Genomic DNA, 57,671 nt, shown 5'->3' with positions numbered 1-57,671 from the left:
CTTTTAAATTTAATGCTTCATCGTAATATAGCGACAATACCAGCGCATCTCTTTCTGGCAATTGCTTGATCGCATCGACTAACGCTGAATGAAACTCGACTTCGGCGAGTGATTCAAAAGCATTATCTTGGTGGCAGTCTTCAGGATTAGTACTTTCAACTGCCACGCCTAAATCTTCTATACCGACAACTTTTCCAACTGAAACGTCGTTTAAAATTGTGTGGTACTCTTCGAGTGAGATCTCAAGCCGCTCGGCGATTTCGCCATCGCGAGCATCACGACCTAGCTCTTGCTCAAGTTCATCGATTACCTGAGCCACCCGGCGCTGGTTACGATGTACTGAACGCGGTACCCAATCGCCTCGGCGGATCTCATCTAACATGGAGCCACGAATTCGAATACCTGCGAAGGTTTCGAACTTGGCGCCTTTACTACCATCAAAATTCGATGACGCTTCTAACAGCCCCATCATGCCCGCCTGCAACAAGTCATCTAACTGCACTGATGCGGGTAAACGAGCTAAAAGATGGTGAGCTATTCTTTTTACAAGCGGTGCATACTGTTCAACGATAGACGTCTTATTATCAAAACGAGTATACGCGGCCGCTTTATTCACCCGACTTATCCTCTTGATAATCAGGGCGTTGAACTAGACGTTCAACGAAAAACTCTAAATGTCCACCAGGTTGCGATGGTACTGGCCAGCTCATGATTTTATTCGCCAGTCCCTGATAGGCAATCGCGGCTGGAGACTTTGGAAACGCCTCAACAATCAGCTTTTGCTTGCGCACAGACTTACGTAAGTTCTCATCATATGGCACGGTTGCAACTAACTCTAACGCGACATCAAGGAATCTGTCGGTTACCTTGCTAAGCTTGGCAAACAGCTCCATTCCTTCACGGAGACTGCGTACCATATTCGCCACAATCTTAAAGCGGAACACACCGTGTTCACGACTTAAAATCTTAATCAGCGCGTAAGCATCGGTAATTGATGTCGGTTCGTCGCACACCACAATCAATACGTCTTGTGAAGCACGAGAAAAGCTTAGCACCATATCCGATATACCTGCCGCAGTATCGACAATAAGAATATCGAATTGAGTTCTCATCTCACTAAACGCACGAATAAGACCTGCATGTTGAGCCTGTGTCAGTTCCACCATCGCCTGAGTGCCAGAAGTGGCCGGAATAATACCTATTCCTTTAGGGCCTCTTAAGATCACATCATCTAATTCGGCATCTCCGGATAAAACATGAGATAAATTTCGCTCGGCACGTAAGCCTAGCATCACATCAACGTTAGCTAGACCTAAGTCAGCGTCCAACACTAATACTCGCTTGCCTTTTTCTGCCAAGGCTACAGCCGTATTAATTGACACGCTGGTTTTACCAACACCACCTTTACCACCTGATACGGCGATTACTTTTACTTTTTCATTATTTGGCTGATTCATCATACGTAAACCGCTTGCTTGATCCGGAGTCATGGCTTCACTCAAATGCATAGGTCATCTCATGTGACCCTTCACTATTCTGTAATGGTTCTATAGGTTTGTTATCTAATGCTGCTAACGCGTGCTTAGCAAGGGAAAGAGTATCTGCCACCTGCATATCTTCTGGCACTCTTTGTCCGTCTGTTACATAACTTAAAGGCAACCCATTTTGAATCAAAACACTTAACGCTGGCGCTAGTGAAATTGATTCATCTAATTTTGTCAGTACCGCGCCTGAAAGCGGGATACGTGTAAACTGTTTGACAGCATCTTCTAATACTCGGCGCTGTCCTGTTGCAGACATTACCAGATAACTACGAATAGGTAATCTGCTATTTGCCGCTAAGCTGTCGAGTTGCTGGAATAATCGCTGATCGCGCTGCCCCATACCTGCTGTATCAATGAGTACCAACTTACGGTTTCTAAATTGATAAAGTATTTGCTCTAACTCATTAAAATCATGAGCCTGTTTTACAGGGCATCCCATTATCTTGCCATAAGTTGCCAATTGCTCAAAGGCTCCAATGCGATAATGGTCCGTAGTAATGAGCGCAACTTGATCTGAGCCGTGATATGCGGCAAAACGTGCGGCTAATTTCGCCACTGTTGTTGTCTTACCAACGCCTGTTGGCCCAACAAAAGCGACCACACCACCTTGACGTACGATATCGTCGCCTTGATTATCAAGCATATTGGCTAAACAACGTGGCAGAGAAGCGACCAGTTCAGCTGGCGAGTAATGTTCAGTCAAACCTGACAGCTTTTGCGCTATCTCAGGGGAAAACTCTGCTTCGAGCAATTTGCTTTCTAACATGGCACCCACAGGATCGAGACGCTTCTTCTGCTCGGCCATTAAGGTGTTAACTTGATGAGTGAGCAAGCTTCTAATCGAGGCTAACTCCTCTTTCATAGCATCCATCTCGGCGCTACTGTTCTGTTTGCTTGCATTAAAGTTATCTGGTGCGCGATTAGGGGTAAACTCTGCTTTTACAGGCTCATGTTTGCTCTGTTGTGCTTGCAGCCCTTTTGCCCACTCAGGCATATCAAGCTCGTCGCTTCGCGTGGGTTGTGCCTGTTGATTAATGCGGCTCTGCTGACGTTCTAATAATGCCTGCAATGAGTCTGGAGCGGGCGTCGGTGCGGCGCGAGTTTCGGCTTTCACATTAGCTTTCGCATTGAGACGTGCACCAAGAGTGACCTTCTCTTCGGCTAAATCGGTGAACATAGCAGCCGATGGCGTTGCCGCCGTAATTTTTGGCTTTGGCTCATCGTAGTCTACGGCTGCCACAATCTCTATGCCGCCAGTGACCTTCTTATTCGACATGATCACAGCATCTGAACCCAATGTTTCTTTGACTTGGGCTAAGGCCGAGCGCATATCTTTTGCTAAAAACCTTTTAATCTTCAATTATTCGACCTCTACTGACCCACTGCCGAGACGATGCGGATCTGCTTCTCATCGGGCACTTCCTGATAGGAAATGACTCGCAAATTTGGGATCGTATGCTTAACAAATCGCGACAAGGTTGAACGTAACATGCCCGATGTCAATAAAATTGCGGGCTGTCCCACCATCTCCTGTCGCTGCGTGGCATCGACAAGTGACTTCTGCATACGCTCTGCAAGACTTGGTTCGATATTCGGACCATCGCCTCCGGTTGCCTGCATAGACTGATGCAACATCTGTTCCAACTCTGGCGCCAAAGTTATGACAGGGATTTCGAGCTCTGGGCCACTGATCTCCTGAACAATCATACGTTTTAGTGCAATACGTACCGCTGCGGTTAACACTTCGGTATCGCCGCTCTTAGGACCATATTCCAATAAGGTTTGAACTATGGTCTTCATGTCTCGGATTGAGACACCTTCATTCAGCAGGTTCTGCATTACTTTCACCACAGTACCTAGTGGCATCACATCTGGAATAAAGCCATCTACCAACTTAGGTGAGTGTTTACCTAGCATTTCAAGTAGCTGCTGTACTTCTTCATAACCCAGTAGTTTAGCTGCATTATTGGTCAACAACTGACTGATGTGAGTGGCCACTACCGTTGAGGCATCGACTACCGTATAACCTAAGGTTTGGGCATGCTCTCGCATTTCAGGAGCGATCCAAACCGCATCTAAGCCAAAGGCTGGATCTTTTGTCTCGATACCATCGAGTTTGCCATAGACTTGGCCTGGGTTAATCGCAAGTTCACAATCGTGACGGATCTCCGCCTCGCCCGATGCCACCCCCATCAATGAGATCCGATAGGCATTGGGTGATAGATCTAAGTTATCGCGAATATGTACCGCTGGTACCAAGAAACCTAGCTCTTGAGACAACTTCTTACGTACGCCCTTAATGCGTCCAAGTAGCTCTCCGCCTTGGCCTTTATCCACTAAAGGAATTAAACGGTAACCCACTTCCAAGCCGATAGTGTCAACGTGCTGAACATCGTCCCAACTTAGCTCTTTTGGCTGTGCATCTTTTGGCTCTGCAGGCCCTGACTTAGCAAGCTCAAGTGCACGCTCACGATCTGTATCTTGCTTTTTCTTAATGAAGTAAGCCGCACCACCCGCGATAGCTGCGAATGAGAGGAACACAAAATGTGGCATACCAGGAACAATACCCATCACAAACATAACCGCTGCGGCGATGGCTAGTGACTTAGGGCTGTCAAACATCTGGCTCATGACCATTTCGCCCATGTCACCAGATTCGTTTTGGCGGGTCACCATCAAGGCCGCTGCTATAGACAATAGTAAGCCTGGGATCTGTGCCACTAGGCCGTCACCTATCGTCAACAGGGTGTAGATCTCTGCCGCCGTAGCGAAATCGAGATCGTGCTGCGCCATACCAATAATAAAGCCGCCGACGATGTTGATAATAAGAATTAAGATACCGGCGACCGCATCACCTTTTACAAACTTGGAAGCACCGTCCATCGCCCCATAAAAGTCGGCCTCGCGGGTAACTTCGGCGCGGCGAGCACGCGCTTCTTCTTGGGTCAACAAGCCAGCATTTAAATCGGCATCGATAGCCATCTGCTTACCTGGCATGGCGTCTAGGGTAAAGCGAGCACTCACCTCTGAAATTCGCCCTGCGCCTTTGGTAACAACGGCAAAGTTAATAATGATAAGGATTAAGAAAACCACGAGACCCACGGCATAGTTACCACCAATAACTACGGAGCCAAAGGCTTCAATAACCTTACCCGCAGCGTCACCACCGTTATGGCCTTCTAGCAGCACCACTCGCGTTGAAGCAACGTTTAGTGCAAGCCTAAGTAGGGTGGCAACCAGCAATACGGTAGGAAATGCAGCAAAATCTAGGGGGCGGTCACTATAGATAGCCACCAATAAAACGACTAACGCCAGTGCGATATTGAATGAAAAAAGGATATCGAGCAGGAATGCAGGCATTGGCAAGATGATCATAGCCAGAGCGGCTAAGACCAATAATGGTGTACCAATACCTTTTAGTTGTGCGGGCTTTATCTGTTTTAATTGCCCTAGACTTGCTTTAAATTCCATTCACCCTGAGTCCGATCTTTGACGTCTAACGACCTACAAAGCAAGTATCGTACCAACTTCAATCTGATACTGGCGGTATAACTATAACCTGAAAGGCTTTCGCAAAGAACAGCTTAGCTCTTGAGTGACGGATTTTTACGCTAATGCTTCAATTCGTCAGGGATAGGTTGCTTTAAAGGAATAGGATTAGGACGTCTGCCCTTGCCTTTTTGATATTGCCGTAACTGGAATACATAGGCTAAGACTTGGGCTACAGCGGTAAACAAGCCCTCAGGGATCTCCTGATCAATTTTAGTGGTATGGTAAATAGCACGGGCAAGTGGCGGCGCCGACACAATAGCGACATCATGCTCACGTGCTATCTCACGAATTTTAAAGGCCACCTCGTCTACCCCTTTAGCCACCACGAAAGGAGCAGTAGAGCGAGCCGCATCATATTTAACCGCTACGGCGTAATGTTCAGGGTTCACCACTATCACATCGGCATTAGGCACTTCGCCCATCATACGCCTTTGAGCCATTTCACGCTGTAACTGACGAATGCGTCCCTTTACCTCAGGCTTACCCTCGGTATCTTTATATTCATCTTTGACCTCCTGTTTGGTCATCTTCAACTGCTTGGCGTGATTCCAAATTTGAAAGGGCACATCGATTACCACAATCAGAAACGTCGAAGCACATAACAAAATGAAGATCCAAACAATAAGATCTAGAGCATGATAGATATTGCCCGGTAGATGGTCTTGGGACAGCATCAATATACGGTCAAGATAGATACTGAGCAGCAGGTAGGCAGTGATCGCTACCACAGAAAATTTTGCTATACCTTTTGTCAGTTCAACCACCGCCTGAACACCAAACATCCGCTTAAAACCTGCGACTGGGCTCATCTTACTCGCCTTTGGCATAAAAGCTTTTACTGAGAAAGACATACCACCGAGAGCGATATTACCGGCAAAGGCTATCAATGCTAAAAAAGTAATAAATCCCAAAAGCGGCACGGCCAGCTCAGTACCCACCAAGCCCCAGACATTGGTCATCTGACTGGTATCGAAGATCTCATCTCGACTCATGGTGAATAGCTTGCTCATTATGTTGTGCATCGCCTGAGCAATATTAGGCCCTGTCATCAGCAGGCCTACCGATGAAGCGATAAGCACAGCCGATGTGCCTAGCTCTTTAGAACGTGCAACCTGCCCTTTATCTTTGGCCTGTTGCAACTTTCTGGAGGTTGCTTCCTCTGTTTTTTCTTGGCTACTATCATTTTCTGCCATCTAAAGTAGCCCTCCTCTTAAACAAGAGCGTAGACAAATAGTGGGGTTAGTTACATGACGGAAAGTCATCAATTAAGCCCTCCATCGACACGACATTGCAGCTCGAGCACATTACAGAGCAAAATTTGGGTTTCACTCCATACCTCATCGAAATGAGACATAATAGGCGACAGCGTTAGCCAGAGAATGAATAGTCCTGCCACCATGGTGACCGGAAAACCGATGGCAAAAATGTTTAGCTGGGGCGATGCTCGTGTCATCACGCCAAAAGAGAGGTTGATAGTCAGCAGTGCCACAATGGCAGAAATAGACATAGTTAAAGCCGCACCAAACATATAACCGACAAATTCGGTGAATAGACGATAACTTGCCAAGCTTAACCCCTGCATTGACACGGGGATCGACTCAAAACTGGCGATGACCATTTTAATCAGCAGTAGATGACCATCTACAGCCAAGAAGATCACCGTGGTCAATAGCAAGAAGAAGTTACCAATAACTGGCGTCTGTTGTCCCGAGCTAGGGTCAACCATAGATGCAAAACCAAGGCTGGTCTGCATGCCGATGATCTGACCGGTCAATACGAAAGTTTGCATCAATAGCAGAGTCGCAAACCCCATGGCCACGCCAATAATAATCTGCTGAGCGGTGACAAATGCTGCGCTTAAAGAAAATAGGTCGATAGTCGGCATGGGGGGCAAAACTGGCGCAACCGCCGCAGTAACTGTGACCGATAATAGTAGTCGCACTCGAGTCGGTGTTGTGGTGGCGCCAAATACCGCCATCACCATAAACATGCTAGAAATTCGCGTTAACGGCCACAGATAACCTGCGATGCCGTCCATGATGGTATCGAGTAAGATCTCCATCTATTTAAATCTATGGGTAATAGAATAAATACGCATATCTAACCTATCACCAGAGGGATCATGTCTACCATCTGCATAAAGAAATCCATCATTATCTGGATCAGCAGGTGCCCCATTAGCATGAGTGCTAATAAGGTAGTCAGTAGACGGGGAAGAAAACTCAATGTTTGTTCGTTAATTGAGGTCGCAGCCTGAAAAACTGCCACCACAAGACCTATGATAAGACCTGGCACAATGATCATCGACACGATCGTCACGATAACGGCCAGTGCTTCTCGAAAGATATCAACCAGTGACTCAGGACTCATGGCTCACCTATAATCCGAAACTGTTAGCTAAGGTGCCCATGACTAGGCTCCAACCATCAACCATTACAAACAACATGATCTTAAACGGCAATGACACGATCATCGGTGATAGCATCATCATACCCATGGCCATCAAAATACTCGCAACGACTAAGTCCAGTACAAGGAATGGCACAAACAGCATAAAACCAATCTGAAATGCGGTTTTAAGCTCACTGGTGATAAAAGCCGGAATAATGACTGTCATAGGCGCATCTTCAGGCTCATTGATATTTTGATAGCCTGAGATTTCGATGAAGGTATTGAGATCGGTCAAGCGTGTCTGAGCCAGCATAAAGTCTTTAAGCGGGCCTTGCCCCGATTTAAAGGCATCTTGCAGTGGCATTCCTTGTTCAATATATGGCTGCACAGCCTGATCATAGATCTTGTCGAACACTGGCGACATAATAAAAAAGGTCAGGAACATACTGATGCCGATCAACACCTGATTAGACGGGGTCTGCTGTAAACCAATCGCTTGGCGAAGAATCGATAACACTACGATAATGCGGGTAAATGAGGTCAACATGATGACCATTGCCGGGATGAAGCTTAACGCCGTCATCAATAGCAAGATCTGCATGGTGACCGAGTATTGGGTAGAGCCATCGGCTCCAGTTGACACGGTTACCGCAGGTAAAATACCACTTTCAGCCAGAGCTGTGGGCGCGGTTAACGACAGTGCCACAGCGACTATAAGTAAAATCCGTTTCATCATTGTGATGTCTTCATTGTGAGGTCTTGGCTTGACGTAGGCGGGTGGCAAAAGACTCAGGCGAGATCTCCACTGGGCTTGTTAGCTTATCGACGAGACTGACCTGCTGCGGCGTCACACCAAGCAGGTATTGCTGCCCATCGACCTCAACCAGTACTAACTTCTCTTTCTGCCCTAATGGGGTAACGGCAAGGGTTTTTAATACCCCTTGGCTACTCGGCACCAAATTAAAGCGCTTAACCAGATAAGCCAGAAAGAAGATTAATAGTAAAACGACTATCAAGCCGCCAACCATACTCGACAGTGTTGCTATGCTCGAGGGAGAGGCTGGCGTTTCAGCTTGAGTAGCTGCACTTCCCACGCTGGCTAAAACCAATTGAAAACTCATCTAACGTCCCTATTACTTGAGCTTTTTAATCCGCTCAGTTTGGCTAATCACATCCGTTAGACGAATACCGAATTTATCGTTTACCACAACCACCTCACCATGGGCGATTAAGGTACCGTTAACCATTACATCCAACGGCTCGCCTGCGACACGGTCTAACTCAACCACAGACCCTTGGTTTAACTGTAGTAAGTTACGAATATTGATAAAACTGCGACCCACTTCCATCGAGATAGTGACCGGAATATCCATAATCGCATCAAGCTTAGATGCTTCATCTTCAGTTAATGGCGCTGCATCACTGCTAAACTCGTCTAGCTCAACCGCTTTGGCTTCTTCAATCGCTTGCTCGGCCATCGCCGCAGCCCAATCATCACCGCTATCTGTACTCATTTACTTTTCACCTTATATCTCGGAACGTTCGCGAGCACGGCCCTTGTGGGTCACCAGCTGCAACTCTGTCTTAACCGTTTCTGGTCTTGGAATTTGTTCGCAAATTTTTAATGCTAAATTATCTTTGGCTTTGCCCATCTTACAGCGGTAGGTCGGCAAATCTTCAACCTTTAAAATGATATGCTCTGGCAGCTCAACTGGAATAACATCACCCGCTTTGAACTCTAGTACTTCTCTTAGCGTTACCTTGTGCTCAACGATAGTGGCATCGATACCGACATCAACATCCATGATCTCGTCACGCAGTGCCTGAGACCAACGCATATCGGTGTCTTGAGTATCACTCTGTACACCCGCATCAAGCAGTTCACGAATGGGTTCAATCATGGAGTACGGCATAGTGATATGGAAATCACCACCACCGCCATCGACTTCAATATGAAATGAACTCACCACCACCACTTCTGTGGGGCTAACAATATTTGCCATTGCCGGGTTAACTTCGGAGTCTAAGTAATCGAACTGCACTTCCATCACTGGCGCCCAAGCGTCTTTATAATCTTCGAAGATAATCTTGAGTAGTAGTTGCACAATACGGCGTTCGGTAGGGGTAAACTCTCGCCCCTCAATCTTAGCGTGGAAACGGCCGTCACCACCGAAGAAGTTATCCACCAAAATAAATACTAGGCGAGCTTCCATAGTGATCAGCGCCGTACCTTTTAACGGGCTAAAGCGCACCATATTCAAGCTGGTCGGTACAAACAAGGTATGTACGTACTCACCAAACTTAAGCATCTGAACACCGTTAATTGATACCTCCGCAGCGCGGCGCATCATATTAAACATGCTGATCCGTAAGTGGCGAGCAAAACGCTCATTGACGATCTCAAGCGTTGGCATACGACCACGTACAATTCTGTCTTGAGACGAGAAATCATATGAACGTGCGTCAAGCTCGTTGTCGTCAATCATGTCCTCTTCGACATCATCGACTCCGTGGAGCAGTGCATCAATTTCGTCTTGGCTTAATAAATCACTCACGATATCGCCTTTACTTATAAAAAATAATCGCTTTCATTACTAGCATTAGCTCCCCTTGAGCAGGGTAGCCTTACTGCATAACAAAACCGGTAAACAATACTTTTTCAACCACAGTGCGCCCCGTTACAGGCTGTAGAGTGTTTTGCACATTGCGCAGCGCTAACTGGCGTAATTCATCTTTTCCTGCAGGAGAGCTTAGCTTTTGAATATCCGCTCCACTGAAGGTGGTGAGCAGCGCATCTTCGATCAGCGGTATATGTTTGCGGATCAGCGTGTCATCATCGTTACCGCGTACCATCAACTGCACCTTGATCTCAACCAAACGAGTGCGACCGTTATCTGACAGGTTGAAAAGGAAAGGTCTTGGCATTGCCGCGTAATAGGCTTCCCCAGTTCTAGGCGCTTGCTCTGTCACTGCCCCTTCTGCTGCATTGTTTGACTCTGAGGCCTCATCCGTCCCCAACAAGATCCACGCCGTAATTGCGATAGCAATCAGCAGGACAACACCGCCCGCACCGAATATAATCAGCTTCTTTTTACTTTTTGGTTTGACGCTGTCTTCTAACTCTAAAGCTGCTTCTTCTGCCATTTTCCATCCCTAGCTGGAGTGCTAAATGGGTTCAACACTCTTTATCAATATTCTACTGCCACTATAGGTTACCTGCTTATGCGTAATAATCTATACCTGAAGCTGAACTTGTTGATAAATTTGACCTTGCAAGCATATCTTCTGCTGAAATTTCATCCGTTTCAGACTCACCGCGACCATTCCCATTGCCTAGACCTTGCTCACCTTGACTATTTCCACCGTTCCCTTGTGATACTTGACCATCGGTCAACTGCATTCCCTGCTCAGCCAACATTTCCCGTAGTCTAGGCATCGCCTGTTCAACGAGCTCCCGTGTCTGATGCTGGCTCACTTGAAACTGCACCTGTGTAGTGTCACCCTGAACTTGAATGCGCACCATCATGTGACCTAACTCTGGTGGGTCGAGTCGGATCTCAGCCTGCTGGATCCCCTTGCTAACCATGGTGATTAACTGCTGATTCATCACCGGGGAGAAACGCTGGATCATCTGCTGCATTTGCGGTGCCTGTTCGCCAACAGATTTTAACGACAAGTTAAACTGAGGCAGTTCTTGGCGGCTCGCTCCCTGCTGATGAAGTTGTTGACTCTGCAATCCAGTAAAAGACTTCAGCTCCTGCGCCCCAGAATCTGTCATAGCCGATGAACCTACTTCAAGTGCGGCTTGGCTGGCTGTTGTGCGTACCGAAAGCTCCGCGCCTTTTAACTGTTCCAGCGAGGTTGGCATGTTATTAGTTGCATTATTTGCGTTCGCCCCATCAGCATTCTGGGCGGCTTTAGCTTGGTCTGCATTGACTTGATTTGCAGCTTGCCCTGCTACCTCTTTACCGAAAATATCGCGACCAGTATGTATCCCTTTTACATCGACTGCGTTAGGGCTCTTGCTGTCTGTCACCGTACTGCTGATTGCCGCTTTATCGGCCATGGTTGTCCCTTCAGCTTTATTCGCACCATCGCTCATTTCTCCGGTGCTAGGCTGTAAGGTCGAAACCGCCGCGAATTCAGGCTTTAAGCCACCGCTTGCATCAAGCATTTGACCTTGCTGTAACAGGGCTTTTAATTCTGAGGATGAAAGCTTGCTAAGTTCTTGCTCTGACAGCCCAGATTGCAGACTCAAGGCGATGAGCGCCTCATCAGATAAATCACGAACAGCTAGCTCATCGCTGGCTTGCTCTAACTTCGATGAGTCGGATTCAAGCTGCTCAGCTGATAACGGCAAACTTTCGCCGTTAACGGCAAGCTTTGAATCGCCGCCAAGGTTATTCGCTCGGTTATTCGCTAAGTTATTTGCTAAGTTAATCTGCGCAAAAATCTGACTGACATCGTCAGAGCCTGATGCTAATTCACTTGTCTCATCTTTTAATACGTCATTTGATGCTTGGCTCACTACCCCGTTTGAGGTTTGTCCACCAATAGTCTCGGGATCATCTACAGCGTCCTTCTGACTAGATGATTGAGCCTTATCGGTTTGCTGTTCGGTTTTTTGCCGTTCAGCTGCAGAGGCATAACTTGTTTTATCGACAGGCTTTTTATCGAATGCATTGTCGCTCGCCCTGTCTAGCGCAGCTGAAAAACTTCCACTATGAGAACTTGTCTTAGGTTCAGTAGACTTACTTTGACTATCAGCTACCTTTCTACTCGAATCAGGACTACTGAGTAAAACATTGGTCATCTGCTGCATTCCATCTCCATTCACTCATCAATATACATTTGGCTAGCCAACCAAATGTCAAAAATACCGCTTAATTTCGCCAATCATGGTTAGATAAAGCAATAATAATGCCAAGAATCACCACTGAAATATAAGGGGCAATGACACCTGCTCTGAGTGTAAAAAAGGAGGGACTTAGCGCAGTTTCTTACGGTAAAACTGCTGGGAGGCGAACTCGTCGACCATCTTTTGCTCGACACGTAACTCTGCAAGCCGGGCTTTTTCGGCTTTGTTTGCTAAAAGCAGTTCGACCGCTTTGCGCTTTTGCTGCTTCTCTTGCCAATGCACCTGCCTGTGCTGACGCTGATTATCTGCATCTTGCACAGCGGCAACCTGCTGTACAATGGCGGCGTCCACTTGGCGAACAAATTGATGAAACTGATGATAGTTACTGGCACTAATGCTCTGTCCCTGTTGCTGCTCCATCTGCTTCATGTAATCGAGACGATAGTTTTGCAGTGCTTCTAGCTGATTCTGGCGCTTTTGCCACTCAAGTTGAGCCGAGCGAAGCTGCAATGAAGCCTGCTCCTCCGCTTCTTGGCTAAGCTTAAGCACCATCAATAAAGGCTCGGTTCTAGCCATAGTAGATAACTTCCTTAATAGGCATTAATCCGAGGGACATTATGCTTGGCATTGAGCTCCTAACTGCGTCAGCATCAAGGTGCTGCTTTCAAAGGTCACGGAGTCTTTCATGGTTTGTCTTAAAAAGGCGTTCATAGCAGGCTGCAAACGAATCGCATTGTCGATGCGTGGATCACTGCCTTGGCTATAGGCACCAATGGAGATCAAATCCTTATTTTGTTGATACAGGGAATAAACCTGTTTCACCTTACGCATCGCCTCTAAATGCTCAGGACTTATCACCATAGGCGCGACACGACTGATTGACGCTTCGATGTCGATGGCCGGATAATGCCCTGAGTCGGCAAGACTTCGTGACAACACGATATGGCCATCGAGAATTGCCCGGGAAGCATCGGCAATTGGATCTTGCAGGTCGTCCCCTTCGGTTAATACGGTATAGAAGGCGGTAATCGAACCTTGCTTGCCACCGCCATTACCCGCACGTTCAACGAGCTTAGGTAACTTGGCAAACACCGATGGCGGATAGCCTTTAGTTGCTGGCGGCTCACCTACAGCTAGCGCAATTTCACGCTGCGCCTGAGCATAACGGGTTAAGCTGTCCATTAGTAACAACACGTTATATCCGAGATCGCGAAAGTATTCGGCGATGCGGGTTGACGTTTCACAGGCGCGAAGCCGCATCAAAGGTGAAGTATCGGCTGGCGCGGCGACAACAACCGAGCGCGCACGCCCCTCTGGGCCTAAGATCTCTTCGATAAATTCTTTTACCTCTCGGCCACGCTCGCCGACGAGTCCCACAACGATGATGTCGGCGGTGGTTCCTCGGGTCATCATGCCGAGCAGCACACTCTTACCAACCCCCGAACCGGCGAACAAGCCCATACGCTGGCCTTTACCCACTGTCAGCATAGAGTTGATGGCTCGAACGCCCACATCGAGTGGTTCACTGATAGCACGTCTTGCGAGGGGGTTAATGGCTGGGGCATGACTAGAGGCTTTCTGCTCGGTCTTTAAATTGCCTAAACCATCGATAGGTAAACCACTGCCATCGAGTACTCGTCCAAGCAGAGACAGGCCAACGTTTAAACCCGACTGCTCACCTAATGGCGTCACTTTAGCTCCCGGCAGAACGCCACGAAGCTCTTCGATAGGCATCAGATAGAGCAGCTGATCATCAAACCCGATAACTTCGGCAATCAGATCGCCCGACATGGTTTCGATGGCGCAGAGGCTACCCACGGCGGCGCGGCAACCCGTTGCCTCGAGGGTCAAGCCCACGACTCGAACCAATTGGCCGCTTGCCTCAGCCACAAATGGATGCACTTTTTGCTGATGCTGGGCTAACTTATTACGGAGTTGGTGCTGACGGGTCTGCATGCTCACCTTCATTAGCCTTAATAGCTGCGGTTGGTTGGCCACTGTCTACAGCGTTAGACTCAGGCTGCTGAACATCTAATCTTGGCTCGACAGTAGCCGCTTGTTCCTGAGCCTTAGTTTGTCTTTGCGCAAGCAAGGCGTCCTCTTGCTGCTCCTTTAACTGCTGTAGATCTTGTTGATGCTTATCTAACTCTAAAAAGACATGCTGCATACGCGTTTCGAGCGTCATATCGATATGGCTGCGACCGCTGGTAATAACGCAATCTCCGGCAGTTAAGCTGGGGTCGGCTTCGATCTCCCAACGGTTACGCTCTAGCTGGGTTTGAGAGTACAACTCAGAGATCAGCGCGTCGTCACTGGGAGTGACTCTGATGTTGACCTTCTGCTCCTTTATCGGCAAAGAGTCAACGCCCTGACGCAAGGCCGCTAAGATATGCTCAGGATAGGTTTTCAATTCATGACCAATAACCGCTTTTGCCAACGCCATTGAGGTATTGAGCAGTTCTTTCTCTATTTCGGTATCTAAAATTGATAAGGGAGCTTCAAACTGGCTCAACAGGTTCTCGAAACGTTGCAGTGCCTCGGATGCCGCCTGTAGTCCCTCTTGATAACCTTGCTGCTGGCCCTGGGAGAAACCTTCGTTATGTCCCTGTTCGAGTCCCTCTAAGCGCCCTTTTTCAAGGCCTTCGTTGTAGCCTTTTTCTTGCCCCTCAGCAAAGCCCTCTTGCTCAGCATGAGCACGAATATCCTCAATTTCACTTAATGTAGGCGGTAAGATTGATTCAACCTCAGCTTGCTCCTCAACTTGCAGTTGCAAGCTCTGACGACCGAACATATTCTGTGAGGAGGGCGCACGCTGCTGAGCAATATCTGGCAGGTCCCAATGTTCAAACTCATCACTTGTATTGATACTGGCGCCTTGTGGCTTTTTAGGGTCAGTCATTATAGAAACTCTTCACCGCCTCCACCGCCAAGCATAATCTCACCACTGTCGCTTAGGCGGCGAGCAATAGATAAGATCTCTTTCTGAGCGACTTCAACTTCACTAATTCTAATCGGCCCCATTGCTTCTAGGTCATCTCTTAGTAACTCTGCTGCACGCTTAGACATATTACTGAGTAACTTATCTTTGAGTTGATCATCGGCGCCTTTTAACGCCTTCATCAATACGTCTTGTTGAACTTCACGCAGTAGAACCTGAATGCCCATGTCATCGACATCAATGAGATTTTCAAACACAAACATCAAGTCTTGGATCTGCTGCGCCATCTCTTCATCGGATTCGCGCATCGTCTCCATCAGGTGACTCTCAACTCCAGTATCTAGATAGTTCATGATGTTTGCCGCAGCTTTTAGGCCGCCCATCTTAGCCGCCTGAGCACCACCTTGACCAGCAAACTGTTTCTCCATGATATCGTTAAGCTCTTGCAATGCGGCAGGCTGAACTTCTTCGAGGTTAGCGATCCGCATCATCAAATCTAAACGGGTATTTTCAGGGAACTGGCCAAAAATCTCTGCGGCCTGATCTGGCTCGAGGTAAGACAGAACGATAGTTTGGATCTGTGGGTGTTCATTCTGGATAATCGTCGCCACCTGACGAGCATCCATCCATTTAAGTGAATCCAAGCCTTTGGCGCCGCCGCCCATAATGATCTGCTCAATCAGGTTGCCAGCTTTGTCTTCACCTAATGCCGCCGTAAGCGCTTTGCGGACAAATTCTTCACTGTTAAAACCAATAGATGAATACTTTTGGATCTCATCGAGGAATAGCTTATGAACGCCAATGACCTTCTCTTGGCCAAAGTCCTGCATAGCCGCCATCGCCATTCCCACCTTCTGTACCTGCTTAGGCTCTAGGTGCTTTAAGATAGAGGCTGCATCACTCTCACTCAAACTTAACAGCAAAATTGCCGTTTTCTCGATGCCGCTTAAATCACTTGTCTTAAAGCCTTCTGCTTCTGACTTAGCTTCTAAATTAGTATTATTTGTCATCTTCAAGTAACCAGTTTTTCACGACTTGGGTCGATAGTTCAGGCTCATTAGCAACCAGTGCACGGATCGCTTTAATCATGTCATCATCTTTATGTAGATCTGGGATTAAAATCGAGCCATCATCGGCATAACTATATTCTGCTTCGGGGCGCTGTAACATGCCTAGCGTATCGGCTGCATATTGATCTTCGATTTCTGCAAGCTCTCCCCCCGTCTGCGGTTCATCTGGCATATTAACGCTATCTGGATAAACTAACTTCTTGAGCATTGGGCGAACAACAAACACGATTAATACGATAACCACTAACGCACCGAGTGCCAACTTAACCGCACGCCAGAACCAAGGCTCTTCCCACATTTCAAGCGCTGGCGCTTCTTCGATAAGCTGATCCATAAATGGCACTGAGACCACTTCAATAATGTCGCCACGCTGAGTGTTAAACCCCACTGCGCCCTCGAGTAAACGACGAATATTGGCTAGCTCTTGCTCGGTACGTGGTACGCGATTCACACTGCCGTCTTCCGAGACTGGACCATTCTTATAGTCAACGGCAACCGACACGCTCACGCGCCTTAAGGTGCCAACTTGCTGACGGGTATGACTAATCGTGGTGTTTAGCTCAAAATTACGAGTTGCTTCTTTGTGACTGCTACCTGAAACCTGCTTTGTAGCCTCCTCAGCATTCACCTCTTGAGGAATATCAGACTCCATTGGAGGCTGATTAGAAAGCGCACCAGGGATCCCACCACTTGAGCCCCCGGCAGAATTATTCTCAACCACCATCTCGCTGCGTAGTGCGGGCAAGTCAGGGTTATAGCGCTTAGCCGTTTGCTCTACCGCGGTAAAGTCCATGCTGACATCAACCTGAGAAGTAAAGTTTTCAGGCCCCAAGATTGGCATAAGAATCGATTCGACCTTAGTGCGGTACTCAGACTCTTTCTGCTGTACAATTTCTAGCTCGCGACGCGCTATAGCCGAACTGCCATCTTGTGTACCTGAGTTAAGCAGGCGACCATTGGCATCAGTCACGGTCACTTTATTGGGTTCAAGGTTATGTACCGCAGAGGCAACAATATCGACTATTGAGTCAATTTCTTCTTGGCTGAGGCCACTTCGACGAGTACTAACAACCACGGTAGCACTGGGCTTAGAGCGGTTGCGAGCGAAGACATTCTCTTTCGGCAAGGCTAAAATCACTTTAGCGCGAGTAACACTTTTTAACTCTTCAATGGTACGAGCGAGGTTTTGCTCTTGACTATGTTTCAGACGAGCCTGCTCCATGCGCTGACTCACGCCAAAACCACTGTCTTTATTTAGGAAGTCATTATTGGCTTCTTGGTTATCGAGCCCTTCTCGGCTTAATAACATTCTTACATCTTGAAACTTGTCTTCTGGAACTTTGACGACATCGCCTTGGATTTCATACTTAACTTTATTTTTATCTAGTACGTCCAGTACTTGCACCATCTCTGCGGTGCTCATCTGTCCAAGCGGGCGATACTCAGGCTCTTGCGCCCAAATCATCACAAAAACGGCGACAGCCAAACAGATAGCGAGGGCTAAGATCATCGTCACTTGACGTAGTAGATCGACCCCACCCAGCGCGCCCATAAAGCCCGGCTTATGTTCCTCTTGAACACCTGATGTTTGTGGGCTCGTTGCTAAACCTGAGCCTGTTCCTACAACCATTTCTGTACTCACTCTTGTACCCTGCTTTTATCTAATAAAGGCCTAAACAGGCATACTCATAATTTCTTTATAAGCTTCAACCAGCTTATTTCGCACTTGCACGGTTGCCTCGAAAGCAACGCTAGATTTTTCTCTGGCGATCACGGTATCAGATAATGTCACCGTGGTATCTCCCATATCGAGTCGAGTGGCGAGATTAGAAGCATTTGCTTGAAGTTCGCTTACATTTCCAACAGCTTGGGAGAGTAACTGACCAAAATCACTGCCAGAGGTATTTTGTACCTGACGCGTGATCCCAGTTTGAATGCTTGAAGTGCCGATCTGACCATTAAGTGACTGCATCTCTTGCAGTAAAGAATTCGCACCAATTTGCATACTTATCTCCCATGTCGATTTCTTGACGAAATATAGATATAGCTAGATAAAGCAAATAGCTTGCCAGTTTGTCAAAGGAAGGGAAAAGCTAAGAAAGGACGCTACGCTGTTAGGAAAGGCAAAGAAAGGTCCTAGGTAAAAGCAAAGACGGACAAAAATAAAAGACGAACGGCTGCGGCCTTACGGCACGTGGCTTCGCCACTACGGAACGCTGCGCTTACGGAAAAGAAAGGTTAAAGCTGAGAAGGACGCTACGCTGCTAGGACGTGACTGCGTCACTTCGAGGGCGTCGCGTTGCGACTTCTAGGGGCTAGGTGAAAGCAAAGACGATGACAGCTGAGACGAACAAGCGAAGATGAACGGCCTGCGGCCTTACGGAAAAAATAAGATCAAAAGCGACGGCATAAATGCCGACCTACAAAACTTAACTATTACACTCTTTTCCTTTGCTTATACCGTAAGCGTAGCGTTCTGTGAGTGAGCCTGCGAACGTTCCGTCTTCCGTCAGCGAAGCGTTCGTCTTAGCCTTTGATTGTATAGCAGGACGAAGTCCGCCCTAGAAGCGAAGCGCTCTCGCAGTGAGCCAGCGAACGTCCTCGAAGTGAGCCTGCGAACGTCCTCGAAGTGAGCCTGCGAACGCCCTCGCAGTGAGCCTGCGAACGTTCCGTCTTCCGTCAGCGAAGCGTTCGTCTTAGCCTTTGATTGTATAGCAGGACGAAGTCCGCCCTAGAAGCGAAGCGCTCTCGCAGTGAGCCTGCGAACGCCCTCAACTAACATCCTTCTCGGCTTTTAAGCCGGTATTTGAATACCTTGATCTCGCATTTTAGCCATCTTGTAGCGCAGGGTTCTGGCACTGATCCCCAGCTTCTCAGCCACAAGCTTACGACTGCCGCCACATTGAGAAAGAGTCTCTAAGATGATCACATGCTCTTGCGCCTTTAACTCATCGCCTAAACCGTCCAGTTCAGCGGGCTTATTACCCGCCAACGCTGGGGCGACTTCGCCAGCTAAGTCCAACTCTTGAGAGTCGATAATTATATCTGCCGCCGTCACCTTAGCCGACATAGATAAAATCAGTGCCCGCTGCACCACATTATCCAGTTCGCGCACATTACCCGGCCAGCGGTGCGCCAATAAGCGCCGTGATGCACATTCACTAAATTCTGGCACTTCATTACGGTTAGCAATCGCTGCATGGCGTTGTAGCAAGTGTCTTGCAAGAGGAAGGATATCGGCTGGACGTTGATTCAGCGCAGGCCAAGTCAGCGGAAAAACGTTAATTCTATAATACAGATCTTCTCTAAATTCACCCGATGCCGCCATCGATTTCAAGTCTCGGTTTGAGGTGGCTAACACCCGCACATCGAGCTTAATGGTTTTACGGCCGCCTAAACGCTCCACTTCACGCTCCTGCAATACTCTAAGCAACTTAGCCTGCAGCCCGACTTCCATCTCTGATATTTCATCGAGCAGCAAAGTACCGCCTTGTGCCTGTTCAAACTTGCCTGGACAGGCTTGATAAGCGCCTGTAAATGCACCTTTCTCGTAGCCAAAGAGTGTTGCTTCTAGCATGTTTTCAGGAATTGCCGCGCAGTTAATGGCAATAAACGGCTGCTCTGCGCGTTGACTGTTCTGATGGATATAACGAGCCAATACCTCTTTACCACTGCCGCTGGGTCCCAGGATCATCACCGAGGCATCGGATGCCGCGACCCTCTGAGCAAGCGCTAGCAGCGCAATACTCTTTTCATCGGCAACTATCGGCGTTCCTTCTGCCGCTTTTGCTGGCATATAACGTGAGACTTGGTTGAGTAATACCTCGGGCGAAAATGGTTTTGCTAAATAATCCACTGCACCGAGTTTCATCGCGTTAACGGCGTTATCTATGGTGGCGTACGCCGTCATCAATAATACCGGGATCTTAGGATGATGTTGCTGCATATAGTTGAGCAGACCTATACCACCTATCCCCTCCATCTGTACATCGCTAATGACCAGATCAAATGTGTTAGCTTTAAGAGACAAAATCGCCTCTTCCGCCGATGCCACATCGACACAATCGTAATGGGCCAGCATCAAGGTATCGAGTAGCGCCTCACGCAGTGAAGCATCATCCTCAACCAGTAATAACCTACCTTCAGACATGCTCATTCTCTCCTTGAGCTTCAATGTGAGCTTTATTTAGCGAAAGCAACGGGAACTTCAATGACGCAGTACAACCTTTACCTAAGTGACAAGTAAACTGCATCTTGCCACCATGATTGTTCACCACAGCTTGTACCACTGCGAGCCCTAAGCCTGTGCCTTGTGATTTAGTGGTAAAGAAAGGTTCCAGTACTTTTTGCTGCATATTGGCATCGAGCCCTTTGCCGTTATCGATAACATCAATATGTAACGCCGTTTGCGTATCATAAGCATGCAAAGTCACTTCACTGGCATCCGCTTCTAAACTGTTCATCACTAAATTGTTGATAGCGGAACAAAGCGCCGCATCATTCGCTCGAATTTTTTGCTTAGACTCATTATTAAAATGCAACCGGCAGCCTTTTTGCTCAGCAATCGGCTGGCAGTTACTCAGCACATTATCGACCACCTCTTCGATAACCAAAATCGAGTCGAGCTCTTGCTGCCGCCCCTTCGCCATTAACAGCATGTCATTGACTTGATGCTCTAGCTCATTGAGCCTGTCGACTAGCTTGCCTTGAAAGCGTTTACGCGAGTCATCAGATATCTTTGGACTGGCAAGGTTTGAGGCATATAACAGTGCAGCACTTAATGGCGTTCTCACTTGATGTGCTAATGTCGCTACCATCTTGCCTAGCGCCGATAGCCTTTGCAGGTGTGATAAGTTCTTTTGCAGTAAACGGGTTTCGGTTAGATCGGTTAATACAATTAGCTGGCCTGGCTCAGGTGTAAGCGGGGTAATTGCCAGCTTTACTCGGCGACCGTTACGCAGGGACACTTCATGACCATCATCATCCTGTGGTGAGAATGCACGATTAATGATCTGCAACCAACGCTGCCCTTCTAGAGGGGTGCCTAGAAGCTCCACCGCGACGGGGTTAGCCTCGGTAACGATACCATCACCACTGATAATCACCACGCCAGAGGGCATCGCCTGCAGGATATGATCCATACGATTAGACATATTCGCGGCTTGTTGTACATCAACCACTTGCGGGCGCTTCGGTGCTCTTGTACTAGCAAGATTCCCATCGAGTTGAGACTGTGGAATAGCGGACATGGTGACCCCGTCAAAAAAACTGCATTTGCAGGGGTTAAAGCAGGATTTGTGCCAGTTGTTTTTAAAAGAAGGACGCTTCGCTGCTAGGACGTGACTGCGTCACTGCGAGGGCGTCGCGTTGCTCCTTCTAGATTCTAGGGGAAAGCTAAGACGATACAAGCTAAAGATGAACGGCCTGCGGCCTGACGGAACGTTCGCAAGCTCACTCACAGATAAGGCTCTAGGGCGTTCGCAAGCTCACTGCGAGGACGCTTCGCTTACGGAAAACATTAAAGCAAAGAAACTGGGTCACTTATAAATCCTACAGAGTAAGTTTTGTAGGTTGGGCTTTAGCCCATCAAAATATAAGGAACACTCAAAAAGTGACGGCATAAATGCCGACCTACGTTAAAAGAAGGTTCTAGGTTCTAGGAAAAGCAGGTTCTGTTAAAACAAAGGCGAACAAGCTAAGACGAACGGCCTGCGGCCTGACGGAACGCTTCGCTTACGGAAAAGCTTAAAAGATTAAAGTGAAGGCAGTAAAAAGCCAGAAGACTCAGCTTCTGGCTTATTCACGAAAAATCTTAGCTTAAATCGTCTTTGCTTGACCGTCTCAGCTTTAACCGTCTCAGCTTTAACCGTCTTAGCTTTAACCGTCTTAGCTTTAACCATCTTAGCTTTAACCGTCTTTGCTTAAACCGTCCCAGCTTTAACCGTCTCAGCTTTAACCGTCTCAGCTTTAACCGTCTCAGCTTTAACCGTCTCAGCTTTAACCATCTTAGCTTGAACCGTCTTCGCTTGACCGTCTCAGCTTGAACCGTCTTAGCTTGAACCATCTTAGCTTTAACCGTCTTAGCTTTAACCGTCTTTGCTTAAACCGTCCCAGCTTTAACCATCTCAGCTTTAACCGTCTCAGCTTTAACCGTCTCAGCTTTAACCGTCTCAGCTTTAACCGTCTCAGCTTTAACCGTCTCAGCTTTAACCGTCTTAGCTTGTGCTTTTCCTAGAATCTAGAAGCGCAGCGCCCTCGAAGTGAGCCTGCGAACGCCCTAGAACCTATCTTTTAGCCCTAATCTTTACTCAAGCCGTATTTACGCATTTTTTCAACTAAGGTGGTACGACGGATACCGAGCATCTCTGCGGCGCGAGCGACTACGCTGTCTTGCTGATCGAGCGCTTGTCTTATCATATCGATTTCAAGCTCTGCCAGTAAGTCCTTAAGGTTTACCCCTTCAGGTGGCAGTTCACTTGGGAATCGCGTTTCTGGGATCTCAATTGGCTCTTCATCATTAAAGATAGAAGCTAAAGCATCACGCTCCTGCTGCTCTTCACTGATCTCGACACAATACTCAGGCACATCGATATGGCGATACTTTATAGGCAAATCATTGACATCGACTAAGCCGCCAGGATAAAGAATCGTTAAACGTTCAACCAGATTCGACAGCTCACGCACGTTACCGGACCAAGCATGCTCCTTCAGCGACTCGATTGCGCGCTGAGTAAAACGAACACGACCTCGTCCTTCGTTATACACTCGGCTGACTAACTCTTGTAACAACAGCGGAATATCTTCTTTGCGCTCACACAAAGCGGGCATTTCGACTGGAAACACATTCAGGCGATAATAGAGATCTTCTCGAAAATCCCCTTTCTCAATCATGGTTTCTAAATTTCTATGGGTCGCAGCGACCACTCGCACATCGGCAGAGATAGACTTACTGCCACCGACACGCTCGAACATACGCTCTTGCAGAACACGTAATAACTTAACTTGCATCTGCAGTGGCATATCGCCAATTTCATCGAGAAACAGTGTGCCTTTCTCTGCAAGCTCGAAGCGGCCTTTGCGGGCACTAATGGCACCGGTAAACGAGCCTTTTTCATGGCCGAAGAGTTCACTTTCCAATAGTTCTGGGGGAATAGCCCCACAGTTAACCGGAATAAACGGCCCATCACGGCGATCTGAAATATAGTGAATATTGCGAGCGACAACCTCTTTACCTGTACCGGACTGGCCAAGTATGAGCACTGTGGCATCAGAACCTGCCACCTGATTAATCAGGTGACGAACATTAGCTATGCCTTCGCTACGTCCCACTAAACTTCTAAATAATTTAGTCTGATTCGCACTAGTTGGGATCTCTGGGCGCTTAACCTGCCCATAAACCTGACAAAAGTGGAGTAGTTCAGTTAATTGAGGATAATTTAAAGGTTCTTCGATGCAGCCGAGAATATTCGACGCTTTAATGTCGTCTCTTTCCCCTAGCATCAAAAAAGGTTGCCAAGGGAGCATACCAGTCAAAGACTGAATAAGTTCTTTAGGTTGGTTCTCAGAAGGTAAAACAATCGCGCGAAAGCGAGTTTGTTTAGTATGCATCTCAAGTTTATCGAAATCGATCAACTCGACCTGCTCTCCTAAAAACTCAAATACGCACGACAAGCGATTAATTCGCTCAGACTGGTTACCTACAAGTAGAATTCGTTGATCTGTTTGCATCATTCCGAAGGCCGTTAGGCTCAAATATTTCAGCGCATTAATTATTGGTGTTCGTTGCTTTTCTAAAGCTAATTTTTCAAGCCAGTAGTTATCTAATGCTGATTATCAAATATCTACCAAATAGAATAGTGTATTATCAGCCCGTTATTAGCAAGCCCCTGATGAATTTTATGAGGAGCAGACTAAGTTTTAGGTTAAAAACTCTACTTTACAATCAGTAGTTAGACGTATTTTTGACGGGTGACAAAAAGGAGTGCATTAACACTCCTATTAAACAACGAACGAAAATCTAAGCCAACGTCTAAATAAAACAATTAGTTCTGTGAAGTTAACTCATGCAGATCGCTAGGGATTGTATCCCACGCTTCCTTGATAGTGCGCAAGATATCGCTTGCATCATCGATCGCTTTGACATCATTATTCACATTTGCATCGCTGATCCTCTGCAACATGAAGTCATAAAGAGCACTTAAATTGCCAGCAACATCACCTTCGGCTTCCATATTCAAACTACTATTTAAGCCAGCGACAATACTTATCGCTTTGCCTAAACTCACGCCTTTAAGCTCAAGGTTATTCTGCTCAATGGCATAGCGCCCCTGAGCTAAGCGCTCTAAAGCTCCGGCAAACATCATCTGAATGACCTTATGCGGTGAAGCCACAGCAATACTGCTATCTAACGAGACCTTACGATATGATTGAAGCGAACCTCTCATAAATACCTACCTATTTGAACCAATTGTCTTGTAAAGATTTGTTTGACGTCTGCCCTTACGTAATGCCCCTAATAAAGCTTCTCGATCGGCAAGGACTTTGCGTGCTCTCGACTCGATACTTTGCGTATGCTCTGCAAGTTGTTGTAGATAAGACCTATCTTGAAATTGGTCATCTTTCACTATTTGAGCAATCAAAATTTGACGGGCACCGATACTTTCCTGCAATTTAGATACCAAGGTGTCACTTTCATCATCCTCAAACAGCGTTTTTTCTAAATTACCTAAAAGCTCTGATAACGCACTATCGATTTTTGATAACTCAATCGGGAGGGTTTGCGTGTTTAATTGTGAGCTAAACTCTGGTGAATCTTTCTGTGAATTTGTCATCGAGTGACTCTCATCTGGCTAGGTCTGATAGGCAACAAAGGCGTAGCCTAGCTAACGCCTTTGACCATACAAGTGTAAACGGGCAAAAGATACTGAACAATATCCGACAGAACGCCTAATCCTGTGGCACCATTCCAGGCAGAGAATTGAGACGATTGAACAGATCACTAGACTGTTGGTTCAGACTCGCGACCATTAAGTCCATAGCATTAAACTGAGCAAACAAACGAGTTTCATACGCCGCCATCTTGCGTGCTAATTGCTCACGGCTATCAGTGATACGGTCGACTTGATTATCTAAAGTTTCGTCGCGACTATCTAAGGTTCCACCCGACTGCACATAAGTTTCAACCAAACCGTCCAGTTTGGCAGCAAGCCCAGTGTCTTCTGCGCTAAACATCTCGCGAATTTGCGACATATCAGAATCTAATGCTTTATCTAAAATATCTTCATCGATTTCAAGTGTGCCTTGCTGAGTGGTTTTAACACCAATATTTGCCAGCATAGTAGTGCCATCAGCGGTATCGAAGCTACTCGATAACACACCGCGTAGCTGACTCTGAATACTACGGATCATCGAGTCACCCTGTAAAATACCGGCAGTTTCTGTTTCAGCATCATAACTCGACAAGTCTGAAATCGTGCCCATCAGGTCATTATAAGACTCAACAAAGCCCTCTACGCTCTTCTTTACTGAATCGGTATCGGGGGAGATGGTTAGCGTAGTACTTTTAGATAGGTCTTCATCTTTAAGGGTTAAACTCACACCGGTAATCACGTTCTCGACTTCATTACTGCCCGACGTCACCTTTAAACCATCGACATACAACACTGCATCTTTCGCCGCGCTAAGCTCTGTCATGGTAAAAGTGTCACTCAAGCCTGTACCGCCATCAGTGTCAGTTGCAGTGACGGTAATGTTATTAGCCGTACCGGTTTCATCTGATGTCATTACTAATTGAGGGCCATTATCACCATTGATGATAGTCGCGGTAACACCAACGTTATCTTCGGCATCATTGATTTTTTGCATTACGGTTTCGAGGGAATCACCGGCTTCAACGCTAATAGTAAAATCTTTACCGTCAACACCCAAAGTCAACGAGCCTTCACCTAAGGCCGCTGTCGCATCTGCCACTGCTGCAGAGCCAATTTTTTGACTTTCAGCTAATTGTTCAACTTCAATTTTATAGCTACCGGCGACAGCAGTTTCATCCGCTGTTGCACTGATAAAATCTTTATTAGATAACTCAACCTTACGGGCAATAAAGGTATCTGGATCCGTAAGCTTTTCGAGGCTATCTTGAAACTCTGTTAACGCACTTTTTAGTGAGCCAATTCCTGATATTTGAGCGTTAAGTCTGCCCTCATCGGCATCAAACTTGGCAACCTTTGGATCGTTCTCAGCCCCAACCAGCGCCGACACAATGCCATTGATATCCATTCCAGAACCAATACCAACCGATGTTAATCCCATGACAACCTCAACTTAAAACTATAAATTCTGATTAATTTGAACGTTAGTGCTCGACTACACTTGAGTCGACATCAACAAGCCATCCATTTCAGCTATTTTTTCATGCAATTTTACAGCCAATTCTAACGCTTCTTCGTTAGGGATCTGTCTAATGAGTTCGCCAGTGTCGATATCAACCACACTAACAACCTGCTCTCCTAAAGACTCATCAAGCTTAAAAGCCAGCCCTTTTCGCAGCATAGACATCATATCAGATAACTCGATCACGACAGACTCCATCTGTTCAACTGACTCACTCTGTGATGACTCTTCTGATTTATCGCCCTTATCGGCAGCATTTATCTCATTGACATGAGTAACAGAGCGAACACCACTTAATTCACTCGCTTTATTTGCGCTATCTCTCTGCGCGGAAACGGCAACGTCAACTGCTACAGGTGGGATAGTGGCTACAGGGTTATTAGTTACATTGACATCCATCTCTTCACTCCTGTGTTTTAGATTTCCTATGACTTTTAGTCACTGCTTTTAGTCATTTAATTAGTGACTTATCTCGTGACCTAATAAATGTGAGCCGATACTAAACAATAAAGGGAGAGCCGATTACGACCCTCCCTTATAACATCAGCAATACTGAGTCATCATCCTACTTAAAAACAAAGCTTTCACTTTGAACCTTATAGTAGTGATAGTGCTGCTTGCGGTAACTGGTTAGCCTGTGCAAGCATTGCAGAAGAGGTTTGCGATAGAATTTGCTGCTTAGTCAGCTCGGCAGTTTCTTTGGCAAAGTCGACATCCTGAATACGGCTACGTGCATCAGATACGTTAGACTGAATGTTGCTTAGGTTGTTGATGGTAAAGTTCATACGGTTTTGCACCGCACCTAAGTCTGCACGTTGACTATCGATTTGTGAGATTGCCGCATCGATAGTTGAGATCGCGCTTTGAGCACCCGCTTCAGTGGTTAAGTCGATATCATTAACTGTTACGCTACCAGAATCATCAGCACCTAGCGCTAACGGTGTAGTAGGTGCAGTCGTTGTACCATCATCGATTTTTCTCGTCATGGTCAAGGTGTCACCGTTATTCGCAACACCACCAAAGGTCACATCAGTACCGTCAGAGGTTGCAATAACACCAGTGCTCGTACTTGCTCCGCCTAGCGCTGTGTTAATTGCAGCAGCCATAGTGTCAGCATCCGTTACACCAGTTAAGTCAACTGTAATTGCTTCTGCACTCCCGCCAGCAGGCGTATATGAGAATGCAATCTCACCGCTACCTGTACCACCAGTAACTGTTGCTGTAATTTCTGCAGCCGTTAATGCACCAGCTACTGTTTTACCCGATGTACCTAACTGATCTGCTGAGATGTCAGACAGAGATAATGAGATGGTCTCATTAGCGTTGGCACCTACTTGGAAGTTCTGCGTGCCATAAGTACCGTCAAGTAACTTCTGACCACCGAATGAGGTGGTATCAGAAATACGGGTCAATTCAGCATTAAGTGATGTAATCTCTTTTTGCATCGCTGCACGGTCATCGGCAGAGTTTGAACCGTTAGCCGACTGTAGAGAAAGGTCACGCATACGCTGCAGGATATTAGTTGACTCTTGCATCGCACCTTCAGCAGTTTGTGCGATAGAGATACCGTCGTTAGCATTACGCATTGCAACGCCGATACCGTTAATTTGGCTGGTCATACGGTTCGAGATCTGTAGACCCGCCGCATCGTCTTTCGCGCTGTTAATGCGCAGACCTGATGATAAACGCTCCATTGAGGTTTGTACGTTAGAGTTGGCACTGTTTAGGTTGCCCTGTGCCCGCATTGATGTCACGTTAGTGTTTACTGAAATAGCCATTATTAATTCCCTCTTACCTTACTCTAGACTGCACTAAAACAATGGTTTAATTACAGTGCTTTAATTAATGCCTGTCTTGGTAAAGTCAGGCGAATCATCTTGGTTACAATATATATAACGGCAGAGGGATTTTAAGCTTTAGACTTTTTTTTGTTTTTTTTTGCTAAATGGAAAAGGTTGACAATTAAAGCATTTAAATCAACAACTTACAACTCACCAGCGTGTCATGTGTTAGATGCTAGAGCGCTTCGCTGCTAGGACGCGGCTTCGCCACGGCGAGAGCGGGCTCCGCCCTGCGATACAAGCAAAACTGTAGGTTCCCCCTAGCAATAAAGGCTATTGAATGCACTTCCACTACGTGCCCTTCGTGAAGGCAAAGCGCTCCGTGGTTAAGATTAACTCTTAAACAAAAAGCCTATTCACCACGAAGGACACAGAGGGTTGCGCTACACGAAGAAAAGCAGTCACAAATCTAGAAAAATGCTCTAGTCTTTCGCTCCCCACACTTCTTCGTGTCCTCCGTGAAAGCAAAACGCTCCGTGGTAAAAATTAGCTCTTAAACAAAAAGCCTATTCACCACGAAGGGCACAGAGGGCTCCGCTACACGAAGAAAAGCAGTCACGAATTCTAGAAAAATGCCCTAGTCTTTCGCTTCCCACACTTCTTCGTGTCCTCCGTGAAAGCGAAGCCTTTGTGGTAACAAATCTCTCTTAAACGCTGTAAACCAAAAAGCTAAAGCCTATTCACCACAGAGGGCACAGTCGGCTGCGCAGCCCCAAGAAAGGCAGTAGCAAGATTAAGTCAACTAAGGGGGAGGTGTTAATAGGTAAAAGAGATAAAAACTAGAGCTGAACTGTTGCCATGGAAAGAAAAAAGCAACAGCTAAACCCACTAAGGGTCTTGCTGTTGCTTTTATAGCATCTAGCAGGAGCGGAGTGACGCTCTCGCCGTGGCGAAGTCACGCCCTAGAGTCTTCTCAACCCTTACCATGCAGCGACAAAGTCGCGCTAGACTTGCTTTACGTAAGCGCAGCGTTCCGTCATCCGCAGGCCGTTCCTCTTTAAGTCTTTGCCTTAATCTATTCAGTATTAACCTAGAAGTGACAAGGCTGTTTGCGGCAACTGGTTAGCCTGTGCAAGCATTGCTGAAGAGGTTTGCGATAGAATCTGCTGCTTAGTCAGCTCGGCAGTTTCTTTGGCAAAGTCGACATCCTGAATACGGCTACGTGCATCAGATACGTTAGACTGAATGTTACTGAGGTTATTGATGGTAAAACTCATACGATTTTGCACCGCACCTAAGTCAGCTCGTTGACTATCAATCTGAGTAATTGCCGCATCAATCGTTGCTATGGCACTCTGTGCACCCGCCTCAGTGGTCAAGTTGATACCATCGATTGTCGTCTGTTGTGAGTCATCTGCACCTAACGCTAACGGTGTAGTAGGTGCAGTCGTTGTACCATCATCGATTTTTCTCGTCATGGTCAAGGTGTCACCGTTATTCGCAACACCACCAAAGGTCACATCAGTACCGTCAGAGGTTGCAATAACACCAGTGCTCGTACTTGCTCCGCCTAGCGCTGTGTTAATTGCAGCAGCCATAGTGTCAGCATCCGTTACACCAGTTAAGTCAACTGTAATTGCTTCTGCACTCCCGCCAGCAGGCGTATATGAGAATGCAATTTCACCGCTACCTGTACCACCAGTAACTGTTGCTGTAATTTCTGCAGCCGTTAATGCACCAGCTACTGTTTTACCCGATGTACCCAACTGATCTGCTGAGATGTCAGACAGAGTTAATGAGATGGTCTCATTGGCATTTGCACCAACCTGGAAGTTCTGTGTGCCGTAACTGCCATCTAACAATTTCTGTCCACCAAAAGAGGTGGTATCTGAGATACGGGTTAATTCAGCTTGCAGTGACGTCATCTCTTTTTGCATCGCTTCACGATCTTCTACAGAGTTTGATCCGTTTGCCGATTGCAGTGATAAGTCACGCATACGCTGCAAAATGTTAGTCGACTCTTGCATCGCACCTTCTGCAGTTTGCGCAATAGAGATACCGTCGTTGGCGTTACGCATTGCCACACCGATACCGTTAATTTGGCTGGTCATACGGTTAGAGATCTGTAGACCAGCAGCATCGTCTTTCGCACTGTTGATGCGTAGACCTGAAGACAACCGCTCCATCGAGGTTTGCGTGCTCGAGTTGGCGCTATTTAGGTTGTTCTGCGTTCTCATCGATGTGACGTTAGTATTAACGCTAATAGCCATCTTGTAATCCTCTTCTTAGTTGGTCGCCAAGACTAGATACTTGGCTAAAATTGTTAATAGTAAAACTTGTATGGCTTACTGCTGTTTAAAATGAATCCGACTCCCTTGTCTCATCATTAAGCATTTAGCTGTGCAGTAATTCCAATAAACTGCAGGCTAAATTTAGGCTTGCAGTGTCAAATAATTTATAACGACAAATTATCAATGCTTTTTTCGTGCCAACTTTGTTAAAAACTCGAAAAATGAGACGTTAAAGGCTAAGTCGGTGCTCTAGGTCCTGGCCCTATATATAGTCAAACAGCGAAGTCGAGCCCACCTTGCTAAACACACTAGAGACCGCATTTAGCGCCAGTTGTTGCTTCTCAAACTCAGTGATCGCTTCGGCATAATCTAAGTCTTCAAGTAGTGATAAAGCCGACTGGTTAATCAATTGGTCTTCTTTGTGGCTACTGGTATAGCTTTCTAAGCTCTTTAGACTATTACCCGCAACACTGCGACTGTTTGCCATCAGTTCTTGCCCGCTATTGACATTATTTAATAACTGCGCCATTTCAGACTGCCCCTGAGGGCTATTAAGCTTTGCACCATCTTCAAGTAGAGAAATGGCACTGTTTAAGGTGTCGAATATGTTTGATTGGGTTTCTGGCGACATTGAAAAAGTATCACCGGCAATTGGTGTCCCTTTAAACTGCAATTCAATGCCGTCGACAGTCACGGGCTGACTTGGGTCAAAATTTGGAATGGTCGTGACAACACCTAGAGAGTCGGTCACATTCAACTCTAGTCCGCCTGCGCCGTCATCAGCAAAGGCAAAGCTATAGTCACCCGCCACTGGTAACGTGGCATCAATGACGTTGGCACTTTCAACGGTAAAACTACCTTGTTGAGCCGCCGAATAATTGACACTGTAATCCCCTAATGCATTGGCTGCGTTCATAAAAACACTGTCACCGGGGATATTACTGCCTACAGTTACGCCAGAGGCCACTATGGTATCTCTGATTCCTGAGTCACCGCTGTACACCACTTTGCCATTGTTATCAAAAGAGAATGGGTCACCTTGTGTGTTAAAGCCACCAAACAGATTGTTACCTGATTCATCTTTACTATTGGCAATAGACATCAACTCTTCTAGGCTGCTACGCATCTCATCGGCAATAGTTTGCCGATCGGCATCTGTCAATGTGCCGTTTACAGAACGAAGCATTCCCTCTTGCATACTTTGTATTAACGTTTCGGCGCTGCCGATTTTGCTTTCGCTCACCGCAAGGCTGCCTGTAGCGTAATCAATATTCTTTAAAAATTGACTGGTTAACGCGCTTTGCTGATTTAGATTATTAATTCCAGCTGCAGCAACAGGGTCATCGCCAGCGGTATTGACTTTTTTACCTGATGCTAATTGCTCTAAGATCTGACTGGTAGCAGACTGGCCTTTTAACACATTACTGCTAGTTTGATGAAACATTTGCGCGGTAGAAATTCGCATAATTCTAATTCCTAAATCCTGAGTCCAAGTTTTGTCTCAAACCTTTAAGCGTTCAGTGTTAACGCAGTGAGCTAAATAGTGTGTTAAATATTTCATTGGCGGTGGTCATGATCCTCGCCGATGCCTGGTAAGACTGTTGAAAGCGCATCAGATTTGCCGCTTCTTCATCAAGATTAACTCCGGAAACGCTTTGAACCCGCGTATAGGCTTGATTGTAAATAGCTTCGGCGGAGCCCATCGACATTTCAGCCGACTTAGTCTTACTCCCCACATTCACAGTTGTATTTTCAAATACATCGGTAAGTGTTGTTTTACCGCCATTCATCAACTTGGCCTCATTTAACTTGGCCATGTTCACTAGGTTAGTGTTATCACCTTCGGCGAATGACAAATCGAAAGTAAACTTCTGTGCAGTGGTCGCAGTAGAGTCAATTTCAAAAGTGAAACCATGAGCGCTGATATTGGGCGGGGTGTATGGCGCAGCGGCGCCAAGTGATGTACCTGCGGCATCAAATACTTCAAATGTGGGTGGCGTAGCAGCCGGATCGATTTCAAAGGTAAGCTCAGAGCCCGTAACAGGGAAGTTCGCAGCGGTTCTGTCATCGATACTCACGAGGCTAACTTGGCTATTGCCTGTGTTTGCCGCATCAGCAGTAATCTTAGAGCCTGCCGCAGCAATGCCTTTAGGATCAGTCATCTCAACCGATATGGAAGATGCTGCGCCAGATGTAGGACGAATTTCAAAGGTATCACCGGATGCTAATGTGCCCGCATCGATATTGATACTAAAACCATCAGCCCCTTCAAGCTTAGTGCCATTTAACGTCAGCGGCGTAATATTGCCGCTAGCGGCATCTTTTAGCTCATAGGTCGATGGTGCTGTAAACTTAAGCTCATAACTGCTGCCAGTTAAGTTACCCACATCATCAATATTAACGCTCAAATTGGCAGTGCCAGTATTACTTGATAACGCGCCAACTCGACCAATCTGCATTGAGGGATCGTTAATGTCGGTAAAGATGTTAGCCCCAACTTGACCATTAAGATCGAAACCTTGAGCTTGGGCTTGGTTAAATGCATCACTAACACCTAAGGCAAATTGCCCTAGCTCCATCTGCGATGGAATAAGTGTTTCGTCCCGATAATTAACCAGAGCACCTAATTGACCACCTAACTTGCTGGCATCAACGATCATACTCTTGTTGCCAGATTGTGCGGTGATCTGTAGCTCGTTGGGATATGGATCGCCCTGTACTGTCCCCATTTGCATCGACATCTCACCGGAGACCAACATGATAGAACCGCCTAACATAACGCTCTTAGCACCAGACTCTAGCGGTACAACGTTGACAGAGGCATACTCACTCAGCTCTAAGATCAGTGCATCTTGCTTGTCTAGCAATTGCATATCTTGACCTTGAGACTTCATCAGCTCTCGGTTAATACTGCCAAGTTCATTACTGATCTCGTTAATTCGATCGGTAACGGCTGCAATTTGATCATTAGTCTGCGTCATTTGGCTATCAAGATGACTCTGCATCTGATTAACGCTATTAGCCAATTGATTAGCACTGGTTAACATCGAACCACGCAGTCCCAAATCATTAGGGATATCAGCCAGAGCGTTCATGCTAGCAAAGAAATCATTTAGCCCCTGCGGAACCGCTTTGCCGATTTGTGAGAACAGTTGATCAAGCTCACTCATTTTACCAAAAGTAGTTTGCGATTCACTGACAGCCGTGGAGCCAATGCGAAGTTCCCGCGTGGCATAATCGTTATAGACTCTTTTTACATCAGAGACATAGGTACCGGCGCCGTAAAAGTCATTACCCATGCGCTGCGAATCTAGCGCAGACTGTGATACCACCTGGCGGTTATAACCGGCAGTATTGGCATTGGCGATATTATTACTGGTTATCGCCAGCTGTGACTGAGAGGCCAGTACGCCCGTACGGGCTATATTCATTAAGTCTAAAGACATGAGTACTGGCTCCCTGTTGCAAGAGATTGAACAAATCTATACTTCATTGCTTAACCCCTTGTAAGACATCTTTAAAGTCTCGAGTAATGGTTTTCATGACCTGTATAACCTTATCGGCATATTTAGGGTCGGTTGCGTAACCTGCATCCTGCAAAGAACGGATAAAGGCTTGAGGGTTGGCCGCCTGCTTCATTGCGTCTTGATAGCGCTCACCATTCGCAATAAAGGAGACAAAATCACTAAAGCTTTGGCCGATATCATCGTACACTCGAAAGTTCGCTTGCTGCTTAACCGCTATACCTTGCTCATATTCCAATGTACTGACTGACGCTTTATCACCTTGCCAGCGGTTGTCGGCTTTAATGTTAAACAGGTTGTTGCTCTGCTGGCCTTGATAGCCCTTCACCATTTTCTGACCCCAACCCGTTTCTAACGCCGATTGCGCTATCAACACTTCAGGTGTGGTACCCAGTTTTTGCGCCGCCTCTTGTGCATGAGGATATAAACGTGCCACGAACTCATCTTGGCTGGTAAAGTTTGCTTGAGACTTATCGGCATTGACTGCCGCAGACGGCAATACTTTGCCACTCAAAACTGAATCTAATGTTTGTGTCTTGGCACTAAAAGTAGGTGCAGACGTTGCTTGAACTGCATTAGCAGCTTGAGCTGCATGACCCTGAGTCTGTCCTAGTTGGTTCGGTAAAGCTTGAGCTGCCATAGCGTCAGAAGTTACAACACGAGAAGTCGGCATCTGCAGTGTGCCTAGTCTATCCATGGTGAGTGCTGCGGCCTTTGAATCGCCGTTGATATCACCGCGTAGCACTGAGGCTGGGGTCATAGGACTATTAGCAGGATCTAACTGCTGCACCATCAAGTCGGCCAACCCCAACATACCTTCACCTGAAAGATTGAGCGACATCTGCTGATCATGCATCTGCTCATAAAACTTGGTGTATTGGCTGTTCATTGGGCTGTCAGATTCAAACACAGCATTGGCGTCACGCATACTTTGCATCAGCATCTGTACGAAGATCCCTTCAAATTGCTGAGCAACCTCTTTTAACGCACTGGTTTCATCATTTTGAGCCTTGGATCTTAATGAGTCCAAGCCCCCAAGATCCAGAAATTGCGATGCGTTCGACAGCTTTTCCATGACACCTTTCCAATCAAACCGACAATATTTAGATAATTATCAGTTCACCATGCAAAGCTCCTGCCATCTTTAACGCTTCAAGGATAGCAAGTACATCAGAGGGGGCAGCACCGACCAAGTTAACCGCACGAACCAGCTCATCTAGCGTAGTGCCGGGGTTAAACATAAACATGCGGCTATCCTCTTCGGCCACATCAATAGTACTGTCAGTCGTTACGACTGTCTGACCATTGCCGAACGCATTTGGCTGTGAAACCTGTGTTGCCTCGGCAATAGTCACGGTAAGGCCACCATGGGTTACCGCCGCTGGCAATAATTTGACGTTTTGGCCGACAACGATCGTACCGGTACGTGAGTTAACGATCACCTTGGCAGACTCTGAAGCAGGTTCAACTTCAATGTTTTCCAATGTTGCCAAAAAGGATACTCGCTGAGAGACATCTCGTGGAGCACTAACCTGCACCGATGTCGCATCTAGGGGTCTTGCCATACCTGGGCCTAACAGATCATTAATTGCATCGGCTAAACGCTTCGCCGTTGAAAAATCCGCACGGCGCAGGTTAAAGGTTAAGTGATCGCCAGTTGAAAACGGTGTTGCCACCGTACGCTCTATAATCGCGCCGTTGGGAATACGTCCAACTGTTGGTGTGTTTTGCACAACCTTAGAGCCATCCATCCCCTCAGCACTAAAGCCACTGACAACCAAACTACCTTGAGCGATGGCATAAACATTCCCATCAACACCCTTTAGGAAAGTTTGCAGTAGCATGCCCCCTCGCAGGCTTTTTGCCTCGCCCAAACTTGAAACGGTCACATCTAAGGTTTGGCCCGGCTTAATAAACGGCGGCATATCAGCACTCACCGCCACCACGGCAATGTTCTTGATCTTAGGTCTGAAATTGTCCGGCAAATTAATGCCGAAGTTTTTTAGCATGGTTTTAAAGGTCTGCTCAGTGTAGCGCGTCTTTTCACCTGTCCCCGGTAAACCCACCACTAAACCGTAACCAATCAACTGGTTACTACGAACACCTTGCACGTTGGCGATGTCCTTAACCCGCTGCGCCTGTACCGGTGCACTCAAGGCTAAGATGGCACAAAGCAAAACCAATTTTAATTTCATCATACTGAATCCTTACCCAGATCTAAGTTACGATCTCAGCCTAAAATGGCCACCAGCTGCCCATGAAGAACGAAGCTAACCAACCCACTTTTTGCACCTCGGCAAACGTACCGGTTCCGCTGTACTGAATACGCGCGTTTGCCACTCGCTGCGAATCGATAGTATTGTCTGGTCGAATATCTTGAGCGCGCACAATCCCGGTGATCCGAACGAACTCATCACCATTGTTGATGCTTATCCACTTTTCACCACGAATAACCAAGTTACCGTTATTGAGTACCTGCATCACATTCGCCGAAATGCTGCCCGATAGGCTGTTACTTTGGTCGGCATCGGATTCACGCTTGGTGTTCATGCTATCTTTGTAACGAAGGTCGATGGGGTTGCCACCAATAGTGACATTACCGCCACCCGCATAGATGGGATCGAGAGAGAGATCGGTTCCCTTCTTAATCTCATTATTGGCACTCTTTTTCGCCTGAGTCTGCTCCATTAACATCACAGTAATGATGTCACCCACCTTAAGGGCTTTAATGTCAGAATAGAGACTAGATGCCTGACTATCTTGATACATAGAGCCAGTCGCGGCGATTTTAGTCGGCGGGGCTTCAGGATAAACTGGCGCATAATATGGATCGTCAGCAATCGGCTTCTCGTTGGTTGCGCTACAGCCCGACATCGCCGCCATAAGGATAAAAATCCACAAACGATTCATAGTTAATGCCTCTTAAAATGCTTTAAAGATTCTGGTTAACGTAAGACAGCATCTGATCGACCGCAGAGATCACTTTCGAGTTCATCTCATAGATACGCTGACTCTCAATCAAGTTCACCAACTCTTCGGTCACGTTCACGTTTGAAGTTTCAAGTGCCCCTTGGCGAATAGCTCCCATACCATCGAGCGATGCCGTGCCCTGAATAGGTGTGCCACTCGCACCGGTTTCTAAATACAAGTTTTGCCCCATAGGATCTAACCCCGATGGATTAATAAAATCCGACATAGCGAGCTGACCCACCACTTGGTTCTCGGCATTGCCGGGGGTCTTTACTGAAACTTCACCTTCTGCAGATACCGTAATGCTGGTTGCATCATCGGGAATAGTAATGGATGGCTGCACCACATAACCCGAACCCGGTGTCACAATCTGGCCAGTGTCGTCTAAACTGAACTGACCATTACGGGTATAAGCCGCAGTACCATCAGGCAACTGCACTTCGAAAAAGCCGGGGCCTTCAACCATTAAATCCAATGAGTTATCAGTGGTTAGCATGTTACCTTGGGTAAACATCTCTTGGGTCGCCACAACCTTGGTACCCGCACCGATACTCAAACCGTTAGGCAACTTAGTGTTTGAAGCGCTGATACCACCAGCTTGATTGACGTTTTGGTAGAGCAAGTCTTCAAATACCGCACGACTCTTTTTAAAACCTACGGTGCTGGCATTCGCCACGTTATTTGAGATAACAGAAATATCTGTTTGCTGAGCGTCTAAACCAGTCTTACTTATCCATAAAGCGGGATGCATAGTTTATCTCCTAGCTTATGCGCATTAAGGAAGAGGACGCGCGATCGTTCTCTTCTGCTGTTTTCATCATTTTCACTTGCATCTCGAACTGACGCTGTAGGTCAATCATAGATACCATCTCATGAACTGCATTGACGTTACTGCCTTCGACAGCGCCACTTAGCAGGCCTACGCTAGGATCGGCAGGTGCGTTTTCACCAGACATCAGGCGAAACAGACCATCCTCCCCACGCATTAAATTCTCATTGCCCGGATTAACCAGTTTGATTCGAGCAACCTCTTCAATCACTTCTGCCGTTGCACCCGATGGACGCACAGATACGATACCGTCTTGGGAGATCTCAACTTTTTCAATCGGCAGCGGCAACACAATTGGACCATTATCGCCCATCACCGCCGTGCCTCTGTCGTTACGCAGAACGCCGGTAGTATCAAAACGCAAACTGCCAGAACGGGTATAGGCTTCACCGCCATTTTCAGCTTGCACCGCAATCCAACCATCACCTTTTACGGCAATGTCTAAATCACGACCGGTTGTTTTTATTGGCCCACTTGCAAAGTTAGCTGACGGAGTTTCGGTCATGGAGAACACACGCGTAGGCAAGCCCTCGCCAAACGCCTGCATCGAGCGCGCCTGCGAAAGTGAGGCTTTAAAGCCATCGGTATTGGCGTTGGCTAAATTGTTGGCACTGACAGCCAACGAATTCATATTCTGTTTAGCGCCGCTCATCGCGACATAGAGCAATTTGTCCACTTAATACTCCGTCAAACTTCCGTCTAAGGAAATAAAAAGCAAACATCGTGCCAAAGTAGATAAAGAAGGTACTAGGTGCTAGGAAAGGCAAAGAAAGGTTCTAGAAAAAGCTGAGACGGAAAAACAAGAACGGGGGAACGGCCTGCGGCCTTACGGAACGCTTCGCTTTCGGAAAAGACTTAATAGATTAAAGCGACGGCAACAATGCCGACCTACTTTTAAAGAAGGTTCTAGGACCTAGGACGTTCGCAAGCTCACGGCTAGAGCGCTTCGCTTCGAGAACGGCCTTCGGCCTGCTAGGAAGTCAAAAGCAAAAAACAACAGCGTATTTGCTTTTATAGCATCTAGAAGTCGCAGCGCGACGCTCTCGCAGTGACGAAGTCACCTCCTAGCAGCGTAGCGCCCTCGAAGGACGAAGTCCGCCCTAGGATCTAGAAGGGCGCTCTCGCAGCGAGGCGCCCTTCTTAGCTTTTAAAGATTAACGAATTTGCAGAACAGTTTGCTGTAGCGTGTTGTTCACTTCTAGGGTTCTTGAGTTAGCCTGGAAGTTACGCTGCGCCGAGATCAAATCCACTAGCTCAGTGGTCAAATCAACGTTTGATTGCTCAAGCGCCGATGAACGGATGCTACCAAAAGTACCACTGTTTGCTTCACCCGCTAACGCTGGACCTGAATCTAAGCTCGCCTTCCAAGAGGTATTACCCGCCTGTGACAGTCCCTGCTCGTTGGCAAAGCTCACTAAGGCAACACGTGCTAATGGCACGGTAGAGCCGTTACTGTAGCTCGCATTGATCAGGCCATCTGCGCCCACTTCCACGTTAGTTAAACGGCCAACCGTTGTACCGTCTTGAGTTAGCTCGGTAACCTCAAATGGTGAGGCGTACTGCGTCGGGTTATTAAAATTCAGGGTCAATGTCTGACTACCGTCGGCACCAGGCCCCAGTACGTTAGCGCCCCCCACACCTAGAGGCACAGTTGAGATAACCGCAGGGTTACTGCCTGTGTACGCTCCAGTATCGTTAAACGAAATTGCGGCGCCTTTCCAACCAGCGGCGTTTTCAGCACTCGCTTGACCATCAACCGTACCATCGCCATTGGTATCGACATCATACTCACCAGCAGCTGGGTCTAAGTCTACAGGCTTGCCATCGACTGCATAGAATGCCACCCAGTTACTCTCGCCTGTATGCGCTGCATTTGGTGGACGAACAAAGTAAGAAGTCAGAATATGTGGCTCACCTAGCGAGTCGTAAATTGTCACCGAAGTTGAGTTGTTAAACGTATCTGGATCATCGGGATCAAAAGCGGCAGGATCAAGCGTTGACTCTCCCGCATTGAGGTTCATCTGAATACCGACATTATCGGTCTTAACTGGGCTACCGGCAGTATCTGGGATCTGCACTGGCTTAGTGGTCGTTAAACTTACCGATGTTGAATTACCATCTTTATCTACAGGGAATGTTTGTAAAAAGTTACCTGCTGAATCAACAATGTAATTATTTGAGTCAAACTTGAACGCGCCAGCTCGAGTGTATGAGTGATCTTGTGAGCCCACTTCTGATGAGGTCACAAAGAAGCCACCACCATTAATCGCCATGTCGAGCGAGTTATTGGTGAATTGCATGCTGCCCTGATGGAACTGCTGCGCCACTTGGCTAGTTGCCACACCACCACCAACTGTGGTTTTGCTGTTGGCAAAAATTGAACTTGCATACACATCCGCAAATTCCGCACGGGATTCTTTAAAGCCTGTGGTGTTAACGTTTGCGATGTTGTTTGCCGTTGTATTTAGATCTTTTTGCGCAGACGATATACCGCTCAATGCAATGTTAAATGACATGATTCACCTCAATCCTTATAAAATTCGATTTCAAGACGTTTGTTGCTTATTGAGTAAAAAAACGCCCCTGAAAATATCTGTCTAGCAATTAAGTCTCTGACACCGCTAATACATCACTTATCTTAATGCCGCCAACACCACGTAGGTTTAAGATGGCGCCTGTTGCGGCTGTTCCCAGTGAAACACTGGTAACGTGGGCATAAGTCGATACCGGCAACTCTTCACTGGTGCCATCAACCTTGCCACTGGCCTTGAAGGTATAATTACCTTCAGCGACTGGCTCGCCATTCTTATCTAGACCATCCCAGCTGACATCAATGTTGCCGCCAGCACTTCCATCCACATTGTAAGTCGTGATCAACTGACCTTTCTCATCTTCAATGCGAACAGTGATGGACTCGATTGGCGAAGGGGTACTGATAATGCCCTTCATAGTCGGATCTTCGGCTGAGATATGAGCCGTGTCAGACGGAATCAGTACCTTCTGACCAACAAGACCAGAAGCCTGCAGCGCCTGACTCGAGCTGGTTAGCGCATTCAGATTGATAATCTCTTCATTAAGCTTACTGATCCCATCTACTGTTGAGAAAGAAGCCATCTGCTGGATCATTTGATCATTCTCAACAGGCTTAAAGGGATCTTGCATCGACAACTGTTGACTCAATAACGAAAAGAAATCCTCTTGCGTCAACTCTTGGTTATTAGGCTCAGGGATAGAGCTCTCTTCAGGTAAACGAAGACCATCAAGAAACGGATTCCCCGTTGATGTCTGTTCAGTGTTGGTCGCCGATGCCACCGAACTCTGAGTCGCTGCCTGTGCAGTTTGCGGCGAAATAGCATTAGCCTGTTGAGGCTGCCCTGGTGCCGTCTGCGTTGCGGTGAGCGGATTAATAAGGCTCAAAATTTACCTCCAGCTTTCACTGAGTTTATTTGCCCATTCTAAGTGTCTGCTGAAGCATTGATTTCGCAGCTTCAGTGACTTGTACGTTCATTTGGTAAGAGCGAGAGGCGGAAATCATGTTAGCCATCTCCTCCATCACATTCACATTTGGCTTATAGATAAAGCCATCGGTATCCGCCATTGGGTGATCTGGCGCAAACTCTTTATTTAGGGGTAAATCACTCTCTACAATCCCTTTTACCGCAACAGATTGTGCAGCACCCTGTTGCTGCTGAGCTTTACTCATCTCAGCCTCAAAAATGGGATGACGGGCGCGATAAGTTTCTCCAACACTACTCGACACTGAGTCTGCATTGGCGATATTACTGGCTGTAGTGTTAAGTCTGACTGACTGAGCCGACATGCCAGAACCCGCTACATTGAAAATATTGAATAAGCTCATAATTAATCGCCTCTAATCGCTTTTTTCATACCTGAGAACTTACCGTCAAGAAAACCCAGTGACATCTGATATTCAAGTGCGTTTTGCATAAAAGCAGACTGCTCCTGCTGAATATCCACAGTGTTGCCGTCGCCAGTATCTGGCTGATTTGGCACTCTATAGCCAAGATGCTGTTGAGTTAATGCAGCCATATCGAAATGCTTACTGTCACTTTTCGCCATAGCAAGACCAGATTGCTGAGATTGAGCAGCGCTCATTGCTTTAGAAAAGTCGACATCACGAGCCTTATAGCCTGGCGTATCGGCGTTGGCGATATTTGAAGATAGGACCTCTGCACGTTGGGAACGAACACCCAAAGTGTATTGATGAACTCCTAATGCTTTATCGAAACTAATCGCCATAAAATTGCCTCCTCAGATCTATGCCTGAATCAAAGCAATAGTTATGCCAAATCACTATGACAGTGAGAGATTTTGTAGAGAAATAAGATTAGAGAGAAAATTCAACCATAAAAAAACGCGCCATACTCGGCGCGTTTAGTTTGCTGGTGCGGTAAAAAGCGGGGCTAAACTCGCTTTTGATAATAGATCCCAGGATTACAACGGATCATATCGAATTCATCAGAAAGGCCAGCTATAGACTCGGATGCACCAAGAAACAGTATGCCGTTAGGATTCAATGCGGCAGCAAATTGCCGCAGTATTTTCCGCTTTGCCTCAGGTGAAAAGTAGATCAATACATTACGGCAAAAAATGATATCGAACTTACCCAGTAAGCTATAACTCTCAAGTAAGTTATGCGCTCGAAAATTGACTAAGCGCTTAACGTTATCTTTAATCACCATGTTACCCGAGGGCAAAAGATCAAAAAACTGACGCTTACGCTCATCCGACAGACCTCGTCCTAGGGCAAGATTATCATACTCGCCACTTTTACAACGTTCGAGCATCGATGGCGACAGATCCGTAGCCAAAATACTGGCATTACCTGGTAGGCCACCAGGTTTACGTTGCTGATGCTCTATGATACTCATGGCTAGAGAATATGGCTCTTGGCCTGATGAACAAGCCGCAGACCATATCTTTACCGGACGCCCTAAGCGCCCAAAAGACGGCAAAATGCTGTTAGACAATAACTCGAAAGGATAACGGTCACGAAACCATAGGGTTTCATTGGTGGTCATGGCATCGATAACCTCTGTACGCAACTGGCGCTCAGTAGGTTTCATCGATTGTTTTACGACTTCAGATAAGGAAGGCAAGTTGTACTTGCCCATTAGAGGCGCTAATCGGCTTCGCACCAAATACTGCTTATTTTCTCCCAGCACAATACCACTGTGCTGTTCTAAGAATAATCTAAATTGCTTGTACTCAGTCTCAGCAAGAGATTTATTCGTCACTCTATTATCCTAATATCAATAAAACAAACCGCACAGGCTCAAAGGTGTTAACCACAGCCAAAAAGCGAACGCAGCGTTATACCTTAGCATCAACGCAAACACAAGCAAGAGATGTTTGTGTTCCGACTCAACACTGCAGATTAAAGGCTTAGGTGTTTATTTACCGCTGCCGCTAATTCATCAGGATTAAATTTTGCGATAAAGTCATTGGCACCGACTTTTTCGACCATTGCCTGGTTAAACACCCCACTTAAGGACGTGTGCAGTACCACTTTAATATTCTTAAGCTTAGGGTCATCACGGATCTCTGCAGTTAATGTATAACCATCCATCTCAGGCATTTCGATGTCGGAAATAATTAATGGGATCTCAGTGGAGACATCTTCAATGTCAGCAGAGATGGTTCTCAGCTTTTCAAGCGCCTCTTTACCATCTTTAGCGGTATCAATCTGCAGATCAAGTGACGTAAGCGCCCGAATAATCTGTTTACGGGCAACCGATGAGTCATCGATCACCATGATATGATAATGCTGCTCTCTATCGATAGTTAACGCGTCATTGAGTTCTTGGCTGATATTGGTATTAACCGGAGAGATCTCATCAAGAATTTTTTCGACATCAAGGATTTCAACTAATTCGTTTTCTATCTCTGTCACCGCAGTTAAATAAGAGAACTTTCCTGCGCCTTTAGGGGGCGGCATAATCGCTTCCCAATTCATGTTGATGATACGTTCAACTGAGCTCACTAAAAAGCCTTGTACGCTACGGTTATACTCAGAAATGATAATGAAACAGTTGCTGATGTCTTCAATCGGACGACCACCTGTCGCTGCGCTCAAATCAATCACTGAAATAGTCATGCCACGCACATGAGCGACACCACGCACTTTAGAGTTTAACTTAGGCAGGCTAGTTAAAGGAGGACACTGTAAAACCTCCTTCACTTTAAACACGTTAATTCCGAATCGTTGACGTCCATTTAATTTGAATAACAACAACTCAAGTCGATTTTGGCCCACCAACTGAGTCCGTTTGTTTACTGATTCAAGAATATTCGACATATAATTTTTGCCCTGTGCCTACTTACTCATAGGCTTATATCTGATTTAATTTAAGAGATCCGTGCAAATAAACACTAGCCACTATCGCTTTATTTCACACTACATACTATTTTAGGCATACAACTTGCTTTGCTAAACCTATCTGAGTTTAGCGACACAATATCAGTCAAACTAATGACGCTCACCGACGTAAAAGGATAGAGATGACTGCGGTCCAAAAAATTACAAAATATCAGCACATTCTAACGAATCAAGCTACTGCATTCATTATGAAAATCTTTTTTGGCTCGCTTTTCATCACACTTCTGATGCCAACTCTAGCACTTGCTACAGAATCTGCCAGTATTCCTTCTATATCGACCATATCTCGATTAGCTATAGCGGCTGTTGAACAAAAAGTTGAAGCACCTGAAAAAGCACGGATTAATATTACGCCCCAGAGCTTAGATACTCGGGTCAACCTACCTAACTGCTACCAGCCAATTAAGGCCGAAATAGCCAGTGACCGTGCCATTCGACGTAATAACACCGTAAAAATTAGCTGCAATAGCCCCGACTTAAGCTACCCATGGCAAATTTTTCTCTCTGTGCGAGTCGACATCCTCTACCCCATCGTCGTTGCAAAATCTACCATGGGGCCAGGTGACCTACTCTCTCCGAACGATATTGAAATCGAATATATCGAGCAAACCAGTATTCGAGGTCATCAGTTTGAAGAGTTATCTCAAGTGATTGGTGCAAGGCTGAAACGCCGCGTTGCTCCCGGTCAGCCCATCTTTGCTAACCAGTTGTGCATCGTCTGTAAAGGTGACAGTGTGTCGATATTTGCCCGTTCAGAAAACTTTGAGATAAAGACTGTGGGAGAGGCACTACAGGATGGTAATGTTGGCGATAAAATTCGGATCAAAAACAGTCATTCTCACAAAAAACTTGATGCACGCGTCACTGGCGTTGGCCAAGTCGAAGTAAGAATGTAACAATATAAGAAAGTAAAAACTTAAAAAGTCCTAAAGTAATGAGTCATGCTGCCGATAGCATGTGTAAGAAACTCTCTTTATTAACTGTTGGATCTCAAAATGGCTATTGATATTAAACAAGTAACCCCTCACGCCAATACGCGTGTCGGCACAGGTAGTAACCTAAAAGGTGCGCCTGCACAAACAGCAGCTGCCGCAGTTGCACCAACGCCACAAAAAAGTGACTCGGTGTCCATTACCGCGCAGGCTCAACAAATTCAAAATGTACAGACAAAGATGGCCGACATGCCTGAAATTGATCAGAAGAAAGTCGATGAAATTAAAGCGGCGATTGCTGAAGGTCGATACAAAATCGATCCTGAAAAGCTTGCTACTAACATCGCTAGCTTTGAAAATGAATTAAAAGACCTAAATTAAGCCTCTATTGCCCGTTGTCACTTCCTGAGTAACGGTATTAGAGCTTAGCATTGCGAATAATAACGAACTCAATTGAGTGGGAAAAAACAGGCTATTATGACAAATTTATCTCAACTGCTTAGCGCTCAACACCAAGTGTTGTGTGAACTAAAAGAATTAATTAGCCAAGAGAAACAAGCCTTACATGCGCAGCAGGCCGATACCTTATTATCGCTAGCGAGTACTAAGGCAAATCTACTGGCAAACCTTAAACAAAATGATGAGATAATTGCCCAGCAGCCAGATCTAGCCTTATTAAAATCGGATCCCGAACTATCGCAGCTAGTTGCTAATACCAAGCAGCTATTAGCCGAGTGCCAGCAGCTCAACGCAGAGAATGAGTCATTAATCGAATTAAGTTTAGCCAGCTTAAACCGATTTTCGCAGGCACTTCAGGTTAGCCGCAACGCCTCCAGTCTTACCTATGACGGTAAAGGTAAAACCTCAAGCATCTCCACTCTAGGTAATAATTTAAAAGCTTAAAGCAGAGAAGGTTCTAGGACGCTTCGCTACGAGGACGGCCTTCGGCCTGCTAGGATAAGCAAAGAACAAAGCACCATAGCGTCCAATTCTTTGCTTCCTTCTTTCCCAGCCGTTAAGCTCTTTCAGCCTTTAACCGTTAGCGCAGCGTTCTGTGAGTGAGCCTGCGAACGTTCCGTACTCAGTGAGCGAAGCGTTCGTCTTTATCTTTGCTTGTGCTTTTCCTAGAAGCGCAGCGCCCTAGATTCTTCTTCGCTTTACCGGCTTTTCCTGCTTCTAACCCGTCTTAGCTTCTCCGGCCTTTAACCGTTAGCGCAGCGTTCTGTGAGTGAGTCTGCGAACGTTCCGTACTCAGTAAGCGAAGCGTTCGTCTTTATCTTTGCTTGTGCTTTTCCTAGAAGCGAAGCGCCCTAGATTCTTCTTCGCTTTACCGACTTTTCCTGCTTTTAACCCGTCTTAGCTTTTCCGGCCTTTAACCATTAGCGCAGCGTTCTGTGAGTGAGCCTGCGAACGTTCCGTACTCAGTGAGCGAAGCGTTCGTCTTTATCTTTGCTTGTGCTTTTCCTAGAAGCGCAGCGCCCTAGATTCTTCTTCGCTTTACCGGCTTTTAACCCGTCTTAGCTTCTCCGGCCTTTAACCGTTAGCACAGCGTTCTGTGAGTGAGCCTGCGAACGTTCCGTACTCAGTGAGCGAAGCGTTCGTCTTTATCTTTGCTTGTGCTTTTCCTAGAAGCGCAGCGCCCTCGAAGTGAGCCTGCGAACGTCCTAAAAGCGAAGCGCCCTTCTTAGCCTTAAAAATACGTGATCTCTTTGACTCGTAGCGAGCGATGTTGTTGCTGATACAGCGCCCAGACTTGCTCGAAGTCTAACTCAAGCTCAGTTACATAATGCTCGCCTGCGGGGTAACTCTTCACCACTTTAGCGCCACGTATCACCCCTGAAACCGACGCTTGAATTTCATCACCCGATAACATCCAATCTCTTACCTGGCTATTCGCACTCAACTGCTGACCATAAACCTGCTCGGCAAGCTCACGATAGGCAGCAATCTTTGATGCCTGCATAGCCATTAACACCCGCTGCGACTGCTCTGTCGCGGGCTGAGTATCGAGGGGCGCGTAACCAATGGCGGTCAACTTAGGAAAAGTGCTCGGCGCTTCGGCTTCATACTGCACATACCTGTCTTGTGCAGAGCAAGCAGACAGCAGCAATGCTGCACATAAGATAACGGCTTTCATCTATTTATCTCCTACAATTTTGACTCTATATTGGCCAGCCTGGGCATCTCGATAGAGTAAGCCATTTTCTGATACGACCTTCTCCGATGGACGAACGTAATCAGGCATTGCACTCGCATTAACAAAGCCCTGAGCCGCCGACACTACACGGTTATTAGTGACATTGACGATACGGCTATTGATTGCTACGCCTTGGGTCGAAAAGCTCATGGTCGACACCACAACATTCTCAACGGATATGTCAGTGGGGAGTTGTTGCCAGTCTCGGGTCAAAATAAACTCACCATCTGGCGTCACCTTAAGCGCATCGCTGACATTAATATCAACTAGGTTAAATTGATGATCATGCAAGCTGGCAATCAAGCCTTGCTGAAACTGAAGCCCCAATGCATTCGTGGTCTTCATATCCGACAACAGCACAGGTGTTGCCACCAGCAGCGGCTGGTCTGGACGCAGACTATCATTTTGGCGTATTAATTCATTGGTCATCTGCTGTGACAGGTGATTAACCGCCTCAGTATGAGGCAAACCATGGCCGTTCATCATCTGCGGCTCGACCTGATTATTTGTACTCGCACAGCCTAAAGCGAACAAAACAGGCAATAAAGTAATTAGCTTATACATTTCTTAAATTCCGATTGGACGAATATGGCCATACGTCTTCTAAACCACACCCAATGTTGTTACCACGAATTTAGTGCTATTAACCTCTATCGGCAAATAAGCTAGAAACTTTACCGTTTTTCATCCTAATAAAGCTCCCACCGTCCCTAGGAAAGGCACGTTAATTGCTTAACACTATGCTAGGCATTCAAGTACGTCAGATATCCGGCATACAAAGCCATAGGCTATTAATTTCTCAAAACTGGAAAGGTGCGATGAAACCAGCGCAATATTTTACAACTGCACTCATGTGCTTAATGTCATCTGTACTGACTTTACCGGTACAGGCCAAGTGGATCATCGCTAGCGGCCAGGCAAAAATCACAGATAACAATGTCACACAAGCTAGAGAAAATGCCATTCATCAAGCTGTTAGCTATGCGACCTTGCAGTCTGGTGCTAGGTTTAGCAGTCAGCAGACAGTAAAAAATGGTCAGCTCGTCGATGACTCTTTTACTATGGAACAGGAGCTACAAAGCCAGAATATTGAGCTTATTAGCGAGCGCATCGAAAATGGTCAGATCACAGTTAATGTGCGTATCGATATCATTGAGCCACTTAACGATACTTGTCAGGGAAGCCAGCTTAAAGCGGCAATTTTAGTCCCTCAGGCATTGATTAAAGATAGAACCCAGCTAAGGTATGGCAATATAGGGCTGTTTGAACAAAACCTATCTGAGCGACTCGCCCGTGTGCTGGAACAAAACTCCAGTAGCAGCTTTGCTCAAACTCATGCAAATGAACGTTTAGACATAGACCAAGCCCTAGTTGATATTCGCGGCTATCGTTTGCCTAGCTGGTTAAGCGAGATAACCGACAGCCAGTATATTCTTCTGCCGGAAATCATCGATATATCCACAGAGCCTTTCACCAGCACCTTAGGTCTTTGGGACAACGATCCCATGCGTACCTTTCAAATTCGTGTGTCTTTATTCCATGGTATAAGCGGAGAGAAAGTTTGGAGCCAGCAGTATAGCCAAGCCGCCGAATGGGAGTTTAAGCGCCAGCAAACGGTCAACTCCAATAGTGAGGCCTTTTGGCGTTCTGAGTACGGCCAAGCCATCGATCTTGTGTTAGCCGAGGTTAGTCACGATATTGATAACACACTAAACTGCCGCCCTTTGCTCGGGCAAGTCGTTTCTAGGCAAGTCGATAGGATCATTATCAACCTAGGTAGACGTCACGGTATTCGAGTTGGAGACACCCTGCAGCTAGTTTTACAACAAAATATACCTGACAGACTCGACAATATGCGCGCCGTAGCAGGAAAAAGCAAAGCAACTATCACCATAGACCAAGTGACAGAAGAGAGCGCGACAGCAGTATTAGATGGCATCGCCGCATCGCTCAATATTCAGATAAATGATCTGGCGATAAAACTATAGTGAAGCGCTAAACATTCTCTTGAGCAACTTCGCCAACTAAGCGACTCGATTTTAAGTGGGCGAATGGCTACAACTAGTAGCCATTCTTGCTAAAATACCCTAATTACGTGCATTTAATAAACAACTAAATTTAAAGACTTTTCATCCCCCCTTTTCATCGAGATGAAAACCAGTATAATCACTGACGTCTCCCTATAGCTCAACAGGATAGAGCAGTCGCCTCCTAAGCGATCGATCGGGGTTCGAGTCCCTGTGGGGAGACCAGATAAGCCTTTTTACCCAAACTTATCAGCCACTTATAAATTTAGTCAGTTTCTGTGCCGCCTATGTGCCGCCATAGGAACACGGTTTTTTCGAAATTAATTTTCTACCGTTTTTTATAACCTTTTAGAATAACCTCCATTTTACTGCGTTAACCTCAGTTGTAGACTTTCCACTTCATTTCTAATAGTTTTCTCTATACGAGATAACATGGAAGTCACGCATCATGGATGAACAAGAAAGCACCTTAATCTTTCCCTTACCCATTAAAACTGCCGAAAATGGGAAGCAATATTTTACAACTCCACAAAGTGATAAAAATCCTAACCTTCTTCTATTTGCTCAATTTATACATACTGTAAAATGTTTTAATTGGATAGATTTAATCATTCAAGAATTCGTTCCGCACCTATCAGGTTGTGACTTCGAAGATAGAGATGTGGAAGAACTTATAGAGTCACTTTCAAACATCGACGATATATTTTTAAAAATCGAAAACTTAAGTAAGTCAGTATTAAAACAAAACCTTCATTTTGCAGACACACTACCAGTGGTCGAAGAGGAAGAGGATCTAGAGGTCATAAAAAAATTTGCATCTGCAAATAGTCTTCACGAAGCTTTTGAAGGGCATGAAGGGTTAGATCTAGTCAGCAGTGTGTTTGACCTACTTGAACCCAAACAAGCTGACATAATTCAATCCTCAATAGCTTGCCATATGGCGGGGTTAACAAAGCCAGCTCAAACTTTACTTGAAGAGTTTGTATCAAATGAGTTCCTTCAGGGTAATGAGCTGTATTATTGGTTAACCCTCCATTTAGCTGCTGAGATAACGAAAAAAGACTCAGTAAAACAAGCAGGAAAGAATGGTAATGATTCTAAGCATAGAATCAATCGGCAAGTTCGAACAAAAGCAGTTGAATTATACTTAGATGGGAGTTTTCATAATCCGCGCCACGCAACCAAACAGCTTCTACCTACAGTAGCTAAAATCTCATCAGAACTAGGTTCAGCACTTGAATGGGAAAACAATGGTTTTGACCGCTTATATGGCTGGCTCAGAGCCGCAAAAAAAGCTGAGAATGTATAGGCCTCACTGCGAGCCACACCTTTTTCGCTGCGAGAAACATACTTCTCGCAGCTAACCCCACATACACACTAATCATCTGATCATATTGTTCACTCCGACGAATACAAACAAATCGGAGCTAACATGAATACACTGCTTACCCCCTCTCAGGTTTCAGACTTCTTAGGAGTCACGATAGGAACCTTATCAGTATGGCGCTGTACTGGCCGCTATCCACTTAGCTTTATTAAAGTTGGTCGCCGTGTGATGTACCGCCAAAGCGATGTTGAAAGCTTTATTGAAGGGAGGGTTTATGAGCACACTCTTTAATTTTTTAAACGTTATTGTCTTGCCAATAATTATCCTTATTCAGCTTGGTTATATCTGGGGGTCACTAGAAGCGACTAACAGCATGCTTCAAGCTGCAGTAAAAAAACCGTTAACGGGTACAAAAGGCAAATCAGAACCAATGTCCCCGTTAACGGGTACAGAACTCGTTAACGAAGCTAGTACCGTTAACACGACTCAGCCCGTTAACGTAACGCAAACTTCGACTAAAAGAGAAGGAGGCAAATAATGGCCGCCTTCACTAAAGAGCAAATTGAGTTAATAAACTGGTTAGCCCATGGCAACAGTATTGAGGTTTGCATTGAGGTCTGTGCCGATCTTGGAAAAATGACGGGCTATGAAAGCTATAACGAAAGCTGTAATGGGCACTTTCAAAAGCGAAGCCTGTTTAAATTAAAAGCACGGGGCTTTATTGCCGAACAATCCCGTTATGTAATGGGGATACATTGGCAACGAGTAACACTCAATCAAAAGGGACAAACATGGCTTGCCAATAATGGAGGCCGTGCCAATGCCTGAAATACATGAGCACGACAAAAAGTGGTTAAAAGGGAGGCTTTATGGGCTTCCCTCCCCTCACAAAAAAGCGATACTCCAACAATACAAAAAATGGCCGACAAGACGAGAGGCAAACTTGTCGGTGTTATCGCTTACAAAATCAATAGCGAAGATCCTTGGCAAAGATAGCCGTTTTTATAGCGTCAATGTTGAAGACAAGGATCATAAAGCCAATGCCAAGCGCCATGCTCGTAGCTGCGTTAAGATTTCAGCCAACGAGCGCACACAAGGTCTAAAAAGAACTTACCGCGCTATTGTGCACTATATGCAGTGTTATCAAATTCCGCCGCCAAAGCTCACAGCAACGATACTCAACAATCTTGAAAATGATACCTTAACGGAGATTGAACACGCCAAAGTGCGTGGCGTGCTGTTACGGGCAAATGATGAGTCTTGGTGGAAACCAAAACTACGCAAACTGCATAACAGACAAATAGAGACCATTTCTCGCTTGCTTAACCAAGTGAATAAACATAAGGGAATTTATGCCAGCAACGTAACGGTAGAGGCATTTAAGAAGCAATGGCAAAGCAATCAGGAGTTATTGGAGCGCACCATCGCCACCAATGAAGATGAGTTCAGCATGAGCCTTGCTGAACTCTCAAAGCTCAATGTTTCAAACCCAGCCATACGCAAAGCCGAACTTATGGTTCGTATACGTGGTTTTGAAGACTACGCCAAAGATAAGGGGTATTCAGCCCTCTTTCTTACCATGACAACACCATCTAAGTATCACAGGAGCTATTCAAAATCTGGCGATGCTAACTCTAATTGGAACGGCGCTACGCCACTCGATGCACAAGATTATCTCAATCGTACCTTTCAACGTATACGCGCTTCACTCAATCGAGACAAGATCACCCCATTTGGTTTCCGAATTGCCGAACCACACCATGACGGCACACCCCATTGGCATCTATTGCTGTTCATCCCAACTGAGCAGCAACAAGCCTTAGTCGACACATTTGAGCAATATTGCCTAGAGGAAGACGGAGACGAACACGGCGCTAAAGAGCGCCGTTTTAAGGTTGAATATATTGACCCCAATAAAGGCTCGGCAACGGGCTATGTGGTTAAGTACGTTTCAAAGAACATTGACGGTGAAGGCATAGATCACGACTCATACGGTAAAGAAGCCGTAACCTCAGCAGTTCGCATTAAAGTGTGGGCTTCCTGCTGGGGTATACGTCAGTTTCAGCAGATTGGCGGCGTTGGTGTTACCCAATGGCGAGAGCTTAGGCGCTTGCCTCCACAAACAGACCAATCCCTTGATGTACTAGAAGCAATAAGACAGGCCGCTGACAACTCTGATTGGAATGAATACACCTCTCTTATGGGAGGTGTGTTTTGTAAACGCAATGATCAGACGCTAAGACCGCTTTACCTTCAAAAACGAAATCGACAACCTGCAAGTAACCAGTGCTCTAATTTCAGCAATTCCCAGAGCGAATCTAGGGTTGCACTACCTAATGACCCTGAAAACGTCCAGCAAACTGATGTAGCCGTTTCCAGCACTAATCCCGAAACCAATTTCGGAACCATAGCCCGAACTCCAGAAACGGTTAAATCAAGCAAGTCCACGCCAGTTGTAGGAATTGTCGAAATGAATCCAGATATAAAGGCAAGTAAAGAGTACAAGACCAACCGCTATGGCGATGAACTAGTAACACAGCTCAAAGGGATTATCTACTTAGGTGTAGAGATCATCACACGCCATCACGAATGGTCTATCTCATTGGCAAAGAGCCAAAAGCAGTTAACTTGGAGTTCTGTCAATAACTGTACAACGCTTGTAACCGAATCCAAGAGTATTGCAAATTTGGTTACAATCAACCTCCGACCTAAAGATGGTGAAAGGCCAAAAAGAGTAAATGAAATAGATGTATCTAAGAGCTATATGAGGCAAAAGGCGATTAGATATTAATTTTGACGACATCATTTTCGAACAAGTTGAGGTAGATCATGCTGGAAGACAATACCAAGGGGATTTTATTATTCGCTGGGTATTAATCATTCAATAAAGATAGTAATATCCAAACAACAAATGCACATAATTAGATATGTAACAGATACTTAAGGAAGAGTGAATGGATCCACTATCACAGCTATTCACAGCCTACCTTCAAGCAGCTAGCAATAACATAGCCGATCATTATATGGATTCGATGAACACCACTGTTACGACTCAAAGCCTCGTTTATAACGACACTGCCGTTCTTTTTCTAAATCAACTATTGAGAAACAGCTAAACAGCATGCGCTTTAATCTTGAAAAGTACCCCGAATTCCTGAAGGAGATAATATGACAATTAGAGTTCGTTTACTGCGTGCGAATCATGGTGATTGCATTCTAGTTTCCCATGAAAGCGTAGATGGAACTTTTAATCTCTTAATTGATGGAGGGAATCCAGCGACCTTCAAGCATGGTCCTCGCCTCAGATATGATGGTGAGCTATGCGTAGTCTTAGATGAAATCAAGAATAAGAATCAAGTTATTGATCTGGCGATTCTAACTCACATTGACGATGATCATATAGGTGGACTGATACGAGCTTTTGAAGCATCTGGTTATCTACAAGATTTAGTCAAAGCGATATGGTTTAACTCTTCAAAATATGTGACAAATTATTTTGATCATGCCGAAATACCTGAAAATGATGTGAGGTTGAGCGATGTATCTCCCGATACAAGTGCACAACAGGGTAAGGCACTAGAGGATATACTTGAAGATATGGGGTGCGAGAGAAGAGCAATTGTAAAGGCTGGTCAGGTTATTTCCCAAGGCCCCTTTACGTTTAAGATTCTATCGCCAAACGAAAGTGATCTTCGAAAATTACTTCGCGTCTGGCCGTATGATGGAGAACCCCCTGAAACTTCAGGAAATAAGACAGATCACTCATTAAGTTTTGACGAAATTTGGGCTGATGATAAATTTAAAGAAGATGCCTCTTTTACCAACGGAAGTTCGATAGCTTTTATCGCTGAAGCCGATGGAAAGTCTATGTTGTTCTTGGGGGATGCTCACGACAAAACGGTAGTTGAGAGCTTGAAGTCTCTTGATTTTAGCAGTGAAAAAAAACTAAGAGTGGATTTGGTAAAGGTTTCACATCATGGCAGTCAACATAATACAAGTACAGAGTTCTTAGAAATGATTGAAGCAGAGAAGTTTCTAATCTCCACTGATGGCTCACGTCATGGATTACCAGATAAAAGAACTATTGCAAGAATTCTCTCTTACAGCGAAAAAGGTTTAATTTGTTTTAATTATAACTCTGTCATTGAAAGTTTACTCTTACCAAGTGAAATTTCGTTGTATTCATGCCGTCTACATGCATTAACCGAAAAGATTGAATATTAATATGACTATGTATGAACTTATGTCAGCTCATTGTGTAATGGTCAATGATGGTAGTGGCGTAATCGTCGATGCTATGACAGATAAGTACTCTTATGTTCTGACAGCTAAACACGTTTTAAAAGAGCAAAACACAATAACCAATTATCTTGGTGAACCGATAAAGATTATTAACATACATAAACATGACAGCATTGATTGTGCAATTGTCCTTATTGAGCCCCTTTCGGATATTCAGCAACATGCTTGGCCTGCTAGCTCAATTGAGCACCACTCGCCCTTGATGGTCACTGGATTTCCCAAAACACGAAGAGAGAGTCAAGAAAAGATTAAACAACAGGATGGCAAGTTTACTACCATCACTGATGAAAGCTTTGTTTTTACTGCAGAGGGAATCCCACCTAAAGAACTAATTAATGGTATGTCAGGTAGTGGGGTATATTATCTTTACAATCAAAAATCCTATTTGATTGGTATTGAACATAGCATGGATGGTGATAAAGATATTGAAATGTATGGTCGTCTTAAATGTGTTAGCTTATTGCGTTTTAACGAAATAATTTCATCCAAAACACTAGCACCAATGGCGCCCTACTTTTTGGAAAGCTTTTCCCGTATTAAAGATAAAGTATTTGGTTTTAATGTCATCAAACCTGATAACGTAAAAAAACTAAAAGAAAAACTAGAACAAGTAGTTCACGTAGTTCAAGGTCATTTACCCGCTCCATATGACTTAATGCTGAAATATGACAAGACCCTATTACTTGCCAATGAAAACCCAAGTGTGTTGCAAGATAAAGAACTTTGGGTGGCATACTTTGAATTCGTCATAATTTGTGCCCTTATTGACGAGGTTAAAGTTGTCGATAATGCCTATCTAAAAAGATTGGAGAGGAAGAGAAGAATTATACACTCTAGCACTGATAAACATTGGGTACGTGAATTGGCAGATATTTTGAAAGCGGCTAAACAAATGCTAGATAGAAAGGGAGTTATTGTAGTGAATTCATTCCAAGAAAATGCGCCGCTGCAACCGCCTTTAGAACACTTGGCAGAAGTAATTGATGATATTAGCTCTATTCCAAGCCACGGGGATATTTTGCAAATAGATAATGTTAATGAAGATACATATAAAACCTTTACCGTAACTCATCTTAAGGGACTACGTAACTATTGTGTCGTGGAGAAAGAATGGGAGTATGGAAAAGCTCTACCTAGTGAGCAGCTCGCTATTTTTAAGAGGTATTACAGTGAAATTATTAAGTAAGCCAGATGAGCTCAATTTTTTAAAGACGGAGTTCGAAGGCATGGAGTTCAGGCTGTTTGCTACAGAGGGCTCATTATTTCTAAATTGTATCGTTTGCTGGTGTAAGACTTCCGACGATGTAATCTCAAACTGGAAAGCAATACAAAGCCTTATATCTGCATATTTTAAAACGCCTGGACAAATTGCAAAGTGGAACACCTACTTAGTTATTTTTTGCGCAGAAAAGTTACCACTGAAAGAAAAGTATATCATCCAAAATGATAAATACGCAGTTAGAAAGGTTGTATTAGATAGTTCAGATGTGCAAGCCAATTCCGCTGAAGTAGAACATGTCATAAACGGTGAGTTGTTAGGCTCTGACTTATCCTTGAGGCATATAGAGCATGCTACTAATCAAGAAATAGACCCTATTATAGCTAGTTTAATTTGTGGGACACCCTTGGATATGTCACAAAAATCCAAAGAGAAACGTGTATCCATGATCAACAACATTATTGAGTTTTTAAATAAAAATGAAAATAAAAAAAGTTGAGATAGAAGGCTTTAGAGCTTATAAATTCAAAAAAGATGCTACTTTTGATTTTACAACTGATGACCAAGTGCCATCTAATTTTATTGCTATTTATGCTCCAAATGGATTTGGAAAAAGTTCATTTTATGATGCTGTGGAATGGGCATTTACAGCAAATTTAGAACGCTATGTTACAGATCATAACCGGAAAAATAATGAACTTGCTGCTCGCTGCACTAAACAAGCAGGTATCGCACAGTGTATCCTGAGAAATAAAGACGTCCCAGATGAAATCCAAACTACGGTCAGTGTACAAACTACTCAGAAGCAATACACTAGAACATTACCGAAAACAAAAACTAACTCACGCGACCTTAAATTTAATAAAAATGAAACAGAAAAAGGTACTGAATTTTTTCAGCATATAATTCTTTCTCAGGATGCTATTGACCGTTTTTTGAGAGAAGTTAAGCCGCAAGAAAGATACAACATTTTCATGGAACATTTTGGAGGTGAGAACGAGGGTTTACGCCAAGAAATAACAGCTTTACTTAATGACAACAAAAATATTCTACTTAGTCTACGAAAGCAACGCGATGAATTATCTGATCAATTAATAGAGCCTATAGATGAAACTATATTCTCAGAGTTT

General features: G+C 45.6%; 58 protein-coding genes and 1 tRNA gene (1 of these 59 running past the window's edge). 15 read left to right on the top strand and 44 right to left on the bottom strand.

Annotated elements, in window-relative coordinates; genetic code table 11:
- The 42 genes from K5Q92_RS09740 to K5Q92_RS09535 form a co-directional block, all read right to left on the bottom strand.
- Positions 1-616, bottom strand: the 5' portion of a protein-coding gene (locus tag K5Q92_RS09740; RefSeq protein ID WP_220768809.1) for an RNA polymerase sigma factor FliA. Its footprint begins 104 nt before the window's first position; only the first 616 of its 720 coding nucleotides appear in the window; the start codon lies at positions 614-616; the stop codon falls past the left edge of the window.
- Positions 609-1,490, bottom strand: coding sequence for a MinD/ParA family protein (locus K5Q92_RS09735; RefSeq protein WP_220768838.1), 882 nt, complete (start codon positions 1,488-1,490; stop codon positions 609-611). The genes K5Q92_RS09740 and K5Q92_RS09735 overlap by 8 nt, the downstream gene beginning before the upstream one ends.
- A 4-nt stretch (positions 1,491-1,494) precedes the next feature.
- Positions 1,495-2,904 (bottom strand): flagellar biosynthesis protein FlhF, encoded by a 1,410-nt coding sequence (gene flhF / locus K5Q92_RS09730; RefSeq protein WP_220768808.1) that lies wholly within the window; start codon positions 2,902-2,904, stop codon positions 1,495-1,497.
- A gap of 11 nt (positions 2,905-2,915) precedes the next feature.
- A complete protein-coding gene (gene flhA / locus K5Q92_RS09725) occupies positions 2,916-5,015 on the bottom strand; it encodes a flagellar biosynthesis protein FlhA (protein WP_220768807.1) in 2,100 nt (699 codons plus the stop codon).
- A gap of 140 nt (positions 5,016-5,155) precedes the next feature.
- Positions 5,156-6,289, bottom strand: coding sequence for a flagellar biosynthesis protein FlhB (gene flhB, locus K5Q92_RS09720; RefSeq protein WP_220768806.1), 1,134 nt, complete (start codon positions 6,287-6,289; stop codon positions 5,156-5,158).
- Positions 6,290-6,357: 68 nt separating this feature from the next.
- Entirely contained in the window at positions 6,358-7,158 is an 801-nt protein-coding gene (gene fliR / locus K5Q92_RS09715; RefSeq protein WP_220768805.1) for a flagellar biosynthetic protein FliR, read from the bottom strand.
- A gap of 38 nt (positions 7,159-7,196) precedes the next feature.
- Complete coding sequence (locus K5Q92_RS09710) at positions 7,197-7,466, bottom strand: flagellar biosynthetic protein FliQ (RefSeq protein WP_220768804.1); 270 nt, start codon at positions 7,464-7,466, stop codon at positions 7,197-7,199.
- A 7-nt stretch (positions 7,467-7,473) separates the two neighbouring features.
- On the bottom strand, positions 7,474-8,223 hold the full coding sequence (gene fliP / locus K5Q92_RS09705; protein WP_220768803.1) for a flagellar type III secretion system pore protein FliP: 750 nt from the start codon (positions 8,221-8,223) through the stop codon (positions 7,474-7,476).
- Positions 8,224-8,233: 10 nt separating this feature from the next.
- The gene (fliO, locus tag K5Q92_RS09700) at positions 8,234-8,608 is read right to left on the bottom strand and encodes a flagellar biosynthetic protein FliO (RefSeq protein ID WP_220768802.1); all 375 of its coding nucleotides are present in this window, start codon (positions 8,606-8,608) and stop codon (positions 8,234-8,236) included.
- A 12-nt stretch (positions 8,609-8,620) separates the two neighbouring features.
- Positions 8,621-9,001: a flagellar motor switch protein FliN gene (gene fliN, locus K5Q92_RS09695; RefSeq protein ID WP_202719846.1), complete on the bottom strand. Its 381-nt coding sequence runs from the start codon at positions 8,999-9,001 to the stop codon at positions 8,621-8,623.
- Between the two features lie 12 nt (positions 9,002-9,013).
- Positions 9,014-10,042: a flagellar motor switch protein FliM gene (fliM, locus tag K5Q92_RS09690; protein WP_220768801.1), complete on the bottom strand. Its 1,029-nt coding sequence runs from the start codon at positions 10,040-10,042 to the stop codon at positions 9,014-9,016.
- 70 nt (positions 10,043-10,112) lie between these two features.
- On the bottom strand, positions 10,113-10,631 hold the full coding sequence (gene fliL / locus K5Q92_RS09685) for a flagellar basal body-associated protein FliL (RefSeq protein ID WP_220768800.1): 519 nt from the start codon (positions 10,629-10,631) through the stop codon (positions 10,113-10,115).
- Between the two features lie 76 nt (positions 10,632-10,707).
- On the bottom strand, positions 10,708-12,309 hold the full coding sequence (locus tag K5Q92_RS09680) for a flagellar hook-length control protein FliK (RefSeq protein WP_220768799.1): 1,602 nt from the start codon (positions 12,307-12,309) through the stop codon (positions 10,708-10,710).
- A gap of 165 nt (positions 12,310-12,474) precedes the next feature.
- On the bottom strand, positions 12,475-12,921 hold the full coding sequence (gene fliJ / locus K5Q92_RS09675; protein ID WP_220768798.1) for a flagellar export protein FliJ: 447 nt from the start codon (positions 12,919-12,921) through the stop codon (positions 12,475-12,477).
- Positions 12,922-12,960: 39 nt separating this feature from the next.
- A complete protein-coding gene (fliI, locus tag K5Q92_RS09670; protein WP_220768837.1) occupies positions 12,961-14,301 on the bottom strand; it encodes a flagellar protein export ATPase FliI in 1,341 nt (446 codons plus the stop codon).
- The gene (gene fliH, locus K5Q92_RS09665; RefSeq protein WP_220768797.1) at positions 14,273-15,244 is read right to left on the bottom strand and encodes a flagellar assembly protein FliH; all 972 of its coding nucleotides are present in this window, start codon (positions 15,242-15,244) and stop codon (positions 14,273-14,275) included. Before fliH ends, fliI begins: the two co-directional genes overlap by 29 nt.
- A complete protein-coding gene (gene fliG / locus K5Q92_RS09660; RefSeq protein WP_220768796.1) occupies positions 15,244-16,293 on the bottom strand; it encodes a flagellar motor switch protein FliG in 1,050 nt (349 codons plus the stop codon). The genes fliH and fliG overlap by 1 nt, the downstream gene beginning before the upstream one ends.
- A complete protein-coding gene (gene fliF, locus K5Q92_RS09655) occupies positions 16,283-17,983 on the bottom strand; it encodes a flagellar basal-body MS-ring/collar protein FliF (protein ID WP_220768836.1) in 1,701 nt (566 codons plus the stop codon). Before fliF ends, fliG begins: the two co-directional genes overlap by 11 nt.
- 42 nt (positions 17,984-18,025) lie before the next feature.
- On the bottom strand, positions 18,026-18,358 hold the full coding sequence (fliE, locus tag K5Q92_RS09650; protein WP_220768795.1) for a flagellar hook-basal body complex protein FliE: 333 nt from the start codon (positions 18,356-18,358) through the stop codon (positions 18,026-18,028).
- Between the two features lie 789 nt (positions 18,359-19,147).
- Complete coding sequence (locus K5Q92_RS09645; RefSeq protein WP_220768794.1) at positions 19,148-20,503, bottom strand: sigma-54 dependent transcriptional regulator; 1,356 nt, start codon at positions 20,501-20,503, stop codon at positions 19,148-19,150.
- Positions 20,496-21,602 carry a PAS domain-containing sensor histidine kinase gene (locus K5Q92_RS09640; RefSeq protein WP_220768793.1) on the bottom strand — a complete coding sequence of 369 codons (1,107 nt, stop codon included), beginning with the start codon at positions 21,600-21,602 and terminating at the stop codon, positions 20,496-20,498. The genes K5Q92_RS09645 and K5Q92_RS09640 overlap by 8 nt, the downstream gene beginning before the upstream one ends.
- Before the next feature lie 504 nt (positions 21,603-22,106).
- Positions 22,107-22,253, bottom strand: a complete 147-nt coding sequence (locus K5Q92_RS09635) for a hypothetical protein (protein ID WP_220768792.1) — start codon at positions 22,251-22,253, stop codon at positions 22,107-22,109.
- A 397-nt stretch (positions 22,254-22,650) separates the two neighbouring features.
- The gene (locus K5Q92_RS09630; RefSeq protein WP_308443582.1) at positions 22,651-24,084 is read right to left on the bottom strand and encodes a sigma-54-dependent Fis family transcriptional regulator; all 1,434 of its coding nucleotides are present in this window, start codon (positions 24,082-24,084) and stop codon (positions 22,651-22,653) included.
- Positions 24,085-24,395: 311 nt separating this feature from the next.
- Positions 24,396-24,797 carry a flagellar export chaperone FliS gene (gene fliS, locus K5Q92_RS09625; RefSeq protein ID WP_220768791.1) on the bottom strand — a complete coding sequence of 134 codons (402 nt, stop codon included), beginning with the start codon at positions 24,795-24,797 and terminating at the stop codon, positions 24,396-24,398.
- 6 nt (positions 24,798-24,803) lie between these two features.
- Positions 24,804-25,184, bottom strand: a complete 381-nt coding sequence (locus tag K5Q92_RS09620; RefSeq protein ID WP_220768790.1) for a flagella biosynthesis chaperone for FliD, FliT — start codon at positions 25,182-25,184, stop codon at positions 24,804-24,806.
- Between the two features lie 115 nt (positions 25,185-25,299).
- The gene (fliD, locus tag K5Q92_RS09615) at positions 25,300-26,661 is read right to left on the bottom strand and encodes a flagellar filament capping protein FliD (protein ID WP_220768789.1); all 1,362 of its coding nucleotides are present in this window, start codon (positions 26,659-26,661) and stop codon (positions 25,300-25,302) included.
- Positions 26,662-26,715: 54 nt separating this feature from the next.
- Positions 26,716-27,141, bottom strand: coding sequence for a flagellar protein FlaG (locus K5Q92_RS09610; protein ID WP_220768788.1), 426 nt, complete (start codon positions 27,139-27,141; stop codon positions 26,716-26,718).
- 197 nt (positions 27,142-27,338) lie between these two features.
- Complete coding sequence (locus K5Q92_RS09605) at positions 27,339-28,520, bottom strand: flagellin (protein WP_220768787.1); 1,182 nt, start codon at positions 28,518-28,520, stop codon at positions 27,339-27,341.
- A gap of 1,088 nt (positions 28,521-29,608) precedes the next feature.
- Positions 29,609-30,793, bottom strand: coding sequence for a flagellin (locus K5Q92_RS09600; protein ID WP_220768786.1), 1,185 nt, complete (start codon positions 30,791-30,793; stop codon positions 29,609-29,611).
- A gap of 283 nt (positions 30,794-31,076) precedes the next feature.
- A complete protein-coding gene (flgL, locus tag K5Q92_RS09595; protein ID WP_220768785.1) occupies positions 31,077-32,279 on the bottom strand; it encodes a flagellar hook-associated protein FlgL in 1,203 nt (400 codons plus the stop codon).
- A 58-nt stretch (positions 32,280-32,337) separates the two neighbouring features.
- Entirely contained in the window at positions 32,338-34,260 is a 1,923-nt protein-coding gene (gene flgK, locus K5Q92_RS09590; RefSeq protein WP_220768784.1) for a flagellar hook-associated protein FlgK, read from the bottom strand.
- 43 nt (positions 34,261-34,303) lie between these two features.
- Positions 34,304-35,413 carry a flagellar assembly peptidoglycan hydrolase FlgJ gene (gene flgJ, locus K5Q92_RS09585; protein WP_220768783.1) on the bottom strand — a complete coding sequence of 370 codons (1,110 nt, stop codon included), beginning with the start codon at positions 35,411-35,413 and terminating at the stop codon, positions 34,304-34,306.
- Positions 35,414-35,441: 28 nt separating this feature from the next.
- Complete coding sequence (locus K5Q92_RS09580; protein ID WP_220768834.1) at positions 35,442-36,533, bottom strand: flagellar basal body P-ring protein FlgI; 1,092 nt, start codon at positions 36,531-36,533, stop codon at positions 35,442-35,444.
- 40 nt (positions 36,534-36,573) lie between these two features.
- Entirely contained in the window at positions 36,574-37,248 is a 675-nt protein-coding gene (gene flgH, locus K5Q92_RS09575; RefSeq protein WP_220768782.1) for a flagellar basal body L-ring protein FlgH, read from the bottom strand.
- A 22-nt stretch (positions 37,249-37,270) separates the two neighbouring features.
- Positions 37,271-38,059 (bottom strand): flagellar basal-body rod protein FlgG, encoded by a 789-nt coding sequence (flgG, locus tag K5Q92_RS09570; protein ID WP_220768781.1) that lies wholly within the window; start codon positions 38,057-38,059, stop codon positions 37,271-37,273.
- 10 nt (positions 38,060-38,069) lie between these two features.
- Positions 38,070-38,813 carry a flagellar basal-body rod protein FlgF gene (gene flgF, locus K5Q92_RS09565; protein WP_220768780.1) on the bottom strand — a complete coding sequence of 248 codons (744 nt, stop codon included), beginning with the start codon at positions 38,811-38,813 and terminating at the stop codon, positions 38,070-38,072.
- A 478-nt stretch (positions 38,814-39,291) separates the two neighbouring features.
- Positions 39,292-40,653, bottom strand: coding sequence for a flagellar hook protein FlgE (gene flgE / locus K5Q92_RS09560; protein WP_220768779.1), 1,362 nt, complete (start codon positions 40,651-40,653; stop codon positions 39,292-39,294).
- A gap of 88 nt (positions 40,654-40,741) precedes the next feature.
- On the bottom strand, positions 40,742-41,554 hold the full coding sequence (gene flgD / locus K5Q92_RS09555) for a flagellar hook assembly protein FlgD (protein WP_220768778.1): 813 nt from the start codon (positions 41,552-41,554) through the stop codon (positions 40,742-40,744).
- Positions 41,555-41,579: 25 nt separating this feature from the next.
- Positions 41,580-41,996 carry a flagellar basal body rod protein FlgC gene (gene flgC, locus K5Q92_RS09550; RefSeq protein WP_220768777.1) on the bottom strand — a complete coding sequence of 139 codons (417 nt, stop codon included), beginning with the start codon at positions 41,994-41,996 and terminating at the stop codon, positions 41,580-41,582.
- A gap of 2 nt (positions 41,997-41,998) precedes the next feature.
- Positions 41,999-42,397, bottom strand: a complete 399-nt coding sequence (flgB, locus tag K5Q92_RS09545; RefSeq protein WP_220768776.1) for a flagellar basal body rod protein FlgB — start codon at positions 42,395-42,397, stop codon at positions 41,999-42,001.
- A 164-nt stretch (positions 42,398-42,561) separates the two neighbouring features.
- On the bottom strand, positions 42,562-43,395 hold the full coding sequence (locus K5Q92_RS09540; RefSeq protein WP_220768775.1) for a protein-glutamate O-methyltransferase CheR: 834 nt from the start codon (positions 43,393-43,395) through the stop codon (positions 42,562-42,564).
- A 140-nt stretch (positions 43,396-43,535) separates the two neighbouring features.
- A complete protein-coding gene (locus tag K5Q92_RS09535) occupies positions 43,536-44,456 on the bottom strand; it encodes a chemotaxis protein CheV (RefSeq protein ID WP_220768774.1) in 921 nt (306 codons plus the stop codon).
- Positions 44,457-44,725: 269 nt separating this feature from the next.
- Between K5Q92_RS09535 and flgA the strand changes: the two genes are divergently transcribed.
- The 3 genes from flgA to K5Q92_RS09520 all read left to right on the top strand — a co-directional run bounded on the left by flgA (position 44,726) and on the right by K5Q92_RS09520 (position 46,372).
- The gene (flgA, locus tag K5Q92_RS09530; RefSeq protein WP_259649537.1) at positions 44,726-45,433 is read left to right on the top strand and encodes a flagellar basal body P-ring formation chaperone FlgA; all 708 of its coding nucleotides are present in this window, start codon (positions 44,726-44,728) and stop codon (positions 45,431-45,433) included.
- Positions 45,434-45,532: 99 nt separating this feature from the next.
- Entirely contained in the window at positions 45,533-45,850 is a 318-nt protein-coding gene (gene flgM, locus K5Q92_RS09525) for a flagellar biosynthesis anti-sigma factor FlgM (RefSeq protein ID WP_220768772.1), read from the top strand.
- Between the two features lie 96 nt (positions 45,851-45,946).
- Positions 45,947-46,372 (top strand): flagella synthesis protein FlgN, encoded by a 426-nt coding sequence (locus tag K5Q92_RS09520; protein ID WP_220768771.1) that lies wholly within the window; start codon positions 45,947-45,949, stop codon positions 46,370-46,372.
- 787 nt (positions 46,373-47,159) lie between these two features.
- Here the strand turns inward: K5Q92_RS09520 and K5Q92_RS09515 are convergent.
- Entirely contained in the window at positions 47,160-47,606 is a 447-nt protein-coding gene (locus K5Q92_RS09515) for an LPP20 family lipoprotein (RefSeq protein WP_220768770.1), read from the bottom strand.
- On the bottom strand, positions 47,607-48,230 hold the full coding sequence (locus tag K5Q92_RS09510) for a FlgO family outer membrane protein (RefSeq protein ID WP_220768769.1): 624 nt from the start codon (positions 48,228-48,230) through the stop codon (positions 47,607-47,609). It lies immediately after the preceding gene.
- A 254-nt stretch (positions 48,231-48,484) separates the two neighbouring features.
- Between K5Q92_RS09510 and K5Q92_RS09505 the strand changes: the two genes are divergently transcribed.
- From K5Q92_RS09505 to K5Q92_RS09450, 12 genes are all read left to right on the top strand, one after another.
- Complete coding sequence (locus K5Q92_RS09505) at positions 48,485-49,654, top strand: flagellar assembly protein FlgT (protein ID WP_220768833.1); 1,170 nt, start codon at positions 48,485-48,487, stop codon at positions 49,652-49,654.
- A 188-nt stretch (positions 49,655-49,842) separates the two neighbouring features.
- Positions 49,843-49,918 (top strand) — tRNA-Arg (locus K5Q92_RS09500).
- A 223-nt stretch (positions 49,919-50,141) separates the two neighbouring features.
- The gene (locus K5Q92_RS09495; RefSeq protein ID WP_220768768.1) at positions 50,142-51,002 is read left to right on the top strand and encodes a hypothetical protein; all 861 of its coding nucleotides are present in this window, start codon (positions 50,142-50,144) and stop codon (positions 51,000-51,002) included.
- A 123-nt stretch (positions 51,003-51,125) separates the two neighbouring features.
- Positions 51,126-51,311: a helix-turn-helix domain-containing protein gene (locus K5Q92_RS09490; protein ID WP_220768767.1), complete on the top strand. Its 186-nt coding sequence runs from the start codon at positions 51,126-51,128 to the stop codon at positions 51,309-51,311.
- Positions 51,295-51,558 carry a hypothetical protein gene (locus tag K5Q92_RS09485; protein ID WP_220768766.1) on the top strand — a complete coding sequence of 88 codons (264 nt, stop codon included), beginning with the start codon at positions 51,295-51,297 and terminating at the stop codon, positions 51,556-51,558. The genes K5Q92_RS09490 and K5Q92_RS09485 overlap by 17 nt, the downstream gene beginning before the upstream one ends.
- Positions 51,558-51,848: a hypothetical protein gene (locus tag K5Q92_RS09480; RefSeq protein ID WP_220768765.1), complete on the top strand. Its 291-nt coding sequence runs from the start codon at positions 51,558-51,560 to the stop codon at positions 51,846-51,848. The genes K5Q92_RS09485 and K5Q92_RS09480 overlap by 1 nt, the downstream gene beginning before the upstream one ends.
- Positions 51,841-53,811 (top strand): replication endonuclease, encoded by a 1,971-nt coding sequence (locus tag K5Q92_RS09475; protein ID WP_220768764.1) that lies wholly within the window; start codon positions 51,841-51,843, stop codon positions 53,809-53,811. Before K5Q92_RS09480 ends, K5Q92_RS09475 begins: the two co-directional genes overlap by 8 nt.
- A 163-nt stretch (positions 53,812-53,974) precedes the next feature.
- Positions 53,975-54,136 carry a hypothetical protein gene (locus tag K5Q92_RS09470; protein ID WP_220768763.1) on the top strand — a complete coding sequence of 54 codons (162 nt, stop codon included), beginning with the start codon at positions 53,975-53,977 and terminating at the stop codon, positions 54,134-54,136.
- Between the two features lie 52 nt (positions 54,137-54,188).
- Positions 54,189-55,244 carry a ComEC/Rec2 family competence protein gene (locus K5Q92_RS09465; protein WP_220768762.1) on the top strand — a complete coding sequence of 352 codons (1,056 nt, stop codon included), beginning with the start codon at positions 54,189-54,191 and terminating at the stop codon, positions 55,242-55,244.
- Between the two features lies 1 nt (position 55,245).
- Positions 55,246-56,508, top strand: a complete 1,263-nt coding sequence (locus K5Q92_RS09460; RefSeq protein ID WP_220768761.1) for an ABC-three component system protein — start codon at positions 55,246-55,248, stop codon at positions 56,506-56,508.
- Positions 56,492-57,040, top strand: a complete 549-nt coding sequence (locus tag K5Q92_RS09455; RefSeq protein ID WP_220768760.1) for an ABC-three component system middle component 1 — start codon at positions 56,492-56,494, stop codon at positions 57,038-57,040. The genes K5Q92_RS09460 and K5Q92_RS09455 overlap by 17 nt, the downstream gene beginning before the upstream one ends.
- A partial coding sequence (locus K5Q92_RS09450) for an ATP-binding protein (protein WP_220768759.1) occupies positions 57,021-57,671 on the top strand: 651 nt, incomplete at its 3' end. The genes K5Q92_RS09455 and K5Q92_RS09450, both read left to right, overlap by 20 nt.

Origin of the sequence: Shewanella sp. MBTL60-007 (assembly GCF_019654915.1) — a bacterium.
Taxonomy (GTDB): domain Bacteria; phylum Pseudomonadota; class Gammaproteobacteria; order Enterobacterales; family Shewanellaceae; genus Shewanella.
The sequence above is the reverse complement of the archived record's forward strand: the minus strand, read 5'-3'. Positions and strand labels throughout refer to the sequence as shown.

What these genes read in the sequence shown, in the direction of transcription:
- K5Q92_RS09470 (WP_220768763.1), top strand. Translation starts at nt 53,975, where the DNA reads ATGGATCCACTATCACAGCTATTCACAGCCTACCTTCAAGCAGCTAGC.
- K5Q92_RS09485 (WP_220768766.1), top strand. Translation starts at nt 51,295, where the DNA reads ATGAGCACACTCTTTAATTTTTTAAACGTTATTGTCTTGCCAATAATT.
- fliI (WP_220768837.1), bottom strand. Translation starts at nt 14,301, where the DNA reads ATGCAGACCCGTCAGCACCAACTCCGTAATAAGTTAGCCCAGCATCAG.
- fliJ (WP_220768798.1), bottom strand. Translation starts at nt 12,921, where the DNA reads ATGGCTAGAACCGAGCCTTTATTGATGGTGCTTAAGCTTAGCCAAGAA.
- flhB (WP_220768806.1), bottom strand. Translation starts at nt 6,289, where the DNA reads ATGGCAGAAAATGATAGTAGCCAAGAAAAAACAGAGGAAGCAACCTCC.
- fliN (WP_202719846.1), bottom strand. Translation starts at nt 9,001, where the DNA reads ATGAGTACAGATAGCGGTGATGATTGGGCTGCGGCGATGGCCGAGCAA.
- K5Q92_RS09680 (WP_220768799.1), bottom strand. Translation starts at nt 12,309, where the DNA reads ATGCAGCAGATGACCAATGTTTTACTCAGTAGTCCTGATTCGAGTAGA.
- flgM (WP_220768772.1), top strand. Translation starts at nt 45,533, where the DNA reads ATGGCTATTGATATTAAACAAGTAACCCCTCACGCCAATACGCGTGTC.
- flgH (WP_220768782.1), bottom strand. Translation starts at nt 37,248, where the DNA reads ATGAATCGTTTGTGGATTTTTATCCTTATGGCGGCGATGTCGGGCTGT.
- K5Q92_RS09510 (WP_220768769.1), bottom strand. Translation starts at nt 48,230, where the DNA reads ATGTATAAGCTAATTACTTTATTGCCTGTTTTGTTCGCTTTAGGCTGT.
- fliD (WP_220768789.1), bottom strand. Translation starts at nt 26,661, where the DNA reads ATGGGATTAACATCGGTTGGTATTGGTTCTGGAATGGATATCAATGGC.
- fliR (WP_220768805.1), bottom strand. Translation starts at nt 7,158, where the DNA reads ATGGAGATCTTACTCGATACCATCATGGACGGCATCGCAGGTTATCTG.
- fliL (WP_220768800.1), bottom strand. Translation starts at nt 10,631, where the DNA reads ATGGCAGAAGAAGCAGCTTTAGAGTTAGAAGACAGCGTCAAACCAAAA.
- K5Q92_RS09580 (WP_220768834.1), bottom strand. Translation starts at nt 36,533, where the DNA reads ATGAAATTAAAATTGGTTTTGCTTTGTGCCATCTTAGCCTTGAGTGCA.
- K5Q92_RS09490 (WP_220768767.1), top strand. Translation starts at nt 51,126, where the DNA reads ATGAATACACTGCTTACCCCCTCTCAGGTTTCAGACTTCTTAGGAGTC.
- K5Q92_RS09735 (WP_220768838.1), bottom strand. Translation starts at nt 1,490, where the DNA reads ATGACTCCGGATCAAGCAAGCGGTTTACGTATGATGAATCAGCCAAAT.
- fliO (WP_220768802.1), bottom strand. Translation starts at nt 8,608, where the DNA reads ATGAGTTTTCAATTGGTTTTAGCCAGCGTGGGAAGTGCAGCTACTCAA.
- K5Q92_RS09630 (WP_308443582.1), bottom strand. Translation starts at nt 24,084, where the DNA reads ATGATGCAAACAGATCAACGAATTCTACTTGTAGGTAACCAGTCTGAG.
- fliF (WP_220768836.1), bottom strand. Translation starts at nt 17,983, where the DNA reads ATGGTTGTAGGAACAGGCTCAGGTTTAGCAACGAGCCCACAAACATCA.
- K5Q92_RS09605 (WP_220768787.1), bottom strand. Translation starts at nt 28,520, where the DNA reads ATGGCTATTTCAGTAAACACTAACGTGACATCAATGCGGGCACAGGGC.
- fliE (WP_220768795.1), bottom strand. Translation starts at nt 18,358, where the DNA reads ATGCAAATTGGTGCGAATTCTTTACTGCAAGAGATGCAGTCACTTAAT.
- K5Q92_RS09535 (WP_220768774.1), bottom strand. Translation starts at nt 44,456, where the DNA reads ATGTCGAATATTCTTGAATCAGTAAACAAACGGACTCAGTTGGTGGGC.
- K5Q92_RS09460 (WP_220768761.1), top strand. Translation starts at nt 55,246, where the DNA reads ATGACTATGTATGAACTTATGTCAGCTCATTGTGTAATGGTCAATGAT.
- K5Q92_RS09465 (WP_220768762.1), top strand. Translation starts at nt 54,189, where the DNA reads ATGACAATTAGAGTTCGTTTACTGCGTGCGAATCATGGTGATTGCATT.
- fliS (WP_220768791.1), bottom strand. Translation starts at nt 24,797, where the DNA reads ATGAGAGGTTCGCTTCAATCATATCGTAAGGTCTCGTTAGATAGCAGT.
- flgB (WP_220768776.1), bottom strand. Translation starts at nt 42,397, where the DNA reads ATGGCGATTAGTTTCGATAAAGCATTAGGAGTTCATCAATACACTTTG.
- K5Q92_RS09480 (WP_220768765.1), top strand. Translation starts at nt 51,558, where the DNA reads ATGGCCGCCTTCACTAAAGAGCAAATTGAGTTAATAAACTGGTTAGCC.
- flgL (WP_220768785.1), bottom strand. Translation starts at nt 32,279, where the DNA reads ATGCGAATTTCTACCGCGCAAATGTTTCATCAAACTAGCAGTAATGTG.
- flgE (WP_220768779.1), bottom strand. Translation starts at nt 40,653, where the DNA reads ATGTCATTTAACATTGCATTGAGCGGTATATCGTCTGCGCAAAAAGAT.
- K5Q92_RS09495 (WP_220768768.1), top strand. Translation starts at nt 50,142, where the DNA reads ATGGATGAACAAGAAAGCACCTTAATCTTTCCCTTACCCATTAAAACT.
- fliP (WP_220768803.1), bottom strand. Translation starts at nt 8,223, where the DNA reads ATGATGAAACGGATTTTACTTATAGTCGCTGTGGCACTGTCGTTAACC.
- K5Q92_RS09710 (WP_220768804.1), bottom strand. Translation starts at nt 7,466, where the DNA reads ATGAGTCCTGAGTCACTGGTTGATATCTTTCGAGAAGCACTGGCCGTT.
- K5Q92_RS09600 (WP_220768786.1), bottom strand. Translation starts at nt 30,793, where the DNA reads ATGGCTATTAGCGTTAATACTAACGTCACATCGATGAGAACGCAGAAC.
- flgG (WP_220768781.1), bottom strand. Translation starts at nt 38,059, where the DNA reads ATGCATCCCGCTTTATGGATAAGTAAGACTGGTTTAGACGCTCAGCAA.
- K5Q92_RS09505 (WP_220768833.1), top strand. Translation starts at nt 48,485, where the DNA reads ATGAAACCAGCGCAATATTTTACAACTGCACTCATGTGCTTAATGTCA.
- K5Q92_RS09640 (WP_220768793.1), bottom strand. Translation starts at nt 21,602, where the DNA reads ATGTCCGCTATTCCACAGTCTCAACTCGATGGGAATCTTGCTAGTACA.
- fliG (WP_220768796.1), bottom strand. Translation starts at nt 16,293, where the DNA reads ATGACAAATAATACTAATTTAGAAGCTAAGTCAGAAGCAGAAGGCTTT.
- K5Q92_RS09520 (WP_220768771.1), top strand. Translation starts at nt 45,947, where the DNA reads ATGACAAATTTATCTCAACTGCTTAGCGCTCAACACCAAGTGTTGTGT.
- K5Q92_RS09610 (WP_220768788.1), bottom strand. Translation starts at nt 27,141, where the DNA reads ATGGATGTCAATGTAACTAATAACCCTGTAGCCACTATCCCACCTGTA.
- K5Q92_RS09515 (WP_220768770.1), bottom strand. Translation starts at nt 47,606, where the DNA reads ATGAAAGCCGTTATCTTATGTGCAGCATTGCTGCTGTCTGCTTGCTCT.
- flgA (WP_259649537.1), top strand. Translation starts at nt 44,726, where the DNA reads ATGAAAATCTTTTTTGGCTCGCTTTTCATCACACTTCTGATGCCAACT.
- flgJ (WP_220768783.1), bottom strand. Translation starts at nt 35,413, where the DNA reads ATGGAAAAGCTGTCGAACGCATCGCAATTTCTGGATCTTGGGGGCTTG.
- K5Q92_RS09620 (WP_220768790.1), bottom strand. Translation starts at nt 25,184, where the DNA reads ATGACAAATTCACAGAAAGATTCACCAGAGTTTAGCTCACAATTAAAC.
- flgK (WP_220768784.1), bottom strand. Translation starts at nt 34,260, where the DNA reads ATGTCTTTAGACTTAATGAATATAGCCCGTACGGGCGTACTGGCCTCT.
- K5Q92_RS09645 (WP_220768794.1), bottom strand. Translation starts at nt 20,503, where the DNA reads ATGTCTGAAGGTAGGTTATTACTGGTTGAGGATGATGCTTCACTGCGT.
- fliH (WP_220768797.1), bottom strand. Translation starts at nt 15,244, where the DNA reads ATGACTGACCCTAAAAAGCCACAAGGCGCCAGTATCAATACAAGTGAT.
- flhA (WP_220768807.1), bottom strand. Translation starts at nt 5,015, where the DNA reads ATGGAATTTAAAGCAAGTCTAGGGCAATTAAAACAGATAAAGCCCGCA.
- K5Q92_RS09475 (WP_220768764.1), top strand. Translation starts at nt 51,841, where the DNA reads ATGCCTGAAATACATGAGCACGACAAAAAGTGGTTAAAAGGGAGGCTT.
- flgC (WP_220768777.1), bottom strand. Translation starts at nt 41,996, where the DNA reads ATGAGCTTATTCAATATTTTCAATGTAGCGGGTTCTGGCATGTCGGCT.
- K5Q92_RS09635 (WP_220768792.1), bottom strand. Translation starts at nt 22,253, where the DNA reads ATGGTTAAAGCTAAGACGGTTAAAGCTAAGACGGTTAAAGCTGAGACG.